Raw genomic sequence first — 47766 nt, forward strand, 5'->3', positions numbered from 1 at the left:
GGGGGGGCGGGCCGGGGGGGGGGGGGGGGGGGGGGGGGGGGGGGGCCCCCGGCGGGGGGGGGGGGGGGCCGGGGGCCCCCCGGGGGGTGGGGCCCCGGGGGGGGGGGGCCGGGGGGGCCCCCCCGCCGTCGTGCAAGAATCTCGCCGAGGTGAGGCGACATCGACGGCCTACTCTTGACGACGCTGTTGCCCCTGGTCGGCTTCGTAGCCCTGACCGCGGGCAACGCGTTCTTCGTCGCGGCCGAGTTCGCCCTGGTCACGGTCGACCGGGCGGAGATCGACCGGCGGGCCGCCGCGGGCGACCAGGCCGCCCTGACGGTACGCACGGCGTTGCGTGAACTCTCCTTCCAGCTCTCCGGGGCACAGCTCGGCATCACCATCACCGCGCTGCTCACCGGCTACCTGGCCGAGCCGGCCCTGGCTCGGCTCTTCACCCCGCTGCTGCGCCCACTGGCCGGAGACAGCACCGAGCGGCTCACCCCGTTCATCGCGTTGGCCCTGGCCACGCTGATCTCCATGCTCTTCGGCGAGTTGGTGCCGAAGAACGCGGCGCTGGCCCGGCCCATGCCGGCGGCGCTGGCCACGGCCGGCCCGATGCACACCTTCTCCCGGACGTTCGGCTGGGTGATCCGAGGGTTGAACGGCTCGGCGAACCGACTGGTCCGGGCGCTCGGCGTGGAGCCGCAGGAGGAGTTGGCCAGCGCCCGCTCACCGGAGGAGCTGGGCCTGCTGGCGGGCATCTCGGCGCGGGCCGGCGCGCTACCCACGGACACCGCGATGCTGCTGCGTCGCACCATCCGCTTCGGTGACAAGCGGGCCGCGGAGGCGATGACCCCCAGGGTGGACGTGGTCGCGCTGCGCGCCACGGCCACCGTGGCCGAGCTGCTGGAGGAGTCGCGGCGGACCGGGCGGACCCGGTTCCCGGTGTACGAGGAGACCCTGGACCTGGTGACCGGTGTGGCCGGCGTGCCCGACGCGCTGGGCGTGCCGCTGGCCGACCGTACGTCGACCCGGGTCGCCTCGGTGGCCCGCGAGCCGGTGTACGTGCCGGAGAGCCTGAACCTGGACGGTGTCCTGGCCGCGCTGAAGGCGGCCGGGGCCGACCTGGCCATCGTGGTCGACGAGTACGGCGGCACGGACGGCGTGGTGACCGTGGAGGACCTCGTCGAGGAGTTGGTCGGCGAGATCGCCGACGAGTTCGACCCGGCGAGCGTGGACGACGACGGGTCGGCCGAGCTGACCGTGCCGGGCGGTGAGCGCACCGTCCTGGTCGACGGTGTGCTCCGCTCCGACGAGTTGGCCGAGCAGACCGGCTTCCGGCTGCCCGAGGGGCCGTACGAGACGTTGGCCGGGTTCCTGATGGCCCAGCTCGGGCACATCCCGCTCGCCGGCGAGACGGTCGAGACGGACGGCTGGGAGTTCACAGTGGTCGAGGTGGAGCGGCACCGGATCGAGCAGGTCCGGGTGTTGCGCCCGGCGGATCCGGACGACGATGACTGAGCTGTTGGTGACGGTGCTGCTGCTGCTCGGCAACGGGTTCTTCGTGGGCAGCGAGTTCGCGCTCATCGCGTCCCGCCGGACGGTGATCGAGCCGCTGGCCGCCCGGTCGAAACGTGCCCGCTGGGCGTTGTCGGCGATGAACCAGATCCCGTTGATGATCGCTGGTGCACAGCTCGGCATCACGGTCTGCTCGTTGGGTCTGGGCGCGATCGCCGAGCCGGCGCTGGCGCACCTGCTGGAGCCGCCGTTCCACGCGGCCGGCCTGCCGGAGCGGGCGGTGCACCCGGTCGCGTTCGTGCTGGCGCTGGGCGTGGTGGTCTTTCTGCACACGGTCGTCGGGGAAATGGTGCCGAAGAACATCACGCTGGCCGGTCCGGAGGTCTCCGCGCTCTGGCTCGGCCCGGCGATGTTGGCGTTCTGTGTGGCCACCAAACCGTTGTTGCTCGCGATGAAATGGGCGGCCCGACGGGTGCTCGCCTTCTGGCGGATCGAGGCGTCCGAGGCGGTGAAGACGGTCTTCACCGCCGAGGAGTTGGCCGGATTGGTCTCCCAGGCGCGGACCGAGGGGTTGCTCGACGCGGAGCAGCACGCTCGGATCACTGGCGCGCTGGCCCTGCACGCGCGGACGGCGGCGGACGCGCTGCAACCGTGGTCGACGGTGGTGACGGTGGCCGAGGACGTCTCGCCGGCGTCGTTGGAGGTGCTGGCGACCCGGACCGGCCGGTCCCGGTTCCCGGTGGTGCAACGGTCGACCCGTCGGGTGCTCGGCTTCGTACACGTCAAGGACGTGCTCGGGTACGCCGGACAGGGTCGCCGGTCCCCGGTACCGGCCGACGTCTACCGGCCGCTGGCGGTGGTGCCGCCGGAGCGTACGTTGGCCGACCTGCTGCTGGCGATGCGCCGCGAGCGGCGGCACATGGTGCTGGTCAGCGACGGGCGACGGCCGCTCGGTGTGGTCACTCTCGACGATGTATTGACCGCAATCGTTGGTTGATGGACCAATACCCTTGGTGTGCAAGCGGTTGCACGACAGTGATGGTTACCGCGCTCGCCTTGATTACCGCCCCGAGCTTCCCTAATGTGGGGCACCGACCGCTGTGGGTCGTCTGCCTCGGCCCTTCCCTCACGCGAGGCGCCCGGCGGTCGGTTGCAAAGGAGTCGGTGCCGGTGGCAACCATGCCCCCTCATCGTCACGACCTGAATGCGTCTGCTCGCTCTGGTGGCCTGCGCCGCGTCGCGCACCGGGTGCTGATCCTGGTCGCCGCGGCGGCGGTCGGCGCCGGTCTGCTGACCGCGCCGGCACATGCCGCGCCCACGGTCGACGAGATCGAGGCGCAGATCGACAAGAAGTGGGAGCAGTTGGAGCCCACCATCGAGCAGTACAACAAGGTCCGGGCGCAGCTGAAGGTCAACCGACAGAAGTCGGCGAACCTCCAGAAGAAGATCGAGCCGCTGGCGCTGCAGAGCGAGCTGGCGCTCAACCGGGTCGGCGACCTCGCCTCCCGCTACTACATCTCGGGCCCGTCGCACGACATCGGCGCGCTGCTGGTCAGCGCCAAGCCGGACACGCTCACCGAGCAGCTCACCATCCTCGACCGGCTCGCTTCGCAGGAGCGCAAGGAGGTCGAGGGTGTGCTGGCCGTCCGGGCGAAGTACGACGGCGAGAAGCAGAAGCTGGACGCGCTGATCGTCACCCAGACGCGGCAGCAGAACGAGCTGGCGGCGAAGAAGAAGCAGATCGACGGCGAGATCAAGCAGCTCGAGGCGTCGATGCCGAAGACCACGGTGGTGACCGCGGCCTGCCCGACCATCAACGGAGTGGTCAGCGCGGCGGCCCGCACCGCGATCAGGACCGCCTGCGGCAAGGTCGGCAAGCCGTACGTCTGGGGTGCCACCGGCCCGAACTCGTTCGACTGCTCGGGGCTGACCCAGTACGCCTACAAGGCGGCCGGGATCTACCTCACCCACCACACGGGTGACCAGTGGAACGAGGGCAAGGCCGTCTCCCGGGCGGACGCCCGCCCCGGCGACCTGGTCTTCTTCTTCTCCGGCCTGAGTCACGTCGGGCTGTATCTGGGCAACAACCAGATGGTGCACGCGCCACGTGCCGGCAAGCCGGTGCAGGTGTCCAGCATCACCACCATGCCGATCGCCGGTTTCCGCAGACCCGGCTGATCCACCTCGCGCAACACGACGGCCCCCGGTCACCGACCGGGGGCCGTCGTGGTTCTCAGCGGGGCGCGCCCACCGGGGACGGCAACAGCTGTACGTCGGCGAGGTCGACGTACATGATCCGGTGGCCGAACTGGATCTGCGCGTAGCGGTTCTTGCCGCGAATCACCGTCCAGTCGCCGGGCGAGGAGCCGTCGAACGTACTGGCCCGGTAGTACTCGCCGGCCAGCACCGCGCCGACGGCGTACCGCTGCCCGGCGGCCAGGGTGTACTGCAGCGGCGAGATCGCCTGGTAGGGCACGCCCTCCGGGTACGCCGCCTGCTCCGGGTAGGCCCGTCCGTAGACCGGAATGGTGGTCCGTCCGGGCTTCGGCGTGGCCACCACGCCGACGGTCCAACTGGCGGTCGGCGCGGACGCCGGGTTGTGGAACCAGGCCCGCTGCCCGAGGTACCAGATCGCCGTCCAGTCACCCTGCCGCCCGGCCAGCGCGTACGTCTGCCCGGCGGATGCCCGGGCCCCGTGGTCCGACACGACCATCGTGTTCGGGGTGCCGTCCGGGCGGAGCGCGATGTCGTTGACCAGCGGCGCGTCCGCGGACGGCGCGCTGCGCAGCACCACCGCCGAGGAGCCGCGCGGCGCGCAGGGCACGCCCGCGGTGACGCAGCCGATGAACGCCGGCTGGTTGGTGGCGTAGTCCGGGTCGATCCGGACCAGCCCGGTGGCCGGGGTGCCGGTGTCCAGTCGAGGCGCGTGCAGCAGGTCGAAGTAGTGCGTCCAGTCCCAGTACGGGCCCGGATCCCAGTGCATCCCCCGCACGGTCGAGGCGGTGGTGCCGGGCACGTTGTCGTGGCCGATGATGTGCTGGCGGTCCAGTGGGATGCCCAGCCGCAGCGCCAGGTGCCGCACCAGCTTCGCCGAGGTCCGGTACATCGCCTCGGTGTACCAGGTGCCCTGCGCCGCGAAGCCCTCGTGCTCCAGACCGATCGACTTCGCGTTGACGTACCAGTTGCCGGCGTGCCAGCCGACGTCCTTGGTCTTCACGTGCTGGGCGATGTGCCCGTCGACCGAGCGCAGCGAGTAGTGCCAGCTCACGTAGGTCGGATCCTGGACGAGTTGCAGGGTCGTCGCCCAACTCGCCTCGGTGTCGTGGATGACGATGTACTCGATCTTCTGCCGGGCGGGGCGGTCGGAGAGGTCGTGGTTGCCGTAGTCCCCGTCGCCGAACGCCTCGTAGGGCGCCGGGATCCACTCGCAGGAGATGGTGCTGGGGCACTCCACCCCGTCCGGGCGGGCCAGCCGGCGCAGGCCCAGCCGGTCCAACCAGGAACGCTCGGGCCGCACCGCGCTGGCCGGCAGGGTGACCCGCTGGCCGTCGTCGGTCACCCGCGACGCGCCCGCGCCGACGGTGGTGAAGACCTCGTCGGCGAAGGCCGCCGCGGCGTCGGCGCTGTCCGCGCCCGAGTAGCGTGCCACCGCGCCGTACCAGGCCGCCGGGTCGGTGTCCGCGCCCACCGGCGCGCCCAGATCTTTCTGGTACGCGCCCAGCAGCGCGGCCCCACCCCGGATGTTGAGGCCCGCGTCGGTGCGCAGTGCCTCAGGGGTGGCGCCGGTCAGCGAGGCGGCGGCGTCCACGGTCTGCAACGCGGCGGTGGACGGCGCGGGGGCCTCGACCGGCCGGGGCGCGGGCACCCGGGCGGGACGGGAGTCGTCGCCGCGTGGGTCCTCGGCACCGGCGTCGTGGTGACCGCCCCCGGGGAGAGCGGCCACGTGCCGAGCGTCGGTCAGGTGCATCGGGCCGTAGCCGCCACTGGTGCTCGGTGTGCCGGCGTTGGTGTCCCAGCGCGACTCCAGGTAGGAGACGCCGAGCAGCACCACGGTCGGTACGCCGTACTCGGTGGCCGCGGCGGCGTACTGCTGCTGGCGGTTGGTGGTGGGTGCGGCGGCGGCCGGGCCGACGGAGATTGGCACCGTGGTCGCGGCGGCGACCACGGTGGCGGCGAGCAGTGCGCGCCAGCCGGTCGACAGGGTTGGATGGTGCATCGAACCCCCTAGATTCTCTCGGAGTGAGGTCAGGTCACCATCGCGCCGCCCGGGAGGTCACGTCAATACCTTTCCATCTATCGAAGCGCGCGGAAAGAATTCTTCACACACGGTCAGTGGCCTCGTCCAATCGGTACGGAGTGTCACGGCCGCACGGGTTGCGGATCGGTAACAAGCGTCTCTACTCTGGTCATTCGTCGGCCCGACAGCAGCTCCGCCCAGCCCGGGCGGTAACGGACCGACACCGCCGAGTCGTTTCCGAGCGAACCGGGGACCCAGGTCCCTCGGGGTGAATCCGCAACCACTGCGGTAGGGCGCCGACTTCCCGCCCGAACCCGTCAGCTAACCCGGTAGGCGGTCAGGAAGAAGGAGTACGGAACCCCGGTGGCACTCCATGCCCCGCGGCCGTCGTCCGAGCGGTCGGCATCAGCCGGCCCGGCGTCGATCGTGCCGCGCCCACGCTGGTCCCGCTTCACCACCGCACTCGCCGCGCTGGCCGGCATCGCCGTCGTCCTGACCGGCAGTGCCACGGCGGCCCACGCCGACCCGTCCGTCGCCGAGATCGAGCGCCAGATCGACGCCGACTGGAACAAACTCGAACCGATCATCGAACGGCACAACGCCACCCGCACCGACCTCGCTGCGAAGCGCAAGCAGGCCGACGCGCTCGCCGCCCGGATCACTCCGTTGGAGCGCCAGGTCGACGCCGCGATGGACAAGGTAAGCGCCCTGGCCGTACGCGCCTACAAGGGCGAGAACGTCTCGACCGTCAACGCGGTGCTGGGCAGCCGGTCGCCCAGCGAGGTGGTCGGCCAGCTGGAGATGCTCGACCGCTTCGCGCACAACCAGCAGAAGGACGTACGCCAGGTGGCCGACCTGCGCGACCAGCTGGCCGCGCAGAAGGCGCCGCTGGACGAGATGGTGGCCCAGCTGACCCGCACCGAAGCTCAGCTGGCGGCGAAGAAGAAGCAGATCAACGAGGAGATCGACCGCCTGCAGAAGCTGCGCCTCAAGGTGTACGGCAACGGCGGCGGCGGTCCGCTGCGCCCGGCGCCCTGCCCGGGCAGCTACCCCGGTGGCGCCGCGGGCACCGCGGTCAAGTTCGCATGCGCGCAGATCGGCAAGCCCTACGTCTGGGGTGCCGAGGGTCCGAACTCGTACGACTGCTCCGGGCTCATGCTGGCCGCCTGGGCGAAGGCCGGCGTGTCGCTGCCGCACAACGCCGCCGCGCAGAGCCGCGTCACGAAGAACGTCAGCAGGGGCGACCTGCGCCCCGGCGACCTGGTCTTCTACTACAGCGACATCCACCACGTCGGCATGTACGTCGGCGACGGCTGGGTGGTGCACGCCTCGCAGGCCGGTCAACCGGTCAAGATGAAGAAGGTCGACGACGGCCCGATCCACAGCTACGGCCGCCCAGGCTGACCCCGGGTGACCGGAGGGCCCGTCGCGATTCGTCGCGGCGGGCCCTCGTCGTCCTGGTTCTAGCGGATCGGCCTCAGCGGGTGGGCCAGGTGCGCCAGTGCTGCCAGGCGCGGCTGGGCGTCGGCCCCCGCTGGCCCTGGTAGCGCGAGCCGTAGACCACCGAGCCGTACGGGTGCTCGGCCGGCGACGAGAGCCGGAAGATGCAGAGCTGCCCGATCTTCATGCCCGGCCACAGGGTGATCGGCAGGTTCGCCACGTTCGAGAGTTCCAGCGTCACATGACCGGAGAAGCCCGGGTCGATGAAACCGGCGGTGGAGTGCGTGAGCAGCCCGAGCCGGCCCAGGGAGCTCTTGCCCTCCAGGCGGCCAGCGAGCTGGTCGCCCAGCGAGATGACCTCCAGCGTCGAGGCGAGCACGAACTCCCCCGGGTGCAGCACGAACGGCTCGCCGTCGGGGACCTCGACCACCGACGTCAGGTCGTCCTGCTGCATGGCGGGGTCGATGTGGGTGTAGAGGTGGTTGTTGAAGACCCGGAACAGCCGGTCGAGTCGGACGTCGATGCTGGACGGTTGGACCAGGGTGGGCTCGAACGGCTCCAGGCCCAGCGTGCCGGCCTTGATCTCGGAGACCAGGTCGCGGTCGGAGAGCAGCATCGGACCACCATAGCCGCGCTGCCAAAAGTGGCCGGATTCGGTGCCGGTGACCAGCGCGTCGAGGTCGCTGCTCGTACATTTGTTCGATAGAATGCCCACATGGCTTCCTGGTCCGAATTCGCCGCCGACGAGCCCCGACTCGCCGACGGGATCCGCGTTCTCCTCCAGCAGTACGGGCCGGGCTTCGGCTATCTGGCCACGGTCCGTGCCGACGGCGGGCCCCGCGTCCATCCGGTCTCCCCGGTCATCAGCGCCGAGGGGCTGTTCTGCTTCATCATCGACTCGCCCAAGCGCCGCGACCTCGAACGTGACGGCCGTTACGCGCTGCACTCGTTCCCCGCCGAGGAGAGCGACGACGAGGCGTACGTGGCGGGGCGCGCCCGTCCGGTGACCGATCCGGTCCGGGTGGCGCAGTTGGCGCAGAGCGCCCGGGCCGAGCCGCAGGTCGACTGGCGGCTCTTCGAGTTCACCGTCGACGTGGCCATGCTCACCCGCCGCGAGCAGCACATCGCGGGCATTCCGGGCCTCGCGCCGGGTCGGCCGGCCGTCCGGGTCTGGCTCGACCCAAACGCCCCGCCGGCGGGGGCCGTGCCCCTCGCCGTCCCGCAGGCGCGCCCGACCCGCCTCAGCCGTGACGTCCAGTGCACGGCGGCCTGACCACGACCGGAAGATCATCGGTGCCGGCCCCGTCGTGACGGGGCCGGCACCGGCCGTACGCCTCAGCTCACGGCCCGCCGGCCGCGGTGATCAACTCGGTTTCAGTGATGTCGCGGGGTCCCGGCGCCTCGGATGCCCCGACTTCCAGGAAGCCGAGTGGATCAACCCGGGCCGACTCGGCCGGAGCGGTACGCGGACACCTGCGGCCGGCGGGGGTACCTGGGTGCAGAGGCCCGGCGACTCGGGTACAGTGGTGCCGCTTGCGGGTGTAGTTCAATGGCAGAACATCAGCTTCCCAAGCTGACAGTGCGGGTTCGATTCCCGTCACCCGCTCCAATACGAAGGCCCTGGCCAGGACATGAGTCCCGGTCAGGGCCTTCGATCTTTCACGGTCAAAGGATCAACCGCCGCGCGCCGTGCCACCAGCCGCTGCTGCGCCAGGTTGTCAGGCCCCCTCGAAACCTCGGTACGTTCCGGACTCGTCGGCCGCGTCGGCGAACTCGGCGAAGTCCATGTTGGCGATGGTGAGGTTGGCCGAGACGTCCGCGTACCAGCGGGGCGGCACGCGGAAGGTGCGACCGGGCTCACGGCTCAGGTCGACGGCGAGTAGCGGACGTTCGACGTCGGTCATCGTGGTCGCGTCGGCAACGAACAGGTAGGGGAGCCAGTCCGCATCACTGACGGGGGCGTTCGCGTTGATCAACTGCTCGACGGTCGCCTTGCGGTAGGTGACGTCGTCGACGAAGGTCGCGCTGTAGTAGGACTCCCACCGGCGAAACTCTTCTTTGACGGCCTCCCAGGCGCTGTCGTCGGTGAAGTCGGTCCGGACCACGAGCGATGCGAGGTCGTCGGGCTGCGGCAGCGGGGGGCACGACAAAGATCCTCCACCTCGCGATGCTCTATCGATAGTCGGCGAAGATTCGGCGTTCCACGCCGTCGACGGTGACCGGGCCGCCGTGGGGAAGGATCCACTGCGGTCTGGTGTGGCCGAACGGGACGCCGACGCAGACCACTGCCTCCGGGTTGTAGCGGGTCACCATGTCGACGACCGTGTCGCGTTGCTGCTCGCGTAGCCGTGCCCGATCCGCCGCCGCGGGTCGGCGGGTGTGGTCGGAGACCGGCGGACGGGCGACCAGGACCGCGTCGACGGCGCTGAGGAGACCACGTTCACCCAGTGATCGGACGATCCAGCCGACCTCGCGCGCGGGGAGAAGCTCCTCGGACGTCTCGATGAGCAGCACACCACCCCGCAGCACCTCCGGGGGGAACGGGAAGCGTCCCGCCGTCAGGATCCACTGGATGACCTCCAGGCAGCCACCCCAGGCGGGGCCGGTGACTGTGCGGGGCGGCCCGTACCAGCTCCATGGCTCCGTCGGCTCGCGCTCTCCGAAGGACTTCAACGCCTGCGGGTCTGCCCAGTCGATCCCGACATCCTCGGACTCACCCGGATCGGTGATCTCCAGGCGCTCCCCGGTGAGTAGCGCCGCTCGCAGCGACCGGGCGTGGATGTCGTCAACGGCGGGCCCGGGGCCAAGGTGCACCTGGGAGGACCCGCCGTAGAAGCTGGCGATGCCAAGACCCCACAGCCAGTGGTGCAGGTTGGTGTTGTCGCTGGTGCCGAGGAACGGCTTCGGATCGGCTCGGGCAAGGTCGGCGTCCAGGTGGGGGATGACCGTGATCTGGTCCTCGCCTCCGACGACGGCGAGTATGCCGCGTACCTGGGGATCCGCGAAGGCGGCGTTGATGTCCGCGGCCCGTGCTGCCGCGCTCGCACCCACCTGGCGGGTGGTGGGGTATTCGACCGGGACGAGGCCGGTCAGGTCGGCAAGCCGTCGCATGGCCTGCTCGTGGATCCCGGGGTAGGCACCGGCCGCGGCGAAGGACGGCGAGACAACCGCGAGGCGGTCTCCCGGGCGCGCCTTGCGAGGACGAACAAGCTCATGCTCCATGTCGAGATCCAACAGGTGCGCCAGCCCGTACGCATCTCATTTCGGGGCAGGTTCCAGGAGCACCACGGGGATCGGCGGAGTGGGCATCGGTGACACGGATGCCTCTCACGTTCATGGCAAGATCTGCCGGGTGCAGGTCGGGATGCTTGGTCCATTCGAGGTTCGCACTGACGACGGCACCTCCATCGACGTGCCGGGTGCACGGCTGCGCGGGCTGTTGACCGCTCTCGCACTCAACCCGGGTCACGTGGTCTCGAAGGGGACCCTCGTCGACTGGATCTGGGGCGAACACCCGCCCACTGACGCGGCCAACGCCCTGCACCGCCTGGTTTCCCGGCTGCGGAAGGCGCTGCCGGAGGGGGCGATCGAGGGACAGACGGACGGCTACCGGTTGGTGGTCGAACCCAACGTCGTCGACGCCGTACGGTTCGAACGCCTCGTCGGCCAGGCTCGCGAGGACGAGGGCCCGCAGCGGGTACGGCGGCTGCGCGAGGCGCTCGCCCTGTGGCGCGGTGCGGCGATGCAGGACGTCGGCTTGGCCGACAGCACGGCGCTCGACGCGGCGGTCACCCGACTCGACAGGCTGCGTCTGACCGCCCTGGAGGATCGCTTCGACGTGGAGATCAACCTCGGCCACGGTCCGGAGCTGGTCGCGGAGCTGACCGACCTGGTGGCCGAGCACCCGGTGCGGGAACGGCTGGTTCTCGCGCTGATGCGGGTCCTCGCCGCGAGCGGCCGAGACAACGAGGCGCTGCTCGTGTATCAGCGCACGAGCGAAGCCCTGGCCGACGCACTGGGCGTCGACCCCTCGCCGGAACTGTCGGCGTTGCACGTCGCGCTCCTGCGGGGCGAGGTGCGACGGCGCGAGGAGAACCGGAAGACCAACCTCCGGGCCGAGTTGAGCAGCTTCATCGGCAAGGACGAGGCAGTCGCCAAGGTCGGCGCGCTCGTCGCCGAACACCGGCTCACGACCCTGATCGGGCCGGGTGGTTCGGGGAAGACCCGGCTGGCCACGGAAACGGCGCGCAGGATGCTCGACGACCTGCCGGACGGCGCCTGGTTGGTCGAGTTCGCCGCCATCGGCGCGGACGGTGAGGTGGTGCAGGCGACGCTCGCAGGGCTCGGACTCCGGGACGCTCTGCTCGGCGAGGCACCGAGCATGGAGTTGGTCGACCGGCTCGTCGCCGCGATCCGCGACCGGGAGGCGTTGCTGGTCCTGGACAACTGCGAGCACGTGATCGAGTCGGCGGCGGTGCTCGCTGACCGGCTGCTCGGGGAGTGTCGACGACTGCGGATCCTCGCGACGAGCAGGGAACCGCTCGGCATCACCGGTGAGGCGCTCTGGCCGGTCGCGCCACTGGGCCTGCCGGACGTCGACGCCGACCCCAGCGAGATCGAAACGTCGCCGGCTGTCCGGTTACTGCGGGACCGGGCGGGCGCGGTGCGGAGGGATCTGGCGGTCGACGCCCCCGCGTTGTCGACGATGGCGCGGATCTGTCGAGCGCTGGACGGGATGCCGCTGGCGATTGAACTGGCCGCCGCCAGGTTGCGCACCATGTCCATCGACCAGCTCGCCAGGCGGCTCGACGATCGGTTCCGCCTGCTGACCGGCGGCAGCCGTACCGCGTTGCCCCGGCACCGGACGCTGCGCGCGGTGGTGGACTGGAGTTGGGAGCTGCTGACCGACGCCGAACGGGCGGTCCTGCGCCGGCTATCGGTGTTTTCCGGCGGGGTGAGCCTGGAAGCGGCCGAACGGGTCTGCGCTGGCGACGAGGTCGAGCAGGACGATGTGCTCGAGTTGGTCACCGCGCTGGCCGAGAAGTCGCTGTTGGTCGCCGAGGGCGACGAGGCACCGCGCTACCGGATGCTCGGCACGATCAAGGAGTACGCCGCGCACCGCCTCGTCGAGGCGGGAGAATCGGACCTGGCGCGCCACGCGCATCTGACGTACTTCACCGAGCTGACGGCGACCGCGGAGCCGCAGCTTCGCCGCACGGACCAGGTGAGATGGCTCGCCACGCTAGAAGTCGAGCACGACAACATCGGTTCGGCGATGCGCGGTGCCCTCGCTGCCGGCGAAGCGGACGCGGTCATGCGGTTGGCCGCGAGCGCCGGCTGGTACTGGTGGCTCGGTGGTCACCGAACCGAGGGCATGGAACTGATCACGGCCGCCACCGAGACGCCTGGTGAGGTCAGCGACGAGATCCGGGCCACGGTGTACGCGCTCGTCGTGCTCTTCGTGAACTCCGGACCGGGCGACGAACACCAGGCGGCGGAGTGGATCCACAAGGCGTACGAGTTGAGCCAGCGCAGTCACGGCAGCCACCCGGGGATGGCGCTCGTCGTCCCGCTGGAGCGCATGTTGCGAGCCCCGGACGCGATCCTGTCCGCATGGGAACCGCTGCTGGACGACGAGGATCCCTGGGTACGCGCGCTGGCCCGGTTGCAACTCGGCAAGATGCGGATCATTCTCGGCCAGGACGGCCGGGAGGTGGACGCGCATCTCCGGTCGGCGCTCGCCGAGTTCCGGGCACTCGGTGAACGGTTCGGGATCTCGTTCGCCCTGACCGAGCTGGCGGAGCTGATCGCCGTACGCGGTGAGTTCGCCGGTGCGTGCGAGCACTACGAAGAGGCGATCGCGGTCGTCACCGAGGTCGGCACCGTCGAGGACATCATCCGGATGCGATCCCGGCAGGCTCAGCTGTACTGGTTGCTTGGCGACGTCGAGTCCAGCGCGGCTGCGTTGGCCGAGGCGCGGCGATGTGCGACGCGGGTCACGTGGCCGAGTGCGTTGGCCATGCTGGCCCTGTCGCAGGCGGAACTCGCTCGCTGGCGCGGTGATGCCGAGGAGGTGGCCCGGCAGATCGGTGTCGCGACGACCCTGTTGCGCGACGAAGCGAAGCAGGCGCACATCCGCGCGATCACACACGACCTGCTCGGTTACGTGGCGAACGATCTCGGTGACGCGCGCGAACACCATTCCCTGGCCATTGAGGCGGCAGCCGAGGCGGGGCACGCACCCTCGATCGCGCGGGTCCTCGTCGGAGTCGCGGACCTGGCGCTGCGCCGCGAGCAGAATGAGCAGGCCGCGCGTCTGCTCGCCGCGAGCGCGGCGGTGCGAGGACGGCGGGATCACTCCCAGCCGGACGTGGCCCGAGTCGAGGGGGAAGTACGGCGCCGCCTCGGCGAAGTGAACTTCGCAGAGGCGGCGCGGGAAGGCAGTCGGACGGACTGGAATCGGTTGGTCGCGGTCACGCTCGCTTCGTGAACGTGGAACGCGCCCACAGGTAGCCGACGAGAGCGATGCCGACGCACCAGACGAGGGCGGGGATCACGTCACCGCTGGACGGCGTTCCGTTGAGGAACCCGCGCAGGGTTTCGATGATCGGCGTGAAGGGCTGGTATTCCGCGAACTCCCGCAGCCCGGGCCCCATCTTGTCCGCCGGCACGATCGCGCTGCTGAAGAACGGCAGCATGACCAGCGGTACGGAGGCCAGCCCCGCCGTTTCCGGAGACTTCGCCGAAAGCCCCAGAGCGACCGTGAGCCAGCCGGCAGCGAAGCCGAGCAGCACGATGATGCCGATCGCACCGAGCCAGCCGAGGAGGCTCGCCGACGGGCTGAATCCGAGCAGGAAGGCCACCCCGACGAGGGCCGCGATGGCGACCAGGTTGGTCAGCACGCTGGCGACGACGTGACCGGTCAGCACCGCACCGCGGGAGACGTGCATGACTTTGAACCGGTTGATGATGCCCTTGGTCATGTCGGAGTTCACCGCGGTCGCGGTGGCCCCCAGCCCGTAGCAGACCGCCAACAGCATCAGCCCGGGAGTCGCGTAGTCGATGTAGTCGACGCCGACGTTGAAGGCGTCGCCGAACATGTACACGAACATCAACATGATCACGATAGGCATCAGCACCGCGTTGAACACGGAGGTCGGGTTTCGGGCGATGTGCTTGAAGTTGCGACGCAGCATGACGATCGAGTGGGACTTGGTGCTCATTTCGCGGAAACCTCCTGGGTGCGGCTGCCCGTCAGGGCGAGGAAGACGTCGTCGAGGTCCGGCGTCTGCACGGAGAACCCTTCGGCGCTGATGGCGTACTCGTCGAGCCGGTCCAGCAGGGCCCGCAGCGAGGCCGTGCCGCCATCGCTGGGGACCCGCAGGGCGAGTGCCTCGTCGTCCCGCGTGGAGTCGTTGAGCACAAGGGCGGCCGCGTCGAGCTCGGCGACGGTGGTGAACCGGAGCCGGACGTGGGTGCCGGGGATCTGGCGCTTCAGCTCGTCCGGTGTGCCCTGGGCGACCAGCCGCCCCTGGTCGAGTACGGCGATCCGGTCGGCGAGCTGGTCTGCCTCCTCCAGGTACTGGGTGGTGAGGAAGATCGTCACGCCGTCGGCCACCAGATCGCGGATGATCGACCACATCGTGCGGCGGCTACGTGGGTCCAGGCCCGTCGTCGGCTCGTCGAGGAAGATGATCCGAGGGTCGCCGACGAGGGTCATCGCCAGATCCAGCTTGCGGCGCATACCACCGGAATAGGTCGACACCGGCTTCTGTGCCGACTCCACCAGGTCGAACCGCTCCAGCAACTCCGTGACGACCCGCCGGCCGTCCTTGCCGGGCACCTGGCTGAGATCGACCATCAGCTGCAGGTTCTCCCGACCGGTCAGCAGCTCGTCCACCGCCGCGAACTGACCGGTGACACCGATCGCCGCGCGTACCGCCTTGGCCTCGGTGGCGGCGTCGTGCCCTGCGATGCGTACGGTCCCACCGTCGGCCTTCACCAACGTGGTCAGCACGTTCACCGTCGTCGTCTTACCCGCCCCGTTGGGACCGAGCAGGGAGAAGATCGTGCCCGCAGGGACATCCAGATCGATGCCGTCGAGCACGACCTTGTCCTTGTAGGCCTTCCGCAGCCCGGAGACTGCAATCGCTGAACTCGTCATGCGACTACCATCGGCGGCCGGACTGTCACCCCCCTGACACGGCCCTGACACGGCCACTGACACCGGCGTCTCTCCTTGTCGCGCCCCCGTGGTAGTTCCTGCTGAACCTCGACACCGGCTAGGGTCCGGCTTGGAGGTGGTCCGTGTTCACCGAAGCCTTTCCGATCGTGACGACACCTGACCTGCCACGACTGATCGCGTTCTACCGGGACGTGGTCGGCTTCGAGCTGACCTACCGGTTCCCGGACCAGGGTGCCCCGGAGTTCGTCGCCCTCCGACTGGGCAGCAGCGAGCTCGGCCTGGCCGCCAACCCGGAGGCTGGCGAACCGGCCGACTCGCACCGCTGGGAGTTGTGCGTCTACGCCGACGACTGCGACGCAGCGGTGGGCGCGCTGCGCACCGGTGGAGCGACGGTCACCGAGGAGCCGGTCGACCAGCCCTGGGGTGAACGCTCCGCGCGGGTCACCGACCCCGACGGCAACCGGTTGCTGGTGCTGGCCCGGCTCTAGACGTCCGCGCCGGGGAGGGCTCGGTCATCGTCGCCAGAACAGGAGATGGGTGACTCCGCTGGGGCTGGGCACCGACTCGAGGTGGAAGCGGTCGAGCAGTTCGGTGTGGCTGTCCCACAAACGCTCGCCCCGGTGAAGGTCGACGGGCGCGACGGCGATGTGCATCGTGTCGACCAGATCGGCCTCGATGAACTCGCGGATGGTGGCGACCCCACCACCGAGGCGTACGTCCCGACCGTCGGCTGCCTGCTTCGCCTCGGCCAGTGCCTCGACCGGGCTGACATCGCGGAAGTGGAACGTGGTGTCGGACAGGCTGAACGACGGGCGCACGTGATGGGTGAGCACGAAGACGGGCGTGTGAAAGGGCGGATTGTCTCCCCACCATCCCTGCCACTCGTGGTCCTCCCAGGGCCCACGCTGCGGGCCGAACTTGTTGCGACCCATGATCTCCGCGCCGATGTTGCACTCGGCGTCGCGGGTCAGGTAGTCGTCCAGGCCACGACTGCCACCCGGTTCGGTGCGATAGACGAAGCTGGCGGTGGCGGCGCGCCAGGAGAAGAGCGGGGTGGGGTCCGCGTGACCGAAGGGTCGCTCCAGGCTCTGCCCCTCTCCGGTGCCGAACCCGTCGCGCGAAACGTTGAAGCACTGCACCCGTAGTAGCTGCGGCACGGTGTCTCCTACCTCCTTCGATGGACCGGATTTTCAGTCCTCTACTCGGGCGACACCCCGTCCGGGTGCCGCTCGCCGAGGGGTCGGAGCCGAATGCGGTGCCCCTACCGGGAAGCAGTGTGACGCGTGTCACCTGCCGGCTCGGTCAGCTGCCAAGTCCCGGCGTGTTCCGGGTCGCGTGACCAGCGCATCCGGGGTTTCTCCTCCGGGCGGGGGCTCCAGTCCCGGTGGGGCGCGAGGGCCACCCGCCAGGCGATCACCGTGAAGACGTAAATGCCCGGGCCGACCAGCCAGAGCAGGGCGTCGCGTCGCCGGTAGGAGGCGTACGGCGCGAGCCAGGCGGTCGCCGCCATCGGCACCGCGACCGCGCTCAGGTCGGCCAGCGGCCCGCGGCCCAACCGGGCCTCGACCAACTCGCGGAGGATGAGGGACGGGACCACTACCCCGACCAGCAACGCCACCGTGCGGATCATGCGGATCCGGCGCGTCCGGCGATCCGGGGACGCGCGAACAGCGGCTGCTTCGGTGGGCATCCCCGGAGGGTACGGGCTGGCCGCAGCCGTGGATCTACGACTTCCGCAGCGGAACGGTAGCCAAGGTCGGACGGCGACGGTGTCCCGGACGCTGGCCCTAACCGGCCGGTCGCCTGACCCACGAGGTGCCGGACGGTGCGTAGCCGTGGCGGCGGTAGAAGCGCACCGCGCCGGCGTTGTGGTGGTGGATGCCGGCCGACAGGTAGGAGAGCCCGTGCTCGGCCGCCCACCGGTCCGCCGCGTCGAGCAGCGCGGAGCCGACCCCACGGCCCCGGGCCTCGTCGAGCACCACCGTGTGGATCTGCGCCGAGGGCTCGGGGCGAAGGATCTGGTGTGCGGGCGGTTCGGGCAGGCGCAGCACCTCGACCATCCCGACCACCTGCCCGCCCTGCTCCGCGACAAGAACCGCGTTCCGGCCGGTCGCCTCGCTCAGGACGGCGGTGAAGTGCTCGATGACCGCCTCGCGCTGCGGCAAGCGGTAGACGTCGGGGTCGAGTGCGAGGTGCGCTTTTGCGTTTGCCAGGCGCAGCGCCACCAGCGCCGGCACGTCAGCAAGGCTCGCCGGTCGCACGGCCGGCTCCGTCCCCTGCATGAACGCGATGCTAGGGCGCGGGTGTCCGGCCCGGCTAGGGTGGCGATCATGCGCATTGGCATCGTGATCCTGCCGGACCAGCGGTGGACGGAGTCGCAGCGTCGCTGGCGGCAGGTCGACGAGTGGGGCTTCGACCACGCCTGGACGTACGACCACCTGGGTTGGCGCGACCTCGTCGACGGCCCGTGGTTCGACTCGATGGCCACGCTGACCGCCGCCGCCACGGTGACCTCGCGGATTCGCCTGGGCACTCTGGTGGCGTCGCCGAACTTCCGGCACCCGGCCGCGTTCGCCCGGCAGATCACCACGGTGGACGACGTCTCCGCCGGCCGGCTGCTGCTCGGCCTGGGCGCGGGCGGCATCGGCTTCGACTCTGCGGTGCTGGGCGGGGAGACGCTGCCACCGCGTCAGCGGGTCGACCGGTTCGCGGAGTTCACCGAGTTGTTGGACCTGATCCTGCGGGAGGACGGCACCACCTGGCGTGGCGACTGGTTCGCCGCGGTGGACGCCCGCAACAACCCGGGTTGCGTGCAGCAGCCCCGGGTGCCGTTCGTGGTGGCTGCCAACGGGCCACGGTCGATGCGGTTGGTGGCCCGCTTCGGGCAGGGATGGGTGACCACCGGCACCGGTGACGACAACGACCTGGCGGGTTGGTGGGCCAGCGTGTCGGCGCTGTCCGCCCGGATGGATCGGACCCTGGACGAGGCCGGCCGCGATCCGGCCAGCCTGGACCGCTACCTCTCGCTGGACGCGGCGCCGACCTTCTCGCTCAGCAGCGCACAGTTCTTCGCCGATCAGGTGGGCCGGGCCGCCGAGTTGGGCTTCACCGACGTGGTGACGCACTGGCCGCGGGCCAGCAGTTGGTACGCCGGTGACGAGGCCGTCCTGGTGGACGTGGCGACGCGGTTGCTGCCACAACTACGCGGCTGACGTCGCCGCACCGACCCGGCCGGGTCAGGTGCCGAGGTCACCGCTGGCCACACCGCCCTCGCCGCCGGAGACCAGCCGGAAGCGGAGGCAGACGATCGGGGTGTCGCCGTCGACCGGCGTGCCGAGCCTCGCCCAGTAGGCCGAGTGCCCGGCCCGCCACTCCTCGATCGAGCGGTCACCCTCGCCCTCGGCGTGGGCGAAGTCCCACGGCACGTCGGCGAAGCGAACCACGTCGACGCCGGTGATCTCCACGACGCCGGCCAGTGCGTTGTCGTCGTCGACCAGGGCCAGGCGTTCGCCGATGTACTCCAGCTCCTCGCCCTCCTCCGCGTACTCGGCGAGCCGCCCTGCCGTCGCGGTCTTCACGCCGGCCAGTACCAGGGTGTTGAGGGTCGCCCGCAACTCGCCGGGGGTGCCGAGGGCGAGGGCGCGAAGGTCACCGATCCGAGGCCACATCCTGCCGAGGCTAGGCCAGCACGGCCCCAGCCGCCGCCGCAATACCCGTCGCGCGCTCAGATCAGCTGAATGGCCGCATCAGCCCGGCAGATCCGCGGCGTCGATCAGGCCGGTGATCCGTAGCTCGGCCGCGACCTCGTGCGGGCAGTCCACGGCCACCACGGCGGTGCCCAGCACCTCGGCGCCGAGTGCGGCGCAGATGTCGTAGAGGGCGCGTAGCTGCGCGCCGGTACGCACCCAGTCGTCCACCACCAGCACCCGGTCGTCGGGGCCGAGGTGCCGGTTCCGTACGGCGAGGTCGACCCGTCGGCCCCGGTAGTCCGGTGGGCTCTGCGCCCAGGTGAGCGGCCCGGCCGGCAGTCGCCCGTCACCGGGTTTGTGGGCGGCCACGAAGCCGACCCCGAGGGCGGTGGCGGCCAACGGCCCGAGCAGCAGCCCGGTGACGGCCGGCGCGAGCACCACCGTGGGCCGGACGGCCCGGTACGGCGCCACCAGGGCCGGTCCCAGTTCGGCCAGCACCGCTGGGTCCCGCCACCAACCGGAGATGTCGCTGACCAGATGACTGGTGCCGGGGCCGGGGTCGATCCACCGGAACAGGGTGGCCAGGCGTTCGGTCAGTTCGGCGGGCATCCGCCCATCCTGCGGCACGAGCAGTAGGCGCGGCGGCACCCGGGCCACCCGGCCCACCCGGGGTCGGATGATCGGCTACACGTACCTGTGCAAATACGGGCATACCACCATGATCACGTTGACTTCGGAAGTGCTTCTCTCGTTACGGTCCGACCCGGTTTGTTCAGACGACGAAAGGACCGGGCCGGTGGCAGGCAAGCACTCCCGTACCCGCATCTTCTCCTCCCCGGCGGGCATCGTCGCCACCGCGGCGGTCGGCGTCGCCCTCGCCGTCGGGGGCACGGTCGGTGCCGTGCAGTTGACCTCCGGCTCCGACCAGTCGGCGCAGACGGCGCTCGACCTCACCCCGACCACCGCCCCGAGCAGCCTCACCCCCAGCTCCCCGGCGTTCTCCCCGAGCGTCAGCGCCTCGCCGAGCGCGACCGCCAGCCCGTCGGCGACCCGGTCGCAGCAGGCCGCCTCCCGGAGCAAGGAGCGCACCGCGTCCCCGAAGCCGAAGCCGACCGCCAGGAAGACCACGGCCGCGGCGAAGGTGCTGGAGAGCGGCTCGTGCGGCGCCTCGTTCTACTCCGACGGGCAGCTCACCGCCAACGGTGAGTCCTTCAACCCGGACGCGCTGACCGCCGCGCACAAGACACTGCCGTTCAACACCAAGGTCCGGGTCACCAACCCGGCCAACGGCAAGTCGGTGACGGTGCGGATCAACGACCGTGGCCCGTTCATCGACGGCCGCTGCCTGGACCTCTCCCGGGCCGCCTTCGCCACCATCGCCTCGGTCGACGTGGGCGCGCTCACCGTCCGTTACGAGGTCCTCGGCTGACCGGAACTGGCGACGCCGATTCGGCCGGCCGACTGGGCCGGCCGGACAGAACCTTCTCGGACGACGGGTCAGGTTCATTCACCGGTTCACGTGGATCAGGCAAACTGTCCCTCGTACCCACGCGACTCCTCCAGTCGGGCCGTCGCCCGCTGAGCCCCGGATCCCGCGCCGGCCTCGGCGCGGCCCTCGCTCTGCTCGCGCTCGTGTCGGCGGTGGAGGCGGCGGACGGCCGGAAGGTGCACTACGTCGCGCTCCTGGCGGCCGCGCCGGTTCTCGCCGCCGCCCTGGCGTCCTGGCTGGTGGTCCTGGGGGTGGGCGTCGCGGCGACACTGATCGGCGCCGGCTTCGCGCTGGTCGCGCCGAAGGTCTCGTTGGTCACCTCGGTCAACGTTGTCGCGGTCGCGCTCGCCACCGGGTTGGCGGTGGCGGTGGCGTGGGTTAGGCAGCGGCAGGCCGAGCGGATCGTGGAGCTGACCAAGCTCGCCTCGGTGGCCCAGCAGGCGGTGTTGCGCCCGCTGGGGCCGCAGGTCGGCACGCTCTCGGTCGCCGGACGCTACATCTCCTCCACAGCGACGGCCGAGATCGGCGGCGACCTGTACGAGGCGATCGACACGCCCTACGGCGTACGCATGATCATCGGTGATGTACGCGGCAAGGGCCTGGACGCGGTCCGGCTGGCCAGCATCGTCCTCGGTTCCTACCGGCACGTGGCCTACGAGCGGGCCGACCTGCGGGCCGTCGTCGCCGACCTGGACCGCGCGGTGGCCCGCAACGTCGGCGACGAGGACTTCGTCACGGCGGCACTGGTCGAGGAGCGCGGCGGCACCCTCACGATCGTCAACTGTGGTCATCCCCCGCCGCTGTTGCTGCGCCGGGGTGCGGTCATCCCGCTGGAACCGCCGGCCCCGGCGCCTCCGCTCGGTTTCATGCCGGTGGTCCGCCCCCGGGTCGAACGCCTGGAGCCCGGGGACCGCCTGCTGCTGTTCACCGACGGCCTCGGCGAGGCGCGGCGGGACGGCGAGTTCTTCCCGACCGCCGACCGCGCCTGGCGACTGCTCGGCCACGGCACGGTCGCCGACGGGCTGGCGTCACTGGAGACCGCCCTGGTCGAGTGGGTCCACGGTCGGCTCGACGACGACATCGCGCTGGTTCTCATGGAGTACGTCGGTGCCCGTACCGGCGCGGCCGTGGCCGTCCCGAGCTGGGAGGTCGGCGCCGCCGAGAGCTGAGCGGCCGGCCGCGCCCGCAGGTGTGTAATCGCCGTCACTTGGGTGATCCGCTTGTCGCTGCCTACCCGCGAGTAATACAGTCGGGGTTACTGATCGGTAACACCTGTCCGGAAGCGGGGCCAGCGAGCATGACCCACTACAAGAGCAACCTCCGGGATCTCGAGTTCAACCTGTTCGAGGTCTTCGGGGCGGACCGGGCGTTCGGCCAGGAGCCGTACTCGGATCTCGACATCGACACCGCCCGCAGCTTCCTCGCTGAGGTCGACCGCCTCGCCCGCGAGGATCTGGCCGCCAGCTACACGGACAGTGACCGCAATCCGCCGGTCTTCGACCCGGCGACGCACACCGCGCCGCTGCCGGAGTCGTTCAAGAAGTCCTACCAGGCATTCATGGACTCCGAGTTCTGGCGTCTGGACCTGCCGCCGGCACTGGGCGGCACCAACGCGCCGCGCGCCCTCTGGTGGGCGCTCGCCGAGCTGGTGCTCGGCTCGAACGCGCCGGTCTGGATGTACGCCTCCGGCCCGTCCTTCGCGCACGTGCTGCACGTCGAGGGCAACGAGCGGCAGAAGCAGTGGGCCAAGCTCTTCATCGACAAGCAGTGGGGCTCCACGATGGTGCTCACCGAGCCGGATGCCGGCTCGGACGTGGGCGCGGGCCGCACCCGGGCGATCCAGCAGCCCGACGGCAGCTGGCACATCGAGGGTGTGAAGCGCTTCATCACCTCGGGTGAGCACGACCTGAGCGACAACATCGTGCACTACGTGCTGGCCCGCCCGGTCGGTGTGGAGGGCGTCGGTGGCCCCGGCACCAAGGGCCTGTCGCTCTTCGTGGTGCCGAAGTTCCACTTCGACGAGACCACCGGTGAGCTGGGCGAGCGCAACGGCGTCTACGCCACCAACGTCGAGCACAAGATGGGCCTGAAGGTGTCCAACACCTGCGAGGTGACCTTCGGCGAGCACGGCGTACCGGCCAAGGGTTGGCTGCTGGGCGACCGGCACGACGGCATCCGGCAGATGTTCATGATCATCGAGTACGCCCGGATGATGGTCGGCACCAAGGCCATCGCCACCCTCTCCACCGGCTACCTCAACGCACTCGAGTACGCGAAGAACCGGGTGCAGGGCGCCGATCTGATCCAGCAGGCGGACAAGACCGCCCCCCGGGTCACCATCACCCACCACCCGGACGTGCGTCGTTCGCTGCTGCTGCAGAAGTCGTACGCCGAGGGTCTTCGCGCTCTGGTCCTCTACACCGCCACCTGGCAGGACAAGGTCGCGCTGGCCGAGGCCGCCGGCGACGAGAAGGCCACCAAGCTGGCCAAGCGGGTCAACGACCTGCTGCTGCCGCTGGTCAAGGGCGTCGGTTCGGAGCGGGCGTACGAGTTGCTCGGGCACGAGGCCCTGCAGACCTTCGGCGGCTCCGGCTTCCTTCAGGACTACCCGCTGGAGCAGTACGTCCGCGACGCCAAAATCGACACTCTGTACGAGGGCACCACCGCCATCCAGAGCCTCGACCTGATCTTCCGCAAGATCGTTCGGGACAACGGCAGGGCGCTGCTCGCGGTCTCCGGCGAGATCCAGGAGTTCATCTCCTCCGAGGCGGGCAACGGCCAGCTCAAGGAGGAGCGGCAGGCGCTCGGCAAGGCGCTGGCCGAGATCCAGAACATCCTCGGCGTGCTGACCGGCTGGCTGGGCGAGGCGCAGGGCGGTGACACCCGCTCGCTCTACAAGGTCGGGCTCAGCAGCCGGCGGTTCCTGCTGGCGATCGGCGACCTGGTGGTCGGCTGGCTGCTGCAGCGGCAGGCCGAGGTGGCGCTGAAGGCGCTGGCCGGCGAGGTCTCCGCCACCGACAAGGCGTTCTACACCGGCAAGGTGGCCGCCGCCCGCTTCTTCGCCCGTGAGGTGCTGCCCCGCATCGGCGCCGACCGGCGGATCATCGAGGGTGCCGACCTCGACATCATGGACCTCCCGGAGGAGGCCTTCTGAGCAGGCCACGGCACGTTTGACGGTTCCGGGTCGCACCACCCGGCACCGCACCGGCCGGTGGGGCTTCCGCCCCGCCGGCCGTCGCCGTCTCACCCAGGCGGTGGTCACGTATTGGTTGAGCCCGGCCGGGTATGCCGCTGGCGTGGCGGGTAACCGTCGCGTGACCTCGAAAGGGAACGCCCAGAGCCACCGCACGGGGGAGTGCAGCGCACATGGGTGTAGGAAGCGGCATTTTTCTCATCGCGATCGGCGCGATTCTGACCTTCGCTCTGAGAGCCAACGTCTGGTGGATCGACGTACGCGCGGTCGGCTGGGTGTTCATCCTGGCCGGGCTGGCCGTACTGCTGACCACGGTCTGGTTCTGGCAGGACCGGCGCAAGCGGGCCCGAACCCTCATCGTCGAGGAGAACCGGCTGTCTCATCCGACCGCGATGATGCCGCCACCGCCGGACCCGCCGCCGCCGACCGCGCCGCCGTCCTGATCTCCGGACGACCTGGACGCGTACCCCTGAGCCACCCGCCGACCGACGGCGGGTGGCTCAGTCGCGTGCGGTGTGTCGGGCCGTGAGCGGCGCTCCCGCCCTGCTCAGGTCCGCCCAGCCGAGCGGGAAGCGGTGCACCGCCAGTTCGGCGGTGCGCAGCCCCTCATCGTCGACTCCCTCGGGGTCGAGGAGTACGGAGAGCAGCGATATGCCCGGGTTGTGGGCAATGAGCAGCGCCGTGCGGGCCGTCGGGTCCACCGTGCGGACCAGCGACAACAACTCCTCGGGGTGCGCGTCGTACGCGCCCGGCTCATAACGGACGGTCGGGCGCGGACCGGTCGGGCCACCCTCCGGCGGCGAACCCGTCATCCCCATCGCCACCCCGTGCCAGGTCTGCCGGGTGCGTCGGGCCGTCGAGCAGATCACCACGTCGGGCAGCAGCCCATGGTGCGCCAACCAGGCCCCAGCCGCAGCCGCGTCGGCGTTCCCGTGTGCGCTCAGCGGCCGCTCGGCGTCGTCCGCCGCGTCGCTGCCCTGCTCGGCCTTCGCGTGCCGCAGCAACACCAGTGTCCGTGTGTCGGGGTCGGCGTCCGTCATGCCCCCAGCTTGCCCGATTGGCGATCTCCGTGCCGGGGTAAGTCGATGGATGCCGCACCCCTACCGACGGCCGCGGCGCGACGTACGCCAGGTTAGAGCCGAGGAGCGAGACATGGGCATTGGTGGCAGCATCTTCTTGATCGCGTTAGGCGCGATCTTCGCGTTCGCAGTGGAAGCCGACCTGGGTTGGCTGGACCTGGCCGTGGTCGGCTGGGTGCTGATGCTCGCCGGCGTCGCCGGCCTGCTCGCCACCCTCTACTTCTGGAGCAGCCGCCGCCGCACGGTGGTCGCCGCGCCGGTCCGCGAGGAGCGCGTGGTGGCCGACCGGGTCGTGCCGGTCCAGGACGACCAGGTCATGCGGGAGTACCGCGAGGTGCGTCGGCCGGGCCGACCGGTCTGATCCTCGCCCGCACACTCCGGGGTCCCGCAGCGTCGCGGGGCCCCGGCTCGCGTCTGTACCCGTCTCACGTGTGCGTTCGGCTCCGCCGCCACCCCGCCACCCTTACCGAGATCCTCCCCGAAGTTGCGCGGATCTTGACGTGCCGGCCCGGGGCCGGTTGGGTCAGGCGAACAGTGCGAAGTAGATCGCGATGTGGTGACAGAGCGCCGCCAGCAGCGTGCAGGCGTGGAAGAACTCGTGGTGGCCAAAGACGGTCGGCCACGGATTGGGCCGGCGTAACGCGTAGAAGACCGCGCCGATGCTGTAGATCGCACCACCGACGATCAGCAGCACAAGCGCCGCGACGCCGCCGCCGTGCAGGATCTCCGGCAGCATGGCGACCGCCACCCAGCCCAGCGCCAGGTAGAGCGGCGCCGACACCCAGCGCGGCGCGTGCGGCCAGACCACCTTGACCGCCACGCCGGCCAGCGCGCCGCCCCAGACCAGGGCCAGCATCACGGTGGCCGGCCGGGGCGCGAGCAGCATCGCGCAGAGCGGTGTGTACGTGCCGGCGATGAACACGAAGATCATCGAGTGGTCCATCCGGCGCATCACCTGGTAGCCGCGCTCTGACCACACACGACGGTGGTACAGCGCGCTCGTGCCGAAGAGCCCGCAGACCGTCAGGCTGTAGATGAGGCAGCTCACCAGGGGTGCCCACCCCGGCCGGGTGGCGGCGATCGAGCAGAGCACGATGCCGCAGACCAGGGCGACGAAGAAGGCGTACGTGTGTAGCCAGCCGCGCATCCGGGGCTTACCGATGTCGACCGGCTTCAGGCGAAGCGGGGCGGAGGTGGTCACCCAGTCAGGTTACGACACCGTAGGTTACTTGTAAGTAGTGGCGTTGGTGACACCCGGCACCGTCAACGTGAACACCGGATCGGCACGACATCGGCGAGGATGAGCGGATGCGGATCCGACCCGTCGGGGCGCACGCCCTGCTACTCGACTGCGCCGCCCCCGCCGACATTCCCGAGGCGGTGGCCGACATCCCCGAGGCCGTGCTGGTCGAAGCGTGGCGGGCCGAGCTGTGGCGGCGTCGGGAGCGGGGCGACCTGGTCGCCGTGGAGATCGTGCCGGCGGCCCGGACCGTCCTGCTCGACGGCCTGCACGACCCGACCACCACGGCCGAGCAACTGACCCGATGGGCACCCGCCGTCACCGCCGCGACCACCCGCCCCAACCAAGCCGACGCCGACGCCAAGACCGAGGCCAAAGCCGACCCCGACGCCGACGCTCATGCCCTAGCCAAAGACCAAGCAGCCACAGCCACAGCCACAGCCAGCGCCAGCGCCAGCGCCAACGCCAGGACCCACGCCAGCGCCAGCACTCACGCCAGCGCCAGCACCAACGCCAGCGCCGGACTCATAGACGAAGCCGACGACGAGGCGGACGTGGTCGTACCGGTCTGCTTTGACGGGCCGGACCTGCCGGCGGTGGCGGAGCACTGGGGTGTGGACGTGTCGGCGGTGCGGCACCGGTTGACCAGCACCCGGTTCCGGGTCGCCTTCTGCGGCTTCGCCCCCGGTTTCCCCTACCTGACCGGGCTGCCCGCCGAGTTGGCGCTGCCCCGGCTGGCGACGCCCCGTCCCCGGGTGCGGGCCGGCTCGGTCGCGCTGGCCGGCCTGTACGCCGGCATCTATCCGGGCGCGTCGCCGGGCGGCTGGCTGCTGGTCGGTCGGACCGACCTGGTGCTGTTCGACGTGGCCGCCGACCCGCCGGCCCGGCTCGGTCCGGGCACCACCGTCCGGATGGTGGCGGCGTGACCCAGCCGGGCGCCATCGAGGTGCTCCGCGCCGGAGCGCTCACCACCGTGCAGGACCTGGGCCGGCCCGGCTGGGCGCACCTGGGCGTACCCCGGTCCGGTGCCCTCGACCCGGCCGCCCTGCGGCTGGCCAACCGGCTGGTCGGCAATCCGGAGCACGCGGCCGGCCTGGAGATCACCCTGACCGGCTGCACCCTGCGGCTGACCCGGGCCAGCACGGTGGCGGTCACCGGCGCCGAGGTCCCGGTCCAGGCGGGCGTTCGGCCCGGTGACATCGGGCGTCCGCTCAGCGTGCCGGCCGGAACGGTGCTGCGGATCGGTGCGGCCCGACGGGGCGTACGGAGTTGGCTGGCGGTGGCGGGCGGCGTCGAGGTGGCACCGGTGTTGGGCAGCCGGGCCACCGACACCCTCTCCGGGCTCGGCCCGCCCCCGCTGCGGGACGGCGACCTGCTGCCGCTCGGTGATCCGGTCGGCACTCCCGCACCGGTGGACCTGACCGTGTGCCCCACGCCGCCTGAGGAGCTGCACCTGACGTTGGGCCCGGGCCCTCGCGAGGACTGGTTCACGTCGACGGCGTTCGACCGGCTCTTCGGCAGCGCGTACACCATCAGCCCGGTGAGCAACCGGGTCGGCGCGCGGCTCGCCGGCGCGGCTCTGCCCCGCGCGGTCGCCGGCGAACTCCCCAGCGAGGGCATCGTGCTCGGCGCGGTGCAGGTGCCGGCGGACGGACAACCCCTGATCTTCCTCGCCGACCATCCGACCACCGGCGGATACCCCGTCATCGGAGTGGTCGCCGACGTGACCCCGCTCGCGCAGGCCCGGCCAGGTACTACCGTCAGATTCCATGGACCTCAACGCTGACCTGGGCGAGGGATTCGGCATCTGGCGACTCGGCGACGACGAGGCGCTGTTGAGCCTCGTCACCTCCGCCAACGTCGCCTGCGGCTTCCACGGCGGCGACCCGTCCACCATGCGGCGGGTCTGCGAGGGCGCCGCGCGACGCGGGGTCGCGGTGGGCGCGCAGGTCGGCTACCGGGACCTGGCCGGCTTCGGGCGGCGGCACATCGCGTACGACTTCGTCGAGCTACGCGACGAGGTGACCTACCAGTTGGGGGCGCTGGACGCGTTCTGCCGGCTGTTCCGCACCCGGGTCCGCTACCTCAAGCCGCACGGCGCGCTCTACCACGCGGCCAGCACCGACGAGTCGCAGGCGGCGGCGGTGGTCGCCGCCGTCAGCGGTTACGACCCCGAGCTGCCCGTGCTCTGCCTGCCCGGCTCGACGCTCGCCCAACTCGCCGTCGGCGCGGGCCTGCCGGTGGTCGCCGAGGCCTTCGCCGACCGCGCCTACCTGCCCAACGGGGCGCTGGTTCCGCGCGGCACCCCCGGAGCGGTGATCACCGACCCCGAGCAGGTGGCCGAACGGGCGGCGCGGATGGCCACCGAACGCAGCGTGGTGGCGGTCGACGGCACGGTCATCCCCTGCTCGGTCGACTCGATCTGCGTGCACGGCGACACCCCGGGGGCGGTCTCCGCCGCCGAACTCGTCCGCGCCACCCTGATCGACGCCGACATCACCCTGGCCCCGTTCGCCTGACCGGAGGGGCCCCGGCGGGCCCCTCCGATCACGTCAGACGTCCAGGCCGCAGAGCACGCGTCAGGCGTCCAGGCCGCGATGCACGCGTCACGCGTCCAGGCCGCGGAGCACCAGCGGCAGCCGGGTCACGGCGCCGTCGACCACCCGGACCGGTACGCCCCAGTCCTGCCGGGTCAGGTGGCAGGCCGCGTGCTCGACGTCGGCGTCGCAGGTCGCCGCCTGGGCGGTCACCTGGAGCACGCCCGCCGTCACCTCGCCGTTGAGCACCAGCCGGCGCGACAGCTCGGTGCCCGTGCCGGCACCGTCCACCAGCAGCTCCGGCGGGGACGCGGAGACCACCAACCGGGTCGACGGCCCGTACGTCTCGTCCAGCTTCTGCCCCGGCGCCGGGGTGAAGACGATGTCCAGGGTGACCTCGCCGGCCGCGACGTCGGTCGGCTTGCGCTCGGTGCGGTGCCGGGGCCCGTCCACCGTGCTGGCACCCGCCGCCGACAGGGCACCGGGCGCGAGCCGGGTCAACCGGTGCGCGGCGGACTCCACCACCAGCACCTCACCGGACGGCGTGAGCACCAGGTCGCTCGGCTCCGCCAACCCGTCGGCGACGGTGGAGACCTGGTTGCTGGCCGGGTCGAAGCGGCGCACCGCGCCGTTGTACGTGTCCGCGATCAGCACCGAGCCGTCCGGCAGCGCGCAGACGCCCAACGGGTGCTGGAGCAGCGCCGACTCGGCCGGACCGTCCACGTGCCCGAAGTCGAACAAGCCCTGCCCGACGGCGGTGCCCAGCACACCGTTCTCGACGTACCGGATCGAGCTGGTCTCGCTGTCGGCCACCCAGAGCCGGGTGCCGTCCGCAGAGGTGGAGAGCCCGGACGGCTGGGCCATCCACGCCTCGGCCAGCGGGCCGTCGCGCAGCGCCTCGACCGTGGTGCCGGCGTACATGCCGGCCGTCCGCTTGATCGGGTCGAACCACCAGAGCTGGTGGATGCCGGCCATCGCGATGATCAGCTTTTCGTCGTACCAGGCCAGGTCCCACGGGGAGGAGAGGTCGACGGCGAACGCGTCGTGGGCGTGGTCGTCGACCTCGGCGCGCCACTGCCGCCCACTGCCGGCCACGGTGACCACCTCACCGGACTCCAGCCGTACGCCGCGCAGCAGGTGGTTGACCGTGTCGGCCACCACCAGGTCGTAGCCGGCCACCTCGGCGACGTGCGTGGGCAGCAGGCACACCCCCTGCGGCTCGGAGAACGTCGCCGCGGCGGCCGGCCCGTCCGCCCGGCCCCGCTCGCCCGAGCCGATCCGACGCACCGGCGTCTCGCCGTCCGGGTCGACCTCGACCAGGGAGTGCCGGGCCGAGTCCGAGACCAGCAGGTTGCCGTTCGGCAGCAGCGCCGCTTTACCCGGGAAGCGCAGCGCGGTCTCCGGTGCCGGCGGCGGGACGTACGGGCCGCTGCCCCGGTGCAGGGTGCCCTTGGCCTCGTGGGTGGCGATCAGCTCGTCGATCAGTCGGGCCAGCCCTTCGGCGTGCCCCTCGCCGGCCATGGTGGCCACCACGTAACCCTCTGGGTCGATCACCGACAGGGTCGGCCAGGCCCGGGCCGCGTACTGCTGCCACATGTCCAGCTCAGGATCGTCGAGTACGGGGTGGTGCACCCCGTACCGCTCCACGGCGGCGGCGAGCGCGTCGGCGTCCTTCTCGTGCTCGAACTTCGGCGAGTGCACGCCGATCACGACGAGCACGTCGCCGTACTTCTCCTCCAGCGGGCGCAGCTCATCGAGCACGTGCAGGCAGTTGATGCAGCAGAACGTCCAAAAATCCGCGATGACGATCTTGCCGCGAAGGTCGGCGAGCTTGAGTTCGCGTCCACCGGTGTTCAGCCAGCCCCGACCGCGCAGTTCGGGAGCCCGTACTCGTGCGCTCATGCACCCATCGTGCCTGACCATCGGCCCGAGCCCGGCCGGAGGGGGCGAGATTTGGTTGTCGCCGACACCACCTGCGGGTACGACGACGGCGGGGCCACGGTTGCCCGTGACCCCGCCGTCGATGGAGCTACTTCGTGGCCGGCTTCAGGCAGAGCACCCGGTTGGTGCCCTCACCCGGCAGCACCACGTGGGGCTGCGTCGTGTCGGCGCACTTCTCCTTGGCGTCCACCTTCGAGACGATCGTGAACGCGCCTGCCTCGCCGCAGTCCGCCGCCGAGGCGCCGCCCTGCCCGGACTGCTTCACGCAGGTGCCGACCGCCGGGTCGAAGGCCGGCGTGTCGTCCCCGCCGACCTTGCCGAGCAGCAGCAGCAGGCCGAGCGGCACCGCCAGGATGAGCACCGCGGCGATCAGGACCGCGGCCAGCACCCGGCCGTTGCGTACCTTCGGCGTCGGTGGTTCCACCTTCGGCGCGTCGGCGTCCGGCTTGAACGCGTCGAACCGGCCCTGGTCCGACTGGCCGGCGTCTTGGCCCCAGGACGGCGCGGGGTGTGGCGGTGGCGGGAATGACGGCGGGAAGCCGCCGCCCGGCACCGGTTCGGTCGCCGGCCCGCCGAAGCCCGGCGCGCCGGAGCCTGGGCCACCGAAGTTCGGCGCACCGAAGGTCGCCGTGCCGTTCGCGGTGCCGGCGGCAGGCGACCCGGGGCCGCCGAACTGGTCCGCTGGCGGCTCGGAACCGGCGTGCGGTCGAGTGCCGTTCACCGGCCTGTTGTTGCCCGGGGCGTCGACGAAGGACGGCACACCGGGTGGGAACGCCGGCGGAGCCGACGGAGCCTCGTTGAACGCGTTCGGCGCGGGCTGCCGGTCGTCGAAGCGCGGATCGGCCGGGGAATCCCCGCCCCAGCCCTGCCCAACCTGCCGCTGCGCGTCGTTCTGCCAGTCGGGCGCGGCCTGCTGCCGCTGCGCGTCGTTCTGCCAGTCGGGGGCGATCTGACGCTGCCCCTCGTTCTGCCAGTCGGCTGCGGACTGCCGCGGCGCGTCGTTCTGCCACTCCGGAGCACCCTGGCGGTCGGCGCCCGGGTCGCCCTGGAACGCCTCCGGCTCCGGCTCGGCGTCCGGCTCCGGTCGAGCCGGGCGGCCGTACACCCGGGGTTGCGGTGTGGCCGTGCCGGTCGGACGGATGGCCTGGTCGGTCGGGGGCATCACGCGGCTGGCCAGCGGCACCGAAGCGCTCGCCGTGGCCCGGGCCGCCGCGCCGGCTGCCGACTCGGCGTCCGGCACCGGTACGACCGCGCGGCCCGCTCCGGACTCCGGAGAGGTACGCGGGGCGGGCACCACCGCGCCGCTCGACGAGACGTCCTCGGGGCGGCCACCGTACTGCGCGGCGGCGTCCGGGGTCTCCCGCTCGGCGTAGGCGGGCTGCTCGGGGATCGGCGCGAACTGGGCCTGCTGCGGGTAGTCGGCCGGCGGGACGGCGGCCAGGCTGGCACCCGGGACGCGCTGCTCCTGTGGAGGCAGCGGCACCGCGTTGGCCGGCGAGATGCCCGGGGCGGGCCCGGGCTGGTAGGCCGGTGCCTCGTCGCCCCGGTCCGCCTCCCAACCGCCACGGGACTGGGCGGAAGCTTCGGCCTCGGCGCGGCCCCACACCTCACCGGGCGCCCACGGCTCGACCTCGGCCACGCCGCCGGAGTTGCCCTGCGCGGCGTTGTCCGGGCCGGCGGCCCAGTTGGGCGCGCCGTCGCTGGTGGGCACGCTGGCGCTGGCACGGGCGGGGAGGTTGCTCGGCTCCGCGGGGGTCCACCCCGCCTGCTCCGGCCGCTCGGTCGGCTGCTCCGGCTGGGAGAGCACCCAGTCGGGCTGCTGTGGGCGGCCCTCGTTGCCGCCCCAGGCGGCCGGCTGCGCGGGCTGGTCCTGCCGCGCGTCGCCGCCCTCGTTCCACCCTGCGGGCTGCGCCTGCTGCTGCTGCGCGGCCCACCCGCCGGAGTGGGCCGGGTCGTCCTGCGCGGGCCAGGTCGTCGTCGGGGCCGGGACCTGGGCGGCGCCACGGGCGGCGTTCGGCTGGGCGGCCTGACCCCAGCCGGGTGCGGGCTGCTCGGTCGCCTCGGCGGGCTGACCCCAGGCCGGCGGCGACTGCTCCGCCGGCGTCCACACCGGCTGGTCGTCCTGGGCACCGCCGGCGGGCCAGCCACCGTTGCCGGCGGCCTGGTCCTGCTGGGCGCCGCCGGACCAGCCGGCGGCCTGCGGTGAGTCGGATTGCGGAGACTCGGCCCCACGCCAGTCAGCGGCGGGCGGGTTGGCCTGCGCCGCGCCGCCCCAACCGCTGGCGCTGGCCGGGTCTTCCTGGGCGGGCCAGGCGGCGGTGGCCGGGGGAACCTGCGCGGCACCCCGCGCGGCCGGCTGGGCCTGCACCCAGTCGGGCTGCTCAGCGGCGGCGTTCGGGGTCCAGGTCGGCGCGGGTGCGCTCTGCTCGGGCGGCGTCCAGCCCTGCTGCTGCGCTGCCCAGGGGGCGGGCTGTGCCGGAGCCGGTGCGCCATCGTTACCGGACCACGCGCCGGGCTGCTGCTGCGGCGGCTCGCTCGCGCCACCGCCCGCGGCCCAGGCGGGCTGCGCCGGGTCGTTGGGCTGCGGAGCAGCGGCGGCACCCCAGGCGGGGGCCGGCGGCTGCTCGGGCTGGGTTGCCCATGCCGGCGCCGACGGGTTGGGCCGTGTCGGGGGCGGGGGTGCCCAGCCCAGGTCGGGGCCGGCGGCGTTCTGGCCGTTGTCCGGCTGCGCCGGGCGGTCGCCGTACGGCGCCGGTCCGCCGGCGCCCGGTGACACCTCGTCCGGCTCTTGGCCGGGGCGGTGCGGGCCCTCGGACGTCATGGGTGCGCCTCCTCCATCACATGTCGGCTCGCCGGTGCCGATCGGTCTCCTCGGCGTGGCTGCCGGCGTCACCGGCGTACCGCTGTGCCGGCTCCCCGCACGGTATCGGGTGGTGGCACGACACGTCCAAGGAGCACTGGCCGTCACTCACCGTGGCCGGTTGGTGTCGAGCAGCTTCTGTCGGCTCGGCCTCTGCCGGGTCGGCGGGCGGCGACCGAAGCCCACCGTACCGGGCGCTGCGGCAGGGCGGAATCCCGGTGGTGGGTGGCTGGGAAACGCCGATGGCCCACCCGGTGGGCCGGGTGGGCCATCGATCTGGAGGAGGTGAGGAATGTCGTGGAGCGTCAGCTCATGTGACGCTGGGCGATGACGAGGATCTCCTCGCGAACTGCCGGCGAGTTCGCCGAGCGCAGCGCGTGCTCGATGGCACGGGCGCGGCGGGTGGCGTCGCGGTGGTTGCGGATTCGCTCGATCATGCTCATTGGTGGGTCCCCCTAGCTATTCGGTTGTCAGCCCCTGATGCGTCTATTCAACCGCAGAAGCCGGCGAACTTCCATCGATTATTAGGTGAGCTGAGACACCTGCCTAACAATCAAAGGTCAACAGGCACTCTGGCCGACGGTTCCGTCGCCCAACGGACACGGCCGGTGTGCCGGGCGTTAACCCGTGGCACACCGGCCGTGGCTGGCGTTTCGGACGATCAGGTCCAGGCGAGCAGCGCCGCCTCCGGATCCGTGAGAAAGTCGCCGATGTCGCGCAGGAACTTCGAACCCAGCTCACCGTCGATGATCCGGTGGTCGAAGCTCAGCCCCAGCGTGGTGACCTGGCGAACCTTGACCTTGCCCTTGTGCACCCAGGGCATCTCCCGCACCGCGCCGAAGGCCAGGATCGCGGACTCACCCGGCGGCAGGATCGGGGTGCCGGTGTCCACGCCGAACACGCCGACGTTGGTGATGGTCAGGGTGCCGCCGGACATGGCCGCCGGCGAGGTACGGCCGGACTTCGCCGTCTGCACCAGGTCGGTCAGCGCGTCCGCCAACTCCCGCAACGAGAGTCGGCCGGCGTCCTTGACGTTCGGCACGATCAGACCGCGCTCGGTGGCTGCCGCGATGCCCAGGTTGACGTACTCCTTGACCACGATCTCGTCGCCCGCCCAGGTCGAGTTGACCATCGGGTGCCGTTGCACCGCCAGCAGCACCGCCTTCGCCACCAGCAGCAGCGGCGAGACCCGTACGTCGCGCCACTCCCGCCGGCCGCGCAGCCGGTCCAGGGCCTTCATCGCCCGGCTCACGTCGATGGTCAGGAACTCCGTCACGTGCGGGGCGGTGAACGCCGAGCGGGACATGTTCTCGGCCGTCAGCTTGCGAACGCCCTTGACCGGGATGCGCTGCTCCCGGTCCGTGCCGAAGCTGGGTGCGGTCGTCGTGGCCGCGATCGGCTCGGCAACCACCACGCTCGCACCGCTCGCCGCCTGCTGCACGTCCTCCCGGGTGATCGAGCCAAGCGGCCCCGACCCGGTCAACGTGGTGAGGTCGACCCCAAGATCCTTGGCGAGCTTGCGCACCGGCGGCTTGGCCAGCACCGCGCCGCCGCTCGCCCCGCCGCTCGCCCCGCCGCTTGCCCCGTCGCGTCGATCATGGACCTGTGGTGCCGGAATCGTGGAGGTCGCAGCTGGTTTGTCACCCACCACAACTCCATGATCGACCCCAGCGGGGGCGGCGGGAGCCGTCACGGCCTGCGCGGGCACCGCGCCCTTGCGGGGGCGGCGCTTCGCGGCGGTCGTACGCGGGCCGTAGCCGACCAGCACCGCCGTCCGCCCACCCGGGGCCACTCCGCCGATCAGGCCGGGCTCGATCATGCCCTCGGCCGGTGCCACCTCCACCGCCGCCAGCGAGGCCGCCGACGGGGTGGGCAGGTCACCGCTGGGCGTGGCCGTGGTCGACGGCGTCTCCAGCGGGCCGGCTCCCGGGTCGGTGTCGATCGCGATGATCGGCGTACCGACCTCGACCGTGGTGCCCTCTGGGTGGTGGATCGCCTGCACCTGCCCGGCCCACTTCGCCGGGATCTCCACGGCCGCCTTCGCCGTCTCCACCTCGACGATCGGCTGGTTCAGCTCGATGGTGTCGCCGACCTTGACCAGCCAGGCCAGGATCTCGCCCTCGGTCAGCCCCTCACCCAGGTCGGGCAGGTTGAACGTCTTGATCCGGGACATGTCGCTCACCAGCCGAAGGTGCGGTCGACGGCGTCGAGCACCCGGTCGAGGTCGGGCAGGAACTCCTCCTCCACCCGGGCGGCCGGGTAGGGGATGTCGAAGCCGGTCACCCGCAGCACGGGCGACTCCAGGGAGTAGAAGCACTCCTCGGTGATCCGGGCGGCCAGCTCGGCGCCGAGGCCGATGTTGGATGGCGCCTCGTGCACCACGACCGCGCGGCCGGTGCGCTTCACCGACTCGTACGCCGCGGTCAGGTCCAGCGGCGAGAGCGAGCGCAGGTCGATGACCTCCAGCTCCCGGCCGTCCTCGGCGGCGGCGGTCGCCGCCTCCAGGCAGGTCCGCACCATCGGGCCGTAGGCCAGCACGGTGACGTCGGTGCCGGGCCGCACGACCCGGGCCGAGTGCAGGGGGTACGCGTCGGACAGCGGCGCGTCCAGGTCGACCTGGCCCTTCTCCCAGTAGCGCCGTTTGGGCTCCAGGAAGACGATCGGGTCGTCCGAGGCGATGGCCTGCTGGATCATCACGTACGCGTCCTGCGGGTTGGCGCAGGTCACGACCTTGAGGCCGGCGGTGTGCGCGAAGTACGCCTCCGGTGACTCGGAGTGGTGCTCGACCGCGCCGATGCCGCCGCCGAACGGGATCCGGATCACCATGGGGATGCTGAGCCGGCCGCCCGAGCGGTAGTGCATCTTCGCCACCTGCGACACGATCTGGTCGTACGCGGGGTAGACGAAGCCGTCGAACTGGATCTCGCAGACCGGCCGGTAACCACGGATGGCCAGGCCGACGGCGGTGCCGATGATGCCGGATTCGGCCAGCGGGGTGTCGATCACCCGCTGGTCGCCGAAGTCCTTCTGGAGACCGTCGGTGATCCGGAAGACGCCGCCGAGCTTGCCGACGTCCTCGCCCATGATGATGACCTTGGGGTCGTTCTCCAGGGCGCGGCGCAGACCGGTGTTGAGGGCCTTGCCGATGGTGAGCGTCTCCGTGGCCATCAGTGGGCGCTCCCCTCGAACGACTCCATGTAGCGGCTGAACTTCGCGCGCTGCTCGTCGAGCAGCGGAGACCCGTTGGGGTAGACGTGGTCGAACATCGTCACCGGCTCCGGGTTCGGCATCTCGAGCACCCGCTCGCGCAGGTGCACCGACTCGCGGCGGGCCTGCTCGTCGACCTCTGCGAAGAAGCCCGCGTCGGCGATCTGCTGCTTCTCCAGGAAGGCCTTGACCCGGGCGATCGGGTCCTTGGCCTGCCACGCCTCGACCTCGCTGGCGATGCGGTAGCGGGTCGGGTCGTCGGAGGTGGTGTGCGCGCCCATCCGGTAGGTGTACGCCTCGATGAGGCTCGGGCCCTGGCCGAGGCGGGCGTTGTCCAGCGCGGTGCGGGTGACCGCGTACGTGGCGAGGACGTCGTTGCCGTCCACCCGTACGCCGGGGAAGCCGAAGCCGGCGGCCCGCTGGTAGAGCGGGACGCGGGTCTGCCGCTCCAGCGGCTCGGAGATCGCGTACTGGTTGTTCTGGCAGAAGAAGACCAGCGGCGCGTTGAACACGCTGGCCCAGACGAACGCCTCGTTCACGTCGCCCTGGCTGGTGGCACCGTCGCCGAAGTAGGCGATCGCCGCCTCGCCGTCGTCGGTGCCGGTCTTGCCGTCGATGGTGATGCCCATCGCGTAGCCGGTCGCGTGCAGGGTCTGCGCGCCGATGACGATCGTGTACATGTTGAACTTGAACTCGTTCGGGTCCCAGCCGCCCTGGTCGACACCGCGGAACAGGCCGAGCGGCATGATCGGGTCGATGCCCCGGCAGTAGAGGACGCCGTGCTCCCGGTAGGTCGGGAAGGCCATGTCCTGGGTACGCAGCGCCCGCCCGGAACCGACCTGGGCGGCCTCCTGGCCGAGCAGGCTGGCCCAGAGGCCCAGCTCGCCCTGGCGCTGCAGAGCGGTCGCCTCGGCGTCCAGCTTCCGAACCAGCACCAGGTCGCGGTAGAGCCCGCGGTACTCCTCGTCGGTGAAGTCGACGCGGTACTCGGTGCCGTCCGGCCCGGTGGCGCTGTCGATCCGCTCGCCTTCGGGGGTGAGTAGCTGCACCAGCGCGGGGTCGCCGGCCGCGCCCTTCCTGGAGCGGGATGCAGCCCGCCTGCTGCGGGTGGTGCCCCCGGGGTCGCCCTTTGCCATCGGTCTCTCCCTGTCGTGTCTGCGTCGGCACCGGGGGGTCACCCGGCCGCGCAACTCGTGCGCCTGTCCGGCTGCTGCCGGACCGGTTCCTGGCGGCCGCGCCTAGCCCCGGTGGGGGTTGCCGCACGGCGTGATCCGGGTTCTGGCCGAGCCCGGATCGGGAGCGCCGGCGCTCAACCGCGCCTGCCGCGAGGGTGCGCGGAGGTCACGGCTGCGTTGCCGTCGTGGTCCATATTCGCAGAGCAGGTGAGCGCGCCCACAGTACGCCTGCCCCCGCATTCCGGCCGCCCTTGCTTTGACGCCGTTTGTCGCCATCGTGCCGGCCCGCGTTTCCCATGTGTTGCGGCACGATTCGTCACCGTTCGGCCAGCACCGCGTGTCGACACGCGGTGGAGGTTGGCTGACCGAGGGTGACTGCGCGAGGCTGATCCCCGCAGGATCGCGCCTATCGGGTTATTTGTCGGGCTTTTGCCTCCGGCGGCGTCCATCCATGTCTCCGACGGCCGACGACAAAGGGGTGTGCGGTGTACGAGCCAGGTGACGGTCCCGGCACACCAGCGCTCGGTCGACACCGGTTGGTCGGCGGCTACCGCCGGATGGTCGGCGTGCACCGCGCCCCCGGCGCCGGTGGCCCCACCCGCGGTTACCTGCTCACGGTCGCGCTGCTCGCCGGCACCGCGTCGATGCCCATCCTCGCCGCGATCAGCGCGGGCTCGGCCACCCCGGGCAGCACCGCCCTGCCGGACAGCAGCACCCCGTTCATGCCGACCCCGTCCGTCGGGCCGGTGGTGATCCCGCTGCCGATGACCAGCCAACCGCCGCTCCCACCGCTCGGCACACCCAGCGTCGGTCCGACCAGCGGCTGGCTGCCCGCCGCCCCGCGACGGCCACTGGAAGGGCCCGCCGCAGCCGATCCCAGGCCCGCCTGGCGGACGACCGCTCCGCCGGTGGCACCGAAGCCCACTCGGGGCACCTCGCCGCCCGTACCCCCGCCCGTCGTTCCGCCGCCGACCGACCCGGACCCGACCGACCCGCCGGAACCGGACCCCACCGACCCCGACCCGACCGACCCGCCGGACCCGACCGACCCGCCAGACCCGGACCCGACCGATCCGGACCCGACCGACTCGCCGGACCCGGACCCCACCGACCCGGACCCGACCGGCTCGGCCGATCCCGATCCGACCCCCACCCTGACGGTGGACCCGACGCCCACACTGGACCCGACGCTGGGGCCGACCCCCACGCCGACCGACGAGGCGACCGCGACCGCCGTGCCAACCAGCACCCGGTCCGTGCCCGCCCCCACACCTCCGCCGCCGGCAGCACCGACCCGCCGACCCAGCCCGGCGATCCCGTCGCCGTCGGCCGTCGCCTCGCCGCCGAGCGTCGACCCGGCACCGCTGGCCCGACCGACGCACCCCGCGGGGTTCCCGGCGGTACGGTGACGATCAGGCGCGGCCCGTCCGGCGTCGGCGGTGTTCGGGGGTAGGCGCGTACCGGAGGGGGTGGCGTGGGCGGCGGTGCGGAACTCCGCCCGGTGACCACCCGACCCGGCCCGGCGTTGCGGATCGCACGGCTGGTCACCGAGGTGACCGCACCGGCGGTGCTCGTGTCGCTGCTGATCCTCACGGTGAGCTGGCACAGCGCACGCCGCCCCGGTCAGGGCCTCGTGTGGGGTCTGCTCGCCACTCTCTTCGTCACCGGCATTCCGTTCGCCTACATCGTCGGCGGAGTACGCCGAGGCCGGCTCACCGACCACCACGTCGGCCGCCGGGAGCAGCGTCGGGCGCCGCTGCTGGTCGGCCTCGGTTCGGTCGCGGCAGGGCTCGCCCTGCTCGCCGTGTTGGGCGCGCCCCGGCCGGTGCTGGCGCTGGCGGTGGCCGGGCTGGTGGGCCTCGTCGTCGCCGTGTCGGTCAGCCACTGGTGGAAGATGTCGATCCACTCGGCGGTGGCCGCCGGCGCGCTGGTCATCCTGATGCTGACCTTCGGGACCTGGCTGCTCGTCACCGCACCGCTGCTGGCCGTGGTCGGCTGGTCCCGGGTACGGCTGAGGGACCACACGGTGGCGCAGGTGCTCGCCGGAGGTGCGCTCGGTGCCCTGATCGCCGCGGTGGTCTTCGGCCCGCTGCGCTAGCCCGGCTCATGCACGCTGCGCTAGCCCGGCCCGGGCCAGGCGGTGCTGGCCGGTCAAGGGGCGGGCGGCGCGGAGCCGCCCACCCTCGGGCGCTGTCAGGCGCCGTCGTCGGCGAGGCGGTGCCGGTTCGCCTCGATCCACGCGTCCAGTGCGGCCGGGTCGTCCGGGTCCACCCCGTCGGCCATCAGCTGCGCCACCGCGGCGGTGGCCGCGCTGCGCCGCTCACCGGTCGAGTAGAGGCGGGCGAACTCCGGCACCATCTCCTCGATCGCCTCGTCGGTGCGCGTCGCCGCCGCCTCGGGCAGCCCACGCTGGCGCGACGCGTACCGCGCCCAGGCCCGCAGCACCCGGGGCAGCATCGCCGCGTCGTCCATGTCCAGCACGGCCCGGCGGTGCACCCAGTCGAGCAGGAAGAGCCCGGACACCGCGGGGCTCCAGCGCATCGGGTCGGCGTCCGGGAAGCTCGCCGAGTGGTCCAGCAGCAGGCTCAGGCAGAAGTGCAGGGAGGCCAACTCGGGGCCGTCGACGGCGTCCAGCCCGAAGCGGACGGCCTCCGGCGCGGCGAGGAACCGTCGGACCAGGTCGGTGCGTTCGGCCGCGGAGAGCGGCTCGACCTCCGCCGGACCGGTCGGGTCGGCCGCGGTGGGCAGCATCGCCAGCCGGGCGCCGACCAACGCCCGGTCGGTGGCGAGCGACCCCTCGCCGGGCAACTCGCCCAGGTCGTCGGTGACCGCCAGATGGCGGGCCACCTCGCCCCGGAGCCGGGACGGATCTTCGGTGCGGAACCAGGTCAGCTCGTCGTCGGCGCACATCTGCCGGACCTGGTCCAGGATCCGTTCGGCCGGCCCGCCCACGAAAATGTCCTTGGTGATCCCGATGTTGTGGTCCACCAGGGCCACCAGCGCGTGCTCCGAGCCGCCGGACTCGTCGTCATAGGCGAAGGTCGCGAGGTAGGAGGTCTGGTCGCCGTACACGTCGCCGTACGCCCACGTGCCGGTGAGGTGCACCCGGCCGAGCTGGGCCGTCCAGATGGGCGCCTGGCTGCCCGGACGCACCCGCTCGGTCCCCACGGCGGTCGGGACGAGCGTGGCGAAGACCTGCCGGATGGTGGTGGCCGCCGCGATCCTGCGACGGGCGGTGGCGGCGAGGAAGCCGGTGACGAACTCCCGTACGGCGGCGTCGCGGTCGGTCTCCGCGATCGCGTAGACACTGCCCAGCAGGGCGCTGCCGAGCATCTCGGCGTCGAGGGCGGACTCCAGCTTGGTCACGTCGCGTGCGGCGTGCAGCACCGCGTCGTAGGGGGTCTGAGGCGTGGCCATGTTCCGACCCTACGCCGCCCGAGGCGTACGCAGAGCGGTAGCGAGCCGTGCGGAGCGTCAGCGGCGTGCGGCGTCCCGCAGCGCGTCGCGTGCCTGCGCGTACGAGCCGAGCACGATCCGGACCGGAGTCAGCACGTACTCGTCGCCCACCTGGGCGACCCGCGCCGTCAGCCGCTGTTCGGCGCGGGCCCGTGCACGCCGGGCGGCCCAGCGCAGCACCGGGCGGGTAAGCGCCGCCACCAGCAGCCCGGCCAGCAGGCCGCCGAGCAGCAGCAGGGTCGGCAGCGGCACCTGACCGACCATCGGGTTGTCCAGCGCGGGCAGGCCGAGCGCCCGCAGCGCGTAGCCGAGCGCCAGCCAGCCCAGCCCGACCACGGCGGCGAGGGTGACCAACCACTGCACCCCGCCGACGACCCGCCACCACAGCGGTCGGCGGTCGAGGCCGAGGTCGGTGCCGGCGATCGCGCGGTCCAGGGCGTCCGGCAGGTCGCCGAGGCGGGACCGGGCGGCGGAGGTCACCGCGGCGGGCCAGGCGGCCGGCAGGTCGGCGGCGGCCCGGTCGGCCACCGCGCGGATGGCGAGGCCCAGCGCCGAGCGCTGGGCGGCCGTCGGGTCCGGTACCGAGGTGGCCGCGACCAGGCTCTCCGCCGGGTCGGTCTGGTCGCCGGTCGGGCCGGGCAGGTGCAGCCGACGCAGCGGGTCGGGTCGCAACCGCCGCCAGCCGCGGACCACGGGCCAGCCGGTGGCCGCGCCGGCCCGGTGCCGGTACGCCCGCTCCACGGCCTCGGTCACCGCGGGCACCCCGGCCGCCCCGGCCAACGCCCGGTTCAGCCCGTTGCTGGCGGCGTCGTCCGGCCCACCTGCCGGCCGGGCCGAGCCGACCAGCTCGTCCAAGCCGGCGACGACAGTGTCGACGTCACCCGCGAGCCGGCGCAACGCGGCCTGCCGCTCGGCGACCGTGCGCTCCAGGGCGTTGCGCAGCCCGACCATCCCGGCCGGATCGATGGCGGTGGTGGCCAGCAGGGGCACACCGGTCAGCCCGTCCGTGTCGAGCAGCCGACGCAGGTCGTCCAGGACCCGGGGCACCTCGGCCGGGGGCAACCGGTCGGCCTGGTTGAGCACGACCACTGTGACGTCCCGGTGCCGGTGGAACTCGCGCAGGTAGCTGTCGTGGATGACCCGGTCGGCGTACTTCTGCGGGTCGACCACCCAGACCACCTGGTCGACCAGGCCGAGGAGTCGGTCCACCTCGAGCCGGTGGGATCGCTGCACCGAGTCGAAGTCGGGCAGGTCGAGCAGGATCAGGCCGTGCAGGGCCGTCTCGTCGTCCGCGTCCAGGGCGCTCTCCCGGACGAAGCGGTGTCGGGGCAGCACGCCGATCCAGTCGAGCAGCCGGTTGGCGCCCTCCAACGGCCCCCACACGCAGGCGTGGGTGACGCCTGTGGTCGGCCGGCGGACCCCGACCGGCGAGAGTTCCAGCTGGGCCAGCGCGTTGAAGAGGCTGGACTTGCCGCTGCCCGTGGCACCGGCCAGGGCGACCACTGTGTGGTCCCGGGACAGCGCGAGCCGGGTGCCGGCCCGCTCGACCAGGGTGTGCGCGGGCACCAGCTCGGCGTCCGGCAGCAGGCCGTCCACGGCGGTCAGGAACCGGCGTACCGCCTCCAGTCGGGCGATCAGCGCGTCGGCGTCGACCCGCTGGTCCCCGCGGAACACCTCACGTACCCGGCCGGCGATGTTGCTCACCGGAAACCCTCCTCGTCGCCGGTGGACAGCCCGCTGCGATGCCGGGCCAACTCGACCCGGCCGGCGGCCCGGCGCAACCCGTCGCCGGCGTCCGCGGCGGGACGGGCGTCGGCGGTGCGGTTCAGGAAGCGGTCGGCCTCCGCGTCGAGCAGCGTCCGCACCCGGTCCAGCAGGTCGGTGCGGGCCTTGGCGGCGAGGGTACGCACCGCCTGGTCGCCGAAGATCGCCTGGAGGACGGCCTGCGCGGCGACAGTGGTGCCGGCCCCGGTGGCCAACTCCAGCCCGGTCGGGATGAACGCGGTGGAGGCGAAGACGGCGATCATCACGGCCAGCCCGGTGGCGTTCACCGCGTACGCGGCGGTGCGGGCCACGAACCGCTTGTCGCCGCCCTCGACCCGGACCAGTTCCAGCACGCCGCGCTGCCAGTCCCGGACCATCCGCTCGGCACGTTCGGGTAGGTCGTCGCTCGGGTGCGCGAGCGCCGGGTCGAGCAGCCCGGCACCGGCCGGGTGTGCCTTCCACCCGGTGTACGTGGACTCGGCGGCCTCCGAGGCCACTCCGCGCAGCAGCGTCACCAGCTGGGACTCGATGGCGTTGCGCAACTCGACCGAGGGCGCCGGTCGACCGGTGACGGCGGCCACGACACGGTCCCGTAGGCGGCCGATCCGGGCCTCCAGTGTGCGGAACAGCTCACCGGTGCCGACGAACTCCTGCCAGCGGGCGAGCACCTCACCGCGGAGCAACCGGCCGTCCTGAAGCCCCTGCTCGACGGTGCGTTCGGCACCCCGGTACGCGGCCCGGACCCGTTCGTCCAGCCCGTCGGCGGCGGCGAGCTGCTCGTCGGCGGCGTCGGCCAGCTCCTCCACGGCGGGGTGGAGCGCGGCCAGCGCCCCGTCGAGGGTCTGGCGGACCACCGCCGCCCGCGCGTCCACGTCGGCGGCCAACCGGGCGAACCAGTCGGCCAACGGCGCAGTCACCCCCTCGGGCAGCAGCCCCTGACCGTCGACCCAGGTCTCCGGCAACACGAACAGCGGCGCCCGGCCGAGGTCCTGCTCGGCGAGCATCTCGGTCAGGTGCGCGGCGATCTCCTCGGTGGCCTCGGCGGGCACCCGGTCCAGCACCATGGCGATCACCGCGCCGCGCGCGCGGGCACTGCGCAGCAGCTCCCAGGGCACCGCGTCGGCGTACCGGGCGGCGGTGGTGACGAAGAGCCACAGGTCGGCGGCGGCCAGCAGTTGGGTGGCGAGCGCCCGGTTGGCGTCGACGACCGAGTCGATGTCGGGCGCGTCGAGGAAGGCCAGCCCGGCGGGCAGGGCCGGGGCGGTGACGAGGTGCAGGGCGCGCGGGTCGTCGCTCGGCTCGGTGGTGCGGGTCAGCCCGGGCAGGAGGTCACCCTGCCGGAACCAGGCCGCGTCGGACGGGTTGCAGACCAGCACCGGGGAACGGGTGGTCGGCCGGAGCACGCCGGCCGCGCTGACCCGGGCCTTGACCAGGCTGTTGACCAGGGTCGACTTCCCCGCGCCGGTGGAGCCGCCGACCACCACGAGCAGTGGGGCGTCCAGCCGGGCGAGCCGGGGCAGCAGGTAGTCGTCGAGCTGGTCGGTGAGGGCGGTGGCGGTGTGCCGGGCGGGGCCGGCAGAGGGCAGTGCGAGGGGATACCGGGTCGCGCCGATCGCCTCCCGGAGGCCCGACAGCGCCCCGGGGAGGCCGTCGTCCCCGGTGGTGGCGGGCGGCTCCTCCGCGGCGTCCGACGGGTCGGTGCGGGCTGCGACGGCGGGCGCGCCGGAACGGGTGGCGGGATCGCCGTGCGTCGTCACCGCTAAAGCGTGCCCGACCGATGCAAGGGAAGACAACCGGACGGTAATAACGGGTGGGTTGCGTCGGGTTGACTCAAGTCAACTTGACGATTGGCCAACGCGTGGCACTATTGAGTCAAGTTCACTCAACTTGTGGTGGGGCCCGCTGCGGGCGGTGCTCGCCAGCAGCCCACGGGCGACGCCCGTCACCTGCACAACCTTACGAAGCGAGGAAGCGAAGATGGCACGTGCGGTCGGTATCGACCTCGGCACGACGAACTCCTGCGTCAGCGTTCTCGAGGGCGGTGAGCCCACCGTCATCGCCAACGCTGAGGGGTCGCGGACGACTCCGTCGATCGTCGCGTTCGCCCGCAACGGCGAGGTGCTCGTCGGTGAGGTCGCCAAGCGCCAAGCGGTGACCAACCCGGACCGGACGATCCGGTCGGTCAAGCGCGAGGTCGGCACGAACTGGTCCGTCGACATCGACGGCAAGAAGTACACCCCGCAGGAGATCTCGGCCCGGACGCTGATGAAGCTCAAGCGGGACGCCGAGGCGTACCTGGGCGAGCAGATCACCGACGCGGTGATCACCGTCCCGGCCTACTTCAACGACAGCCAGCGCCAGGCCACCAAGGAGGCCGGTGAGATCGCCGGCTTCAACGTGCTGCGGATCGTCAACGAGCCGACCGCGGCCGCCCTGGCGTACGGGCTGGACAAGGGCTCCAAGGAGCAGACCGTCCTGGTCTTCGACCTCGGCGGCGGCACCTTCGACGTGTCGCTGCTCGAGCTGGCCGAGGGCGTCATCGAGGTCAAGTCGACAAGCGGTGACAACCACCTCGGTGGCGACGACTGGGACCAGCGGATCATCGACCACCTGGTCAAGACGTTCCGCGGTGAGCACGGCATCGACCTCGGTCAGGACAAGATGGCCCTCCAGCGGCTCCGTGAGGCCGCCGAGAAGGCCAAGATCGAGCTGTCCGCCGCCACCACCACCAACATCAACCTGCCGTACATCACCGCCGGCGCGGCCGGCCCGCTGCACCTCGACGTGACGCTCAGCCGCGCCGAGTTCCAGCGGATGACGCAGGACCTGCTGGACCGGTGCAAGGGCCCGTTCGAGCAGGCCGTGAAGGACGCGGGGATCAAGATCTCCGACGTCGAGCACGTCATCCTGGTCGGCGGTTCGACCCGGATGCCCGCCGTGACCGACCTGGTCAAGCAGCTCACCGGTCGCGACCCCAACAAGGGCGTCAACCCGGACGAGGTGGTCGCCGTCGGCGCCGCCCTCCAGGCCGGTGTGCTCAAGGGTGAGGTCAAGGACGTCCTGCTGCTCGACGTGACCCCGCTGAGCCTGGGCATCGAGACCAAGGGCGGCATCTTCACCAAGCTGATCGAGCGCAACACCACCATCCCGACCAAGCGTTCCGAGGTCTTCACCACGGCGGACGACAACCAGCCGTCGGTGCTGATCCAGGTGTTCCAGGGTGAGCGCGAGATCGCGGCCTACAACAAGAAGCTCGGCACCTTCGAGCTGACCGGCCTCCCGCCGGCGCCGCGCGGCGTGCCGCAGATCGAGGTCGCCTTCGACATCGACGCCAACGGCATCGTCAACGTGCACGCCAAGGACCTGGGCACCGGCAAGGAACAGAAGATGACGATCACCGGCGGCTCCTCGCTGCCGAAGGACGACATCGAGCGGATGCGCCGGGACGCCGAGGAGCACGCGGAGGAGGACAAGCGCCGCCGCGACGACGCCGAGACCCGCAACGTGGCCGAGGCGCTTCAGTGGCAGACCGAGAAGTTCCTCGCCGAGAGCGGCGACAAGCTGCCCAGCGAGAACCGCGAGCAGCTCAACGAGGCGCTCGGCGAGCTGCGTGGCGCCCTCGGCGGTCAGGACATCGAGAAGATCAAGTCCGCGCACGAGAAGCTGGCGCAGGTCTCCCAGCAGGCCGGCTCGCTGCTCTACTCGCAGCAGGCCGAGCAGGGTCAGCAGCCGGGTGGTGAGCCCGGCCCGGGTGCGACCGGCGCGACCGGCCCGCAGGCCGGCGGTGCCGACGACGTGGTCGACGCGGAAATCGTGGACGAGGACGGCAAGAAGTGACCGTCGCCCTCCGACACGTTTCCACCGCGAAGGGGATGAGGTAGCCGCATGACGCAGAAGCCACGAGCCGCCGACCCGGGCGACACCGGGTCGACGCCGGGTGGCTCCGCGCCCACGGAGCCGACCACCGGCGACGGGGAGCGGGTCGTCATCCGCAACAACCGTAAGCTCGTCGACACCGCCGAGCCGGCGGGGACCGCCGCGGACGCGGAGACCGGCGTACCGGCCGAGGGTCTGGTCGAGGACGCCGAGGTCGTGGTCGACGAGATCGAGGTCGAGGTCAACTCCACCGACGGGCCGGAGCCGTCCGGTCCGCCGGTGGTGGACGCCCCGGCGCAGCCGGCGGACGGCGGCGGCACGAGCACCTCGCTCGGCGCCGAGCTGGAGGCGCTCCGGGCCGAGCTCGACGAGCGGACCAGGGACCTGCAGCGGGTGTCGGCGGAGTACGCCAACTACCGCAAGCGGGTCGACCGTGACCGCAGCCTCGTGCAGGAGCAGGCGACCGGCTCGGTGCTGGCCGCGCTGCTGCCGATCCTGGACGACCTGGACCGGGCCCGGGAACATGGCGACCTGGTCGGGCCGTTCGGCACGGTGGCGGAACAGCTCACCACCGCGCTGGGCAAGTTCGGCCTGAACGCCTTCGGCGAGCAGGGCGACCCGTTCGACCCGACCCGGCACGAGGCGGTCGCGCACCAGACCTCGGCCGACGTCAGCGAGCCGACCTGCGTACAGGTCATGCGACGCGGCTACCAGCTCGGTGAGCGGCTGCTGCGCCCCGCGCTGGTCGCGGTCGCGGATCCGGAATAGTGCCAGACAGTGACCGGGCCGTGGGGCCCCCCCCCCCCCCCCGGGGGGGGGGGGGCCGGGCCCCCCCGGGGGGGGGGGGGGGGGGCGGGGGGTGGGGGGGGGGGGGGGCGCCACCACGTTTAAAACCGGGCGG

The 47766-nt window shown here is 71.9% G+C and carries 42 protein-coding genes, 1 tRNA gene and 1 riboswitch; of the genes, 21 read left to right on the plus strand and 22 right to left on the minus strand.

Annotated features, from left to right (window positions below; all coding sequences use genetic code 11):
- The first annotated feature begins 174 nt into the window (after positions 1-174).
- The 3 genes from ACIBD9_RS31250 (at position 175) to ACIBD9_RS31260 (ending at position 3675) form a co-directional block, all read left to right on the plus strand.
- The gene (locus ACIBD9_RS31250) at positions 175-1500 is read left to right on the plus strand and encodes a hemolysin family protein (protein ID WP_396723042.1); all 1326 of its coding nucleotides are present in this window, start codon (positions 175-177) and stop codon (positions 1498-1500) included.
- Positions 1493-2494, plus strand: a complete 1002-nt coding sequence (locus tag ACIBD9_RS31255; protein WP_396723044.1) for a hemolysin family protein — start codon at positions 1493-1495, stop codon at positions 2492-2494. Before ACIBD9_RS31250 ends, ACIBD9_RS31255 begins: the two co-directional genes overlap by 8 nt.
- A gap of 167 nt (positions 2495-2661) precedes the next feature.
- Positions 2662-3675 (plus strand): NlpC/P60 family protein, encoded by a 1014-nt coding sequence (locus tag ACIBD9_RS31260; RefSeq protein ID WP_396723046.1) that lies wholly within the window; start codon positions 2662-2664, stop codon positions 3673-3675.
- A 55-nt stretch (positions 3676-3730) separates the two neighbouring features.
- Here ACIBD9_RS31260 and ACIBD9_RS31265 read toward each other — a convergent pair whose 3' ends face one another.
- Positions 3731-5713, minus strand: a complete 1983-nt coding sequence (locus tag ACIBD9_RS31265) for an N-acetylmuramoyl-L-alanine amidase (protein ID WP_396723048.1) — start codon at positions 5711-5713, stop codon at positions 3731-3733.
- Positions 5714-5948: 235 nt separating this feature from the next.
- Positions 5949-6084, plus strand: a riboswitch (cyclic di-AMP (ydaO/yuaA leader).
- A gap of 13 nt (positions 6085-6097) precedes the next feature.
- Between ACIBD9_RS31265 and ACIBD9_RS31270 the strand changes: the two genes are divergently transcribed.
- Positions 6098-7138: an NlpC/P60 family protein gene (locus ACIBD9_RS31270; RefSeq protein ID WP_396723050.1), complete on the plus strand. Its 1041-nt coding sequence runs from the start codon at positions 6098-6100 to the stop codon at positions 7136-7138.
- A gap of 73 nt (positions 7139-7211) precedes the next feature.
- Here the strand turns inward: ACIBD9_RS31270 and dcd are convergent, their stop codons facing one another.
- Complete coding sequence (gene dcd, locus ACIBD9_RS31275) at positions 7212-7790, minus strand: dCTP deaminase (RefSeq protein WP_089018323.1); 579 nt, start codon at positions 7788-7790, stop codon at positions 7212-7214.
- 99 nt (positions 7791-7889) lie between these two features.
- Here dcd and ACIBD9_RS31280 point away from each other — a divergent pair, with 99 nt between their 5' ends.
- A complete protein-coding gene (locus tag ACIBD9_RS31280) occupies positions 7890-8447 on the plus strand; it encodes a pyridoxamine 5'-phosphate oxidase family protein (RefSeq protein ID WP_396723051.1) in 558 nt (185 codons plus the stop codon).
- 262 nt (positions 8448-8709) lie between these two features.
- Positions 8710-8783 (plus strand) — tRNA-Gly (locus tag ACIBD9_RS31285).
- Between the two features lie 109 nt (positions 8784-8892).
- On the opposite strand, the gene ACIBD9_RS31290 is transcribed toward ACIBD9_RS31285, so the two are convergent.
- Together ACIBD9_RS31290 and ACIBD9_RS31295 are read right to left on the minus strand one after the other, a co-directional pair.
- Positions 8893-9324 carry a DUF6924 domain-containing protein gene (locus ACIBD9_RS31290; protein WP_396723052.1) on the minus strand — a complete coding sequence of 144 codons (432 nt, stop codon included), beginning with the start codon at positions 9322-9324 and terminating at the stop codon, positions 8893-8895.
- Positions 9325-9346: 22 nt separating this feature from the next.
- On the minus strand, positions 9347-10285 hold the full coding sequence (locus ACIBD9_RS31295) for an LD-carboxypeptidase (protein WP_396723099.1): 939 nt from the start codon (positions 10283-10285) through the stop codon (positions 9347-9349).
- A 241-nt stretch (positions 10286-10526) separates the two neighbouring features.
- Between ACIBD9_RS31295 and ACIBD9_RS31300 the strand changes: the two genes are divergently transcribed.
- Complete coding sequence (locus tag ACIBD9_RS31300) at positions 10527-13664, plus strand: BTAD domain-containing putative transcriptional regulator (protein ID WP_396723054.1); 3138 nt, start codon at positions 10527-10529, stop codon at positions 13662-13664.
- Here the strand turns inward: ACIBD9_RS31300 and ACIBD9_RS31305 are convergent.
- Both ACIBD9_RS31305 and ACIBD9_RS31310 read right to left on the minus strand, forming a co-directional pair.
- Positions 13648-14397, minus strand: coding sequence for an ABC transporter permease (locus ACIBD9_RS31305; RefSeq protein WP_196920440.1), 750 nt, complete (start codon positions 14395-14397; stop codon positions 13648-13650). The genes ACIBD9_RS31300 and ACIBD9_RS31305 overlap by 17 nt on opposite strands.
- Positions 14394-15338 carry an ATP-binding cassette domain-containing protein gene (locus tag ACIBD9_RS31310; protein WP_387170444.1) on the minus strand — a complete coding sequence of 315 codons (945 nt, stop codon included), beginning with the start codon at positions 15336-15338 and terminating at the stop codon, positions 14394-14396. Before ACIBD9_RS31310 ends, ACIBD9_RS31305 begins: the two co-directional genes overlap by 4 nt.
- 167 nt (positions 15339-15505) lie before the next feature.
- Between ACIBD9_RS31310 and ACIBD9_RS31315 the strand changes: the two genes are divergently transcribed.
- On the plus strand, positions 15506-15847 hold the full coding sequence (locus ACIBD9_RS31315) for a VOC family protein (RefSeq protein WP_387170446.1): 342 nt from the start codon (positions 15506-15508) through the stop codon (positions 15845-15847).
- Positions 15848-15871: 24 nt separating this feature from the next.
- On the opposite strand, the gene ACIBD9_RS31320 is transcribed toward ACIBD9_RS31315, so the two are convergent.
- The 3 genes from ACIBD9_RS31320 to ACIBD9_RS31330 form a co-directional block, all read right to left on the minus strand.
- On the minus strand, positions 15872-16516 hold the full coding sequence (locus ACIBD9_RS31320) for a dihydrofolate reductase family protein (RefSeq protein ID WP_396723056.1): 645 nt from the start codon (positions 16514-16516) through the stop codon (positions 15872-15874).
- Positions 16517-16620: 104 nt separating this feature from the next.
- A complete protein-coding gene (locus tag ACIBD9_RS31325) occupies positions 16621-17049 on the minus strand; it encodes a hypothetical protein (protein ID WP_396723058.1) in 429 nt (142 codons plus the stop codon).
- Positions 17050-17146: 97 nt separating this feature from the next.
- Positions 17147-17641, minus strand: a complete 495-nt coding sequence (locus tag ACIBD9_RS31330; protein ID WP_396723059.1) for a GNAT family N-acetyltransferase — start codon at positions 17639-17641, stop codon at positions 17147-17149.
- 48 nt (positions 17642-17689) lie between these two features.
- Here ACIBD9_RS31330 and ACIBD9_RS31335 point away from each other — a divergent pair, with 48 nt between their 5' ends.
- Entirely contained in the window at positions 17690-18571 is an 882-nt protein-coding gene (locus tag ACIBD9_RS31335; RefSeq protein WP_396723061.1) for an LLM class flavin-dependent oxidoreductase, read from the plus strand.
- A 24-nt stretch (positions 18572-18595) separates the two neighbouring features.
- Here ACIBD9_RS31335 and ACIBD9_RS31340 read toward each other — a convergent pair whose 3' ends face one another.
- Both ACIBD9_RS31340 and ACIBD9_RS31345 read right to left on the minus strand, forming a co-directional pair.
- Positions 18596-19027: an ASCH domain-containing protein gene (locus ACIBD9_RS31340; protein ID WP_387170456.1), complete on the minus strand. Its 432-nt coding sequence runs from the start codon at positions 19025-19027 to the stop codon at positions 18596-18598.
- A 78-nt stretch (positions 19028-19105) separates the two neighbouring features.
- Positions 19106-19657, minus strand: coding sequence for a phosphoribosyltransferase family protein (locus ACIBD9_RS31345; protein WP_396723063.1), 552 nt, complete (start codon positions 19655-19657; stop codon positions 19106-19108).
- 187 nt (positions 19658-19844) lie between these two features.
- On the opposite strand from ACIBD9_RS31345, the gene ACIBD9_RS31350 reads away from it, so the two are divergent.
- The 4 genes from ACIBD9_RS31350 to ACIBD9_RS31365 all read left to right on the plus strand — a co-directional run bounded on the left by ACIBD9_RS31350 (position 19845) and on the right by ACIBD9_RS31365 (position 24173).
- Complete coding sequence (locus ACIBD9_RS31350) at positions 19845-20477, plus strand: septal ring lytic transglycosylase RlpA family protein (protein WP_396723066.1); 633 nt, start codon at positions 19845-19847, stop codon at positions 20475-20477.
- A gap of 104 nt (positions 20478-20581) precedes the next feature.
- Complete coding sequence (locus tag ACIBD9_RS31355) at positions 20582-21706, plus strand: PP2C family protein-serine/threonine phosphatase (RefSeq protein WP_396723100.1); 1125 nt, start codon at positions 20582-20584, stop codon at positions 21704-21706.
- Positions 21707-21834: 128 nt separating this feature from the next.
- On the plus strand, positions 21835-23691 hold the full coding sequence (locus ACIBD9_RS31360; RefSeq protein ID WP_396723068.1) for an acyl-CoA dehydrogenase: 1857 nt from the start codon (positions 21835-21837) through the stop codon (positions 23689-23691).
- 212 nt (positions 23692-23903) lie between these two features.
- Complete coding sequence (locus tag ACIBD9_RS31365; protein WP_030487564.1) at positions 23904-24173, plus strand: DUF6458 family protein; 270 nt, start codon at positions 23904-23906, stop codon at positions 24171-24173.
- Between the two features lie 57 nt (positions 24174-24230).
- Here the strand turns inward: ACIBD9_RS31365 and ACIBD9_RS31370 are convergent, their stop codons facing one another.
- Positions 24231-24770 (minus strand): SixA phosphatase family protein, encoded by a 540-nt coding sequence (locus ACIBD9_RS31370; protein ID WP_396723070.1) that lies wholly within the window; start codon positions 24768-24770, stop codon positions 24231-24233.
- A 112-nt stretch (positions 24771-24882) separates the two neighbouring features.
- Between ACIBD9_RS31370 and ACIBD9_RS31375 the strand changes: the two genes are divergently transcribed.
- The gene (locus ACIBD9_RS31375; RefSeq protein ID WP_238657100.1) at positions 24883-25170 is read left to right on the plus strand and encodes a DUF6458 family protein; all 288 of its coding nucleotides are present in this window, start codon (positions 24883-24885) and stop codon (positions 25168-25170) included.
- 162 nt (positions 25171-25332) lie between these two features.
- On the opposite strand, the gene ACIBD9_RS31380 is transcribed toward ACIBD9_RS31375, so the two are convergent.
- Positions 25333-26010, minus strand: a complete 678-nt coding sequence (locus tag ACIBD9_RS31380) for a hemolysin III family protein (protein ID WP_396723072.1) — start codon at positions 26008-26010, stop codon at positions 25333-25335.
- Between the two features lie 107 nt (positions 26011-26117).
- On the opposite strand from ACIBD9_RS31380, the gene ACIBD9_RS31385 reads away from it, so the two are divergent.
- From ACIBD9_RS31385 to ACIBD9_RS31395, 3 genes are read left to right on the plus strand one after another with little or no spacing between them, the layout of a single operon-like run.
- On the plus strand, positions 26118-26975 hold the full coding sequence (locus ACIBD9_RS31385) for an allophanate hydrolase subunit 1 (RefSeq protein WP_396723074.1): 858 nt from the start codon (positions 26118-26120) through the stop codon (positions 26973-26975).
- Positions 26873-27835, plus strand: coding sequence for a biotin-dependent carboxyltransferase family protein (locus ACIBD9_RS31390; RefSeq protein ID WP_396723102.1), 963 nt, complete (start codon positions 26873-26875; stop codon positions 27833-27835). The genes ACIBD9_RS31385 and ACIBD9_RS31390 overlap by 103 nt, the downstream gene beginning before the upstream one ends.
- The gene (locus ACIBD9_RS31395) at positions 27819-28568 is read left to right on the plus strand and encodes a LamB/YcsF family protein (protein ID WP_396723076.1); all 750 of its coding nucleotides are present in this window, start codon (positions 27819-27821) and stop codon (positions 28566-28568) included. Before ACIBD9_RS31390 ends, ACIBD9_RS31395 begins: the two co-directional genes overlap by 17 nt.
- 87 nt (positions 28569-28655) lie before the next feature.
- Here the strand turns inward: ACIBD9_RS31395 and ACIBD9_RS31400 are convergent, their stop codons facing one another.
- The 6 genes from ACIBD9_RS31400 to pdhA form a co-directional block, all read right to left on the minus strand.
- The gene (locus ACIBD9_RS31400) at positions 28656-30488 is read right to left on the minus strand and encodes an NHL domain-containing thioredoxin family protein (protein ID WP_396723078.1); all 1833 of its coding nucleotides are present in this window, start codon (positions 30486-30488) and stop codon (positions 28656-28658) included.
- Positions 30489-30615: 127 nt separating this feature from the next.
- Positions 30616-33348 (minus strand): hypothetical protein, encoded by a 2733-nt coding sequence (locus ACIBD9_RS31405; protein WP_396723080.1) that lies wholly within the window; start codon positions 33346-33348, stop codon positions 30616-30618.
- A gap of 344 nt (positions 33349-33692) precedes the next feature.
- Positions 33693-33830, minus strand: coding sequence for a hypothetical protein (locus ACIBD9_RS31410; RefSeq protein WP_165435866.1), 138 nt, complete (start codon positions 33828-33830; stop codon positions 33693-33695).
- A gap of 218 nt (positions 33831-34048) precedes the next feature.
- Positions 34049-35560, minus strand: a complete 1512-nt coding sequence (locus ACIBD9_RS31415) for a dihydrolipoamide acetyltransferase family protein (RefSeq protein ID WP_396723104.1) — start codon at positions 35558-35560, stop codon at positions 34049-34051.
- A gap of 5 nt (positions 35561-35565) precedes the next feature.
- Entirely contained in the window at positions 35566-36555 is a 990-nt protein-coding gene (locus ACIBD9_RS31420; protein ID WP_238660916.1) for an alpha-ketoacid dehydrogenase subunit beta, read from the minus strand.
- On the minus strand, positions 36555-37730 hold the full coding sequence (gene pdhA / locus ACIBD9_RS31425) for a pyruvate dehydrogenase (acetyl-transferring) E1 component subunit alpha (protein ID WP_396723082.1): 1176 nt from the start codon (positions 37728-37730) through the stop codon (positions 36555-36557). The genes ACIBD9_RS31420 and pdhA overlap by 1 nt, the downstream gene beginning before the upstream one ends.
- 524 nt (positions 37731-38254) lie before the next feature.
- Here pdhA and ACIBD9_RS31430 point away from each other — a divergent pair.
- Together ACIBD9_RS31430 and ACIBD9_RS31435 are read left to right on the plus strand one after the other, a co-directional pair.
- Positions 38255-39178, plus strand: coding sequence for a hypothetical protein (locus tag ACIBD9_RS31430; protein ID WP_396723085.1), 924 nt, complete (start codon positions 38255-38257; stop codon positions 39176-39178).
- A 65-nt stretch (positions 39179-39243) separates the two neighbouring features.
- Complete coding sequence (locus ACIBD9_RS31435; protein WP_396723088.1) at positions 39244-39867, plus strand: phosphatase PAP2 family protein; 624 nt, start codon at positions 39244-39246, stop codon at positions 39865-39867.
- A gap of 95 nt (positions 39868-39962) precedes the next feature.
- Here the strand turns inward: ACIBD9_RS31435 and ACIBD9_RS31440 are convergent, their stop codons facing one another.
- The 3 genes from ACIBD9_RS31440 to ACIBD9_RS31450 are packed head-to-tail and all read right to left on the minus strand — an operon-like array spanning position 39963 to position 44746.
- Entirely contained in the window at positions 39963-41186 is a 1224-nt protein-coding gene (locus tag ACIBD9_RS31440; protein ID WP_396723091.1) for a hypothetical protein, read from the minus strand.
- Positions 41187-41243: 57 nt separating this feature from the next.
- The gene (locus ACIBD9_RS31445; RefSeq protein ID WP_396723093.1) at positions 41244-42929 is read right to left on the minus strand and encodes a GTPase; all 1686 of its coding nucleotides are present in this window, start codon (positions 42927-42929) and stop codon (positions 41244-41246) included.
- A complete protein-coding gene (locus tag ACIBD9_RS31450; protein WP_396723096.1) occupies positions 42926-44746 on the minus strand; it encodes an ABC transporter in 1821 nt (606 codons plus the stop codon). Before ACIBD9_RS31450 ends, ACIBD9_RS31445 begins: the two co-directional genes overlap by 4 nt.
- A 220-nt stretch (positions 44747-44966) precedes the next feature.
- Between ACIBD9_RS31450 and dnaK the strand changes: the two genes are divergently transcribed.
- Together dnaK and grpE are read left to right on the plus strand one after the other, a co-directional pair.
- On the plus strand, positions 44967-46826 hold the full coding sequence (gene dnaK, locus ACIBD9_RS31455) for a molecular chaperone DnaK (RefSeq protein ID WP_366337429.1): 1860 nt from the start codon (positions 44967-44969) through the stop codon (positions 46824-46826).
- Between the two features lie 48 nt (positions 46827-46874).
- Positions 46875-47633, plus strand: coding sequence for a nucleotide exchange factor GrpE (gene grpE, locus ACIBD9_RS31460; protein ID WP_396723097.1), 759 nt, complete (start codon positions 46875-46877; stop codon positions 47631-47633).
- Positions 47634-47766: the final 133 nt, after the last annotated feature.

Origin of the sequence: Micromonospora sp. NPDC050784, assembly GCF_044456765.1 — a bacterium.
In the GTDB taxonomy this organism is placed as follows: domain Bacteria; phylum Actinomycetota; class Actinomycetes; order Mycobacteriales; family Micromonosporaceae; genus Micromonospora; species Micromonospora foliorum.

What these genes read in the sequence shown, in the direction of transcription:
- ACIBD9_RS31265 (WP_396723048.1), bottom strand. Translation starts at nt 5,713, where the DNA reads ATGCACCATCCAACCCTGTCGACCGGCTGGCGCGCACTGCTCGCCGCC.
- ACIBD9_RS31400 (WP_396723078.1), bottom strand. Translation starts at nt 30,488, where the DNA reads ATGAGCGCACGAGTACGGGCTCCCGAACTGCGCGGTCGGGGCTGGCTG.
- ACIBD9_RS31255 (WP_396723044.1), top strand. Translation starts at nt 1,493, where the DNA reads ATGACTGAGCTGTTGGTGACGGTGCTGCTGCTGCTCGGCAACGGGTTC.
- dcd (WP_089018323.1), bottom strand. Translation starts at nt 7,790, where the DNA reads ATGCTGCTCTCCGACCGCGACCTGGTCTCCGAGATCAAGGCCGGCACG.
- ACIBD9_RS31310 (WP_387170444.1), bottom strand. Translation starts at nt 15,338, where the DNA reads ATGACGAGTTCAGCGATTGCAGTCTCCGGGCTGCGGAAGGCCTACAAG.
- pdhA (WP_396723082.1), bottom strand. Translation starts at nt 37,730, where the DNA reads ATGGCAAAGGGCGACCCCGGGGGCACCACCCGCAGCAGGCGGGCTGCA.
- ACIBD9_RS31420 (WP_238660916.1), bottom strand. Translation starts at nt 36,555, where the DNA reads ATGGCCACGGAGACGCTCACCATCGGCAAGGCCCTCAACACCGGTCTG.
- ACIBD9_RS31360 (WP_396723068.1), top strand. Translation starts at nt 21,835, where the DNA reads ATGACCCACTACAAGAGCAACCTCCGGGATCTCGAGTTCAACCTGTTC.
- ACIBD9_RS31385 (WP_396723074.1), top strand. Translation starts at nt 26,118, where the DNA reads ATGCGGATCCGACCCGTCGGGGCGCACGCCCTGCTACTCGACTGCGCC.
- ACIBD9_RS31410 (WP_165435866.1), bottom strand. Translation starts at nt 33,830, where the DNA reads ATGAGCATGATCGAGCGAATCCGCAACCACCGCGACGCCACCCGCCGC.
- ACIBD9_RS31395 (WP_396723076.1), top strand. Translation starts at nt 27,819, where the DNA reads ATGGACCTCAACGCTGACCTGGGCGAGGGATTCGGCATCTGGCGACTC.
- ACIBD9_RS31440 (WP_396723091.1), bottom strand. Translation starts at nt 41,186, where the DNA reads ATGGCCACGCCTCAGACCCCCTACGACGCGGTGCTGCACGCCGCACGC.
- ACIBD9_RS31365 (WP_030487564.1), top strand. Translation starts at nt 23,904, where the DNA reads ATGGGTGTAGGAAGCGGCATTTTTCTCATCGCGATCGGCGCGATTCTG.
- ACIBD9_RS31330 (WP_396723059.1), bottom strand. Translation starts at nt 17,641, where the DNA reads ATGCAGGGGACGGAGCCGGCCGTGCGACCGGCGAGCCTTGCTGACGTG.
- ACIBD9_RS31325 (WP_396723058.1), bottom strand. Translation starts at nt 17,049, where the DNA reads ATGCCCACCGAAGCAGCCGCTGTTCGCGCGTCCCCGGATCGCCGGACG.
- ACIBD9_RS31370 (WP_396723070.1), bottom strand. Translation starts at nt 24,770, where the DNA reads ATGACGGACGCCGACCCCGACACACGGACACTGGTGTTGCTGCGGCAC.
- ACIBD9_RS31305 (WP_196920440.1), bottom strand. Translation starts at nt 14,397, where the DNA reads ATGAGCACCAAGTCCCACTCGATCGTCATGCTGCGTCGCAACTTCAAG.
- ACIBD9_RS31415 (WP_396723104.1), bottom strand. Translation starts at nt 35,560, where the DNA reads ATGTCCCGGATCAAGACGTTCAACCTGCCCGACCTGGGTGAGGGGCTG.
- ACIBD9_RS31295 (WP_396723099.1), bottom strand. Translation starts at nt 10,285, where the DNA reads ATGCGACGGCTTGCCGACCTGACCGGCCTCGTCCCGGTCGAATACCCC.
- dnaK (WP_366337429.1), top strand. Translation starts at nt 44,967, where the DNA reads ATGGCACGTGCGGTCGGTATCGACCTCGGCACGACGAACTCCTGCGTC.
- ACIBD9_RS31335 (WP_396723061.1), top strand. Translation starts at nt 17,690, where the DNA reads ATGCGCATTGGCATCGTGATCCTGCCGGACCAGCGGTGGACGGAGTCG.
- ACIBD9_RS31345 (WP_396723063.1), bottom strand. Translation starts at nt 19,657, where the DNA reads ATGCCCGCCGAACTGACCGAACGCCTGGCCACCCTGTTCCGGTGGATC.
- grpE (WP_396723097.1), top strand. Translation starts at nt 46,875, where the DNA reads ATGACGCAGAAGCCACGAGCCGCCGACCCGGGCGACACCGGGTCGACG.
- ACIBD9_RS31405 (WP_396723080.1), bottom strand. Translation starts at nt 33,348, where the DNA reads ATGACGTCCGAGGGCCCGCACCGCCCCGGCCAAGAGCCGGACGAGGTG.
- ACIBD9_RS31340 (WP_387170456.1), bottom strand. Translation starts at nt 19,027, where the DNA reads ATGTGGCCTCGGATCGGTGACCTTCGCGCCCTCGCCCTCGGCACCCCC.
- ACIBD9_RS31280 (WP_396723051.1), top strand. Translation starts at nt 7,890, where the DNA reads ATGGCTTCCTGGTCCGAATTCGCCGCCGACGAGCCCCGACTCGCCGAC.
- ACIBD9_RS31375 (WP_238657100.1), top strand. Translation starts at nt 24,883, where the DNA reads ATGGGCATTGGTGGCAGCATCTTCTTGATCGCGTTAGGCGCGATCTTC.